Annotated in this window: 36 protein-coding genes and 3 pseudogenes; 20 read left to right on the top strand and 19 right to left on the bottom strand. The window is 37.1% G+C overall.

The window, feature by feature from the left end:
* Positions 1 to 848: 848 nt before the first annotated feature.
* Both F6K06_RS26435 and F6K06_RS26430 read right to left on the bottom strand, forming a co-directional pair.
* On the bottom strand, positions 849 to 1,064 hold the full coding sequence (locus F6K06_RS26435) for a hypothetical protein (protein ID WP_240038805.1): 216 nt from the start codon (positions 1,062 to 1,064) through the stop codon (positions 849 to 851).
* Between the two features lie 100 nt (positions 1,065 to 1,164).
* A pseudogene (locus F6K06_RS26430) lies at positions 1,165 to 1,293 on the bottom strand (transposase family protein); the annotation flags it as partial.
* A gap of 731 nt (positions 1,294 to 2,024) precedes the next feature.
* Here F6K06_RS26430 and F6K06_RS26415 point away from each other — a divergent pair.
* Together F6K06_RS26415 and F6K06_RS26410 are read left to right on the top strand one after the other, a co-directional pair.
* Entirely contained in the window at positions 2,025 to 2,282 is a 258-nt protein-coding gene (locus tag F6K06_RS26415; RefSeq protein ID WP_287243647.1) for a transposase family protein, read from the top strand.
* A 77-nt stretch (positions 2,283 to 2,359) separates the two neighbouring features.
* Positions 2,360 to 2,509: a transposase family protein gene (locus tag F6K06_RS26410; RefSeq protein WP_161564508.1), complete on the top strand. Its 150-nt coding sequence runs from the start codon at positions 2,360 to 2,362 to the stop codon at positions 2,507 to 2,509.
* 433 nt (positions 2,510 to 2,942) lie between these two features.
* Here F6K06_RS26410 and F6K06_RS26405 read toward each other — a convergent pair whose 3' ends face one another.
* From F6K06_RS26405 to F6K06_RS26395, 3 genes are all read right to left on the bottom strand, one after another.
* Positions 2,943 to 5,444: an endonuclease MutS2 gene (locus tag F6K06_RS26405; protein ID WP_287243649.1), complete on the bottom strand. Its 2,502-nt coding sequence runs from the start codon at positions 5,442 to 5,444 to the stop codon at positions 2,943 to 2,945.
* Positions 5,445 to 6,236: 792 nt separating this feature from the next.
* Positions 6,237 to 7,496: a rod shape-determining protein RodA gene (rodA, locus tag F6K06_RS26400; RefSeq protein WP_124147372.1), complete on the bottom strand. Its 1,260-nt coding sequence runs from the start codon at positions 7,494 to 7,496 to the stop codon at positions 6,237 to 6,239.
* A 498-nt stretch (positions 7,497 to 7,994) separates the two neighbouring features.
* On the bottom strand, positions 7,995 to 8,399 hold the full coding sequence (locus F6K06_RS26395) for a VOC family protein (protein ID WP_124147373.1): 405 nt from the start codon (positions 8,397 to 8,399) through the stop codon (positions 7,995 to 7,997).
* A 418-nt stretch (positions 8,400 to 8,817) separates the two neighbouring features.
* Here F6K06_RS26395 and F6K06_RS26390 point away from each other — a divergent pair, with 418 nt between their 5' ends.
* Entirely contained in the window at positions 8,818 to 10,215 is a 1,398-nt protein-coding gene (locus F6K06_RS26390) for a DUF2157 domain-containing protein (protein ID WP_124147374.1), read from the top strand.
* Between the two features lie 519 nt (positions 10,216 to 10,734).
* Positions 10,735 to 11,442 (top strand): GDYXXLXY domain-containing protein, encoded by a 708-nt coding sequence (locus F6K06_RS26385; protein WP_124147375.1) that lies wholly within the window; start codon positions 10,735 to 10,737, stop codon positions 11,440 to 11,442.
* Here F6K06_RS26385 and F6K06_RS26380 read toward each other — a convergent pair.
* Positions 11,439 to 11,585 (bottom strand): hypothetical protein, encoded by a 147-nt coding sequence (locus tag F6K06_RS26380; RefSeq protein WP_161564725.1) that lies wholly within the window; start codon positions 11,583 to 11,585, stop codon positions 11,439 to 11,441. The genes F6K06_RS26385 and F6K06_RS26380 overlap by 4 nt on opposite strands.
* Before the next feature lie 70 nt (positions 11,586 to 11,655).
* Here F6K06_RS26380 and F6K06_RS26375 point away from each other — a divergent pair, with 70 nt between their 5' ends.
* Entirely contained in the window at positions 11,656 to 12,681 is a 1,026-nt protein-coding gene (locus F6K06_RS26375) for an alkaline phosphatase D family protein (protein ID WP_353734948.1), read from the top strand.
* 1 nt (position 12,682) lies between these two features.
* Positions 12,683 to 13,081, top strand: a pseudogene (locus F6K06_RS26370) (alkaline phosphatase D family protein); the annotation flags it as partial.
* 742 nt (positions 13,082 to 13,823) lie between these two features.
* Here the strand turns inward: F6K06_RS26370 and F6K06_RS26365 are convergent.
* Genes F6K06_RS26365 through F6K06_RS26355 form a run of 3 tightly spaced genes read right to left on the bottom strand, consistent with a single transcriptional unit; the run spans position 13,824 to position 16,311 of the window.
* On the bottom strand, positions 13,824 to 14,891 hold the full coding sequence (locus F6K06_RS26365) for an MAE_28990/MAE_18760 family HEPN-like nuclease (protein WP_124147377.1): 1,068 nt from the start codon (positions 14,889 to 14,891) through the stop codon (positions 13,824 to 13,826).
* A 6-nt stretch (positions 14,892 to 14,897) separates the two neighbouring features.
* Positions 14,898 to 16,061: a DUF262 domain-containing protein gene (locus tag F6K06_RS26360; RefSeq protein WP_124147378.1), complete on the bottom strand. Its 1,164-nt coding sequence runs from the start codon at positions 16,059 to 16,061 to the stop codon at positions 14,898 to 14,900.
* 58 nt (positions 16,062 to 16,119) lie between these two features.
* A complete protein-coding gene (locus tag F6K06_RS26355; RefSeq protein WP_124147379.1) occupies positions 16,120 to 16,311 on the bottom strand; it encodes a hypothetical protein in 192 nt (63 codons plus the stop codon).
* A gap of 47 nt (positions 16,312 to 16,358) precedes the next feature.
* Here F6K06_RS26355 and F6K06_RS26350 point away from each other — a divergent pair, with 47 nt between their 5' ends.
* A complete protein-coding gene (locus tag F6K06_RS26350) occupies positions 16,359 to 16,640 on the top strand; it encodes a helix-turn-helix domain-containing protein (protein WP_124147380.1) in 282 nt (93 codons plus the stop codon).
* A gap of 280 nt (positions 16,641 to 16,920) precedes the next feature.
* Positions 16,921 to 17,487 carry a Uma2 family endonuclease gene (locus F6K06_RS26345; RefSeq protein ID WP_124147381.1) on the top strand — a complete coding sequence of 189 codons (567 nt, stop codon included), beginning with the start codon at positions 16,921 to 16,923 and terminating at the stop codon, positions 17,485 to 17,487.
* A gap of 120 nt (positions 17,488 to 17,607) precedes the next feature.
* Here F6K06_RS26345 and F6K06_RS26340 read toward each other — a convergent pair whose 3' ends face one another.
* Positions 17,608 to 23,331, bottom strand: coding sequence for an alpha-2-macroglobulin (locus tag F6K06_RS26340; protein ID WP_287243667.1), 5,724 nt, complete (start codon positions 23,329 to 23,331; stop codon positions 17,608 to 17,610).
* A 556-nt stretch (positions 23,332 to 23,887) separates the two neighbouring features.
* On the opposite strand from F6K06_RS26340, the pseudogene F6K06_RS26335 reads away from it, so the two are divergent.
* The 8 genes and pseudogenes from F6K06_RS26335 to F6K06_RS26300 all read left to right on the top strand — a co-directional run.
* Positions 23,888 to 24,535, top strand: a pseudogene (locus F6K06_RS26335) (DUF262 domain-containing protein); the annotation flags it as partial.
* 15 nt (positions 24,536 to 24,550) lie between these two features.
* Entirely contained in the window at positions 24,551 to 25,954 is a 1,404-nt protein-coding gene (locus F6K06_RS26330; protein ID WP_353734949.1) for an HNH endonuclease family protein, read from the top strand.
* Between the two features lie 87 nt (positions 25,955 to 26,041).
* Positions 26,042 to 26,296: a UPF0175 family protein gene (locus tag F6K06_RS26325; RefSeq protein ID WP_287243672.1), complete on the top strand. Its 255-nt coding sequence runs from the start codon at positions 26,042 to 26,044 to the stop codon at positions 26,294 to 26,296.
* Entirely contained in the window at positions 26,289 to 26,498 is a 210-nt protein-coding gene (locus F6K06_RS26320) for a hypothetical protein (RefSeq protein WP_287308933.1), read from the top strand. Before F6K06_RS26325 ends, F6K06_RS26320 begins: the two co-directional genes overlap by 8 nt.
* Entirely contained in the window at positions 26,492 to 26,791 is a 300-nt protein-coding gene (locus F6K06_RS26315) for a DUF3368 domain-containing protein (RefSeq protein ID WP_287308934.1), read from the top strand. Before F6K06_RS26320 ends, F6K06_RS26315 begins: the two co-directional genes overlap by 7 nt.
* Before the next feature lie 200 nt (positions 26,792 to 26,991).
* Complete coding sequence (locus F6K06_RS26310) at positions 26,992 to 27,447, top strand: hypothetical protein (protein WP_287243676.1); 456 nt, start codon at positions 26,992 to 26,994, stop codon at positions 27,445 to 27,447.
* Between the two features lie 180 nt (positions 27,448 to 27,627).
* The gene (locus F6K06_RS26305) at positions 27,628 to 27,903 is read left to right on the top strand and encodes a hypothetical protein (protein WP_124155156.1); all 276 of its coding nucleotides are present in this window, start codon (positions 27,628 to 27,630) and stop codon (positions 27,901 to 27,903) included.
* 470 nt (positions 27,904 to 28,373) lie between these two features.
* The gene (locus tag F6K06_RS26300; protein ID WP_124147383.1) at positions 28,374 to 28,589 is read left to right on the top strand and encodes a hypothetical protein; all 216 of its coding nucleotides are present in this window, start codon (positions 28,374 to 28,376) and stop codon (positions 28,587 to 28,589) included.
* A 357-nt stretch (positions 28,590 to 28,946) separates the two neighbouring features.
* Here F6K06_RS26300 and F6K06_RS26295 read toward each other — a convergent pair whose 3' ends face one another.
* The 3 genes from F6K06_RS26295 to F6K06_RS26285 form a co-directional block, all read right to left on the bottom strand.
* A complete protein-coding gene (locus tag F6K06_RS26295; protein WP_287243677.1) occupies positions 28,947 to 32,468 on the bottom strand; it encodes an esterase-like activity of phytase family protein in 3,522 nt (1,173 codons plus the stop codon).
* A 252-nt stretch (positions 32,469 to 32,720) separates the two neighbouring features.
* Positions 32,721 to 33,056, bottom strand: a complete 336-nt coding sequence (locus tag F6K06_RS26290) for a XisI protein (protein ID WP_124147385.1) — start codon at positions 33,054 to 33,056, stop codon at positions 32,721 to 32,723.
* Positions 33,044 to 33,457: an element excision factor XisH family protein gene (locus F6K06_RS26285; protein ID WP_124147386.1), complete on the bottom strand. Its 414-nt coding sequence runs from the start codon at positions 33,455 to 33,457 to the stop codon at positions 33,044 to 33,046. Before F6K06_RS26285 ends, F6K06_RS26290 begins: the two co-directional genes overlap by 13 nt.
* A 141-nt stretch (positions 33,458 to 33,598) precedes the next feature.
* On the opposite strand from F6K06_RS26285, the gene F6K06_RS26280 reads away from it, so the two are divergent.
* From F6K06_RS26280 to F6K06_RS26270, 3 genes are all read left to right on the top strand, one after another.
* Positions 33,599 to 34,933, top strand: a complete 1,335-nt coding sequence (locus F6K06_RS26280) for a DUF58 domain-containing protein (protein WP_124147387.1) — start codon at positions 33,599 to 33,601, stop codon at positions 34,931 to 34,933.
* Between the two features lie 339 nt (positions 34,934 to 35,272).
* Positions 35,273 to 35,812: a DJ-1/PfpI family protein gene (locus F6K06_RS26275; protein ID WP_205127544.1), complete on the top strand. Its 540-nt coding sequence runs from the start codon at positions 35,273 to 35,275 to the stop codon at positions 35,810 to 35,812.
* A 3-nt stretch (positions 35,813 to 35,815) separates the two neighbouring features.
* Entirely contained in the window at positions 35,816 to 35,968 is a 153-nt protein-coding gene (locus tag F6K06_RS26270) for a hypothetical protein (RefSeq protein ID WP_205127545.1), read from the top strand.
* A gap of 2 nt (positions 35,969 to 35,970) precedes the next feature.
* On the opposite strand, the gene F6K06_RS26265 is transcribed toward F6K06_RS26270, so the two are convergent.
* From F6K06_RS26265 to F6K06_RS26250, 4 genes are all read right to left on the bottom strand, one after another.
* Positions 35,971 to 36,672, bottom strand: coding sequence for an SDR family oxidoreductase (locus F6K06_RS26265; protein WP_124147388.1), 702 nt, complete (start codon positions 36,670 to 36,672; stop codon positions 35,971 to 35,973).
* 186 nt (positions 36,673 to 36,858) lie between these two features.
* A complete protein-coding gene (locus F6K06_RS26260; protein WP_124147389.1) occupies positions 36,859 to 37,368 on the bottom strand; it encodes a GNAT family N-acetyltransferase in 510 nt (169 codons plus the stop codon).
* 465 nt (positions 37,369 to 37,833) lie between these two features.
* Positions 37,834 to 38,631 (bottom strand): SDR family oxidoreductase, encoded by a 798-nt coding sequence (locus tag F6K06_RS26255; protein WP_124147390.1) that lies wholly within the window; start codon positions 38,629 to 38,631, stop codon positions 37,834 to 37,836.
* Positions 38,632 to 39,830: 1,199 nt separating this feature from the next.
* On the bottom strand, positions 39,831 to 40,859 hold the full coding sequence (locus F6K06_RS26250; protein ID WP_124147391.1) for a hemolysin family protein: 1,029 nt from the start codon (positions 40,857 to 40,859) through the stop codon (positions 39,831 to 39,833).
* Between the two features lie 49 nt (positions 40,860 to 40,908).
* Between F6K06_RS26250 and F6K06_RS26245 the strand changes: the two genes are divergently transcribed.
* Positions 40,909 to 41,811, top strand: a complete 903-nt coding sequence (locus F6K06_RS26245) for a DMT family transporter (protein ID WP_287243680.1) — start codon at positions 40,909 to 40,911, stop codon at positions 41,809 to 41,811.
* 229 nt (positions 41,812 to 42,040) lie between these two features.
* On the opposite strand, the gene F6K06_RS26240 is transcribed toward F6K06_RS26245, so the two are convergent.
* Together F6K06_RS26240 and F6K06_RS34295 are read right to left on the bottom strand one after the other, a co-directional pair.
* Positions 42,041 to 42,694 carry a PLP-dependent cysteine synthase family protein gene (locus tag F6K06_RS26240; protein WP_124147392.1) on the bottom strand — a complete coding sequence of 218 codons (654 nt, stop codon included), beginning with the start codon at positions 42,692 to 42,694 and terminating at the stop codon, positions 42,041 to 42,043.
* A gap of 116 nt (positions 42,695 to 42,810) precedes the next feature.
* The coding region (locus F6K06_RS34295; RefSeq protein ID WP_353734890.1) for a zinc ribbon domain-containing protein at positions 42,811 to 42,896 on the bottom strand (86 nt) is incomplete at its 5' end.

Here is a 42,896-nt window from a genome sequence, read left to right as displayed (position 1 = left end):
CCTTACGGTTTAGTCCAGTCAATGCCCGCACTGAGGCGGTCTTCTTTTAGCACCCGATTCAGATCTAACATTGTCCCATCTCAAACACCCTATTAACTTTACTTTACCTTATAAAGCGACAAGTCTATTCTTGATAATAACACTTTTCGATAGTTAATTTAACTGTACAGTGAGCTGTCTAATAGTTAATGTACAGTTCACTAGACACCTATTTTGGGTCTATTAACTAAGTAAATCTTAATGTAATATCATGTCCGGTTGAACAGTTATAAATAAATGACGGAGGAGTCAGAAGTCAGGAGTCAGCAGTCAGGAGGGAAGAAAGGAGAAGAGAAGGAGAAAGTTTTTTGACCACTAATTATCCGGATATGATATAACACACGCAGAAATGTCCGATTTATTGGAGGTTTATAGATTTTAGGATGGCAAGATATCAATATTTTTTCGATCAGAATTTCTGACGATCAAGGATTAATTGAAATGTTGTTGAATAATATTGATTACTTCAAATCTAAACCAGTGAATATTCCCAAAATTATTATTCTACTTGACAATAGACATCTCCAAAAATACTCAAACGCTGATCCTAACTATCTTTAGTCGAGCGATAGCGTACGCTTAACCGGAGGTTATCGCCACTCATCAAGATAGTTAAGTTGTACGGTTTTATGGGTCTTAGAGATACTTCGTGTTACGAATATAAATATTTCTTGTACTGTCTTTCTTATTTCTTATCTCATTTTTTCAAAATTTATACTAATATAAATGAGCCAATCCTTAGTCTAACTAAACCACATATTGTTAAGATTACTTTTTGATAATTATTATCTTTTAATCTGAATCTTTCTCTAGCAACTCCAAAGATTTTGATTAATCTTCAGATCGTGTTCTACAAATATTATCTTTTTGGCTTTTTCTTGATTTTCTTCTTTGATTTCTGGTAGCATTTCTTTTTTTATTGGTTTCTTTTTTGGTGTAGTTGTTCTCTCTACTCTTTCATCAGCTTTATCTCCTTGAAATTTTTGTTTTTTATCAAACTCCCATTCGTTGTTTTCTGAATACATTTACATCACTTACTGGACTTTTTTATCCTACTATTACATCTACTATTTCTTTTCCTGTCTTGAGTGCTTCTTACATTCGCCGTGCGACGGCGAATTAAGCACTCGCTTTTGGTGTCGTTATTATTTGATTTTTAAAAGTATGATTTTTCTTTTTTCCTGAGTAATATTTTTCTGTTTTTTTATATTCACCTGGTCTTTCTCTACTTTGTTCTTTACTATCTACAATTACAGCAGTTTTCTAGTTGATGAGGTACAAAGTTTTATTGCTCTAGGCAACAGGCAACAGGGAATATAGAAATAAATAGTCTTATAGCTGTACCTCACTATCCTCAAAAGTGCTGTAATTCTAATTCTGTTAATATTTCCTTGACCCATTATAATTCATTTTCTTTTTTTTTACTTGTTCTAATCAACTTACTGGTAGTAATTCTCTGAGAATATCTATCCAGTAATGAAAAATATTATTAGCACTTTATTCACTTATACCAAAGTTTATTCCTCATGTTTAAAAATTGGTATATGATGCCAATAAAATATTAGACTTGTCGCTTTATAAGGTAAAGTATAGAGTTAGTAGGGTGTTTGAAATGGGACAATGTTAGATATCAATCGGGTGCTAAAAGAAGACCGCCTCAGTGCGGGCATTGACTGGACTAAACCGTAAGGCATTCGATGAATTATTACAAGCTTTTTGTGTCCAACTTGAATTGGAAGCGATACGGCGCTCCGCCACGCTCCGCGAACGCTCTTTTGCCAAAAATCAAGACTCCGACCTCTGGGAGGAGGAAGAAAAGCGCCATTGCTACAAGCTTCATACAAGTGATTTTTGATCTGGTTCTACTTTAAGTGCTACCCTACCTTTGATGTGGCAGGAGTATTGTTTGACTTGCACCGCAGCAGAGCACACCGGATGGATGTTAAGACTACAGCCATTGCGCTTAGAGTGCTTTAGGGCAGAAAATGGCCTTGCCAAAACGTAAGTTACAGAGCATTGAAGAATTGATTACCAGGTTTCCATCTGCCACAGAGGTGATGATCGATGGTACAGAAAGGCCAATCCAGGGTCTAAAAGACCACCAAAAGCAGAAAAATCATTACTCAGGTAAAAAAAAGTGCCATAGGAGTCAACATCTGGTCATGACTGACCTTGATCAAAGAGTCCTCGTCCGCTCGAAAGCAAGAGAGGGAAAAGTTGATGGGCATTCGGCAGTTAGATGAAGAAAAATTGGTAGATTTTGTACCTGATGAAGTGAAAATTCATGTAGATTTGGGTTTCCAGGGATGACAGAAGGAATTTGTCAACATCAAGCCGACCCACCAAAAAACCTCGATCTCAGGAATTAACTGACCAACAAAAACATCTCAATCAAGAAAAAAGTAGCGACCGCGTCAAAAGTGAACAGACAATATCTGGGGTAAACAGATATAATGCAGCTAGAGGATGATATCGAAATCACATCAAAGATGCGCGACGATCGCTTCATGTTCACTGCGGCTGGACTCTGGAATTTTTACCTGATGGCAGCATAGTTTAATCAGTGAAAAGCCAGGATTTTCCATTTCACTTTAAGGTTTTATTTCGCGACAAGTCTAATATTTAAGTGATTTATTATTCCTTGGTTAAAGCCTTTTTTCTTCCTTCACCTGCTTGAATTAATCTTTTTTGAGCATGCTAACACCAAAATTAATCTTTGTTTTGTAAGGCTAATGCTTAAAAGACTAGCCATGAGTTAAAAAGAACCCAAATGGTTTCTATATGGCTCCCCTAAACAATTTAAGAACTATTCCCTGCTCCTCCTATCTACTTTTCATGCTTGTTATCAACTTCTGAGGGTCTTTGGACTCAGGTAGACCAAAATTTTACACTAATGAGTCGCACTACACTAAATGAGCAATAGTTACCCCACTACCGCCGTCATTTCTCGGCGCTAATTCATAACGCTCTACCAACGGATGATCCTGCAAAAACTCATGGATACCCTGTCTCAATTTACCAGTACCTTTACCATGAATAATCCACAACAAACCATACTCGATCGCCCGAGAAAGTGCCCTATCTACCTCAATTTGAGCATCTGCCACCCGACTTCCACGAATATCAATACTATTTTGAGAAGTACGAACAGCTAAACCACTAGAAGTAATCTCTGCTGGAGTTTCCTTAGACTTACTTTCTGACTTCTTACTCTTTTGTGCCTCTACATTTTTACTCTTTTTAGAAAGCTCTGCTTTTTCACCATCAAGAGATTCCACTTCTGCCAAACTAACTGTCATTTTCATAATTCCAAATTTAACAGTTAACTCATCATTCTCATTAGGAGCGCTCAAAACTTCTGCTGTCTGCCCAATTTTGGGAATCCGAATACGATCGCCCTCTTTAGGCATAAAATTCGGTTTCTTGACAGGGAGAGTACGAGAAGGCAAATATTTCTCAGAAATTTCATTAATAGCTTTAGTCGCTTTCTGAGCATTTCGAGCAGTTAACGGGCCTTGCTGTAAATTCCGAATTACCGTAGCAATTTCTGCTTTTGCCTCAGCAATTTTTTCCTGTACCGCCAACTGTTGCGACAACTGTAAATCTCTTTCTCGATCTTTCAGCGCAGCAGCTTTTCTAGAAACTTCCCGATGTAAAGATTCAGTTTCTTGTAGTAACTCAGAAGCTTCTTTTGCCTTTGTTTCCTGTTGCTGTCTTTGTGCTTCCAAACCTGCAATCACCTGATTCACATCTTCAGAATTTCCTCCCACATAATCTTGCGCTCTATAAATAATCTCCTGTTTTAAACCCAACTTGCCAGCAATAGTCATAGCATTAGAACGACCTGGAATTCCCCACAGCAAGCGGTATGTAGGTTGTAGAGAATTGATATCAAATTCTACAGAAGCATTTTCAAACCTTTCATCGTCATATTTGAGAGCTTTAAGTTCTCCAAAGTGGGTAGTTGCCACTGTTAATAGTACATGGTCTGCCAAATATTGCAAAATAGAAGTCGCTAAAGCACTACCTTCAGTGGGGTCTGTACCAGCACCAATTTCATCTAATAAAACCAGGGTAGAAGATAAACCAGAATTTTCTGGATTTTCATCCTCATCTATTGCTTCTAAAATCCTAATAATGCGTCGAACATGACCAGAAAAAGTAGATAAACTTTGTTCTAATGATTGCTCATCACCAATATCAGCCAAGATTTGTTCAAACCACGGCAACTCCACAGGTTCATTTGCAGGTATAAATAATCCTATTTTTGCCATCAGTGCAGCTAACCCCAAGGTCTTCAGAGTAACAGTTTTACCGCCAGTGTTCGGACCCGTAATTGCCACGACTTTGACTGGAGATTTCACCGTAACATCAATAGGTACCACATCATTTCCTTCTTCGTATTGCTGTTGCCAAACTAACAACGGATGTCGCAATTGACGGATATTCACGGGGCGATCAGAATCTGGTTCAGTAAATTGAGGTGGGTTTGCTCCTAACCATAAACTATAACGAGCGCGAGCTGTAGCGAGGTCAATTGTAGTAGCAATTATCAGTAACTGCTCTAAGTCTTCCTTGACTTCTGCCACTTGTTCTGTTAATGCTTGCCGAATCGCTTCCTCTTCTCTTTGGGCCTGACGCTGTAGTTGTCGTATTTGGTTATTGAGGTTGACAACTCCATTGGGTTCAATGTATAATGTAGAGCCTGTTGTAGATGTATCATGAACAATACCAGGTACGGCATCTTTTTGAGGTGCTTTGACAGGAATTACAAAGCGATCGCTCCTTTGAGTAATAATTGGTTGTTGAATAGCACTAGCTTTCCGTTGTAAAATGCCTCGAAGTATCCCATCAATGCGATCGCGTAAATGGTGCATTTTTTCTCGAATACCCGCTAGTTTGGGACTTGCCCTGTCTGTAACATCTCCCCGGTCATCTATACAGCGGTGAATTTCCTGTTCTAGTTCTGGATAAGTGCGTAACTCAGCTACTAATTCTGGTAAAACTGACAACTCATATTCCGACTCATAATTGTCAATTGTCCGACGTAACTTACGAGCGCCAGCTAAAGTTGTCGCAATAGCTAAAAGTTCACTTCCAGAAAGTATACCACCTAGTTCTGCTCTTTCCAGGGAATCTCCAAAGTCTTCAATACCATCAAATGACAAACCCTGTGGAAGACGAGTTTCTAATATATAAGCTTCCTTAGTTTCAGCTAATAGTTGTATAGTTTCCGCTTTTGTTGACGGAATTGGTAAATAATTAGTCGTGTTTTGGCGATCGCCGATATTAAAAGTCCTAGAATTGTGGAGCAATATCGCACCCAATTTCGTTGCTGTAAAAGTGGCCAAGTGTTGACATAAGCGAGGCCATTCCAGTAATTCTAAAGTCTCGGATTGAATCAAAGCTTAATAATATATAAAAGTATTATGTACTCTGAATTATATTATACTACAATTACTGCAAAATATTTGAAGTCAAAAGTCAAAAGTCATGCATTCAAAAGTTAGAAGTTAGAAGTTAGAAGTGATATTTTGAGTACTTAAAACCTCTACCTATCTGTGAAATTATTTAATTGAAATGGTATCAGCTCTCCTACTCCCCATTTAAAGTCATACATTCAAAAGTCATGCATTCAAAAGTTAGAAGTGATATTTTAAGTACTTAAAACCTCTACCTCTCTGTGAAATTAGTTAATTGAAATGGTATCAGCTCTCCTACTCCCCATTTAAAGTCAAAAGTCATGCATTCAAAAGTTAGAAGTGATATTTTAAGTACTTAAAACCTCTACCTATCTGTGAAATTATTTAATTGAAATAGTATCAGCTCCCCTATTCCCCATTTAAAGTCATACATTCAAAAGTCATGCATTCAAAAGTTAGAAGTGATATTTTAAGTACTTAAAACCTCTACCTATCTGTGAAATTATTTAATTGAAATAGTATCAGCTCCCCTATTCCCCATTTAAAGTCATACATTCAAAAGTCAAAAGTTAGAAGTGATATTTTAAGTACTTAAAATATCTACCTATTTGTGACATTATTTAATTGAAATGGTATAAGCTCCCCTACTCCCCTACCCAGGTGATTATCAAAAATGAAATAGCTCTGTCCCAGATGAGCTGTTGCCTGTTGCCTGTTGCCTGTTGTCTGTTGTCTGTTGTCTGTTGTCTGTTGCCTGTTGCCTGTTGCCTATTGTCAAAAACCTTGCCTAGATTTAGCACTGTAATTAGCCACTGACTCCACTAACCCCAGGGCAATAAAATTACTCAACAAAGCCGATCGCCCATAACTAAGTAACGGTAGTGGGATACCAGTCACAGGAGCCAAACCAATATTCATCCCAATATTCACAAAAACCTGGAATACTAACATTGATAATACTCCAATGGCAATCAGAGAACCAAAATCATCCTTAGCAGTCTGAGCAATAATAACCAACCGCAGACAAATAAACCAAAAAGCTAAAAGTACCAGAATACAACCAACAAAACCCAACTCTTCGCCAATAGCTGAGAAAATAAAATCTGTATGCTGTTCTGGGATAAAATGTAGTTGAGTTTGAGTACCTTGATATAGCCCCCTACCAAACATCTGTCCAGAACCAATAGCAATACGAGATTGAATTAGGTGATATCCCGTGCCCAGAGGGTCTTGTTCTGGATTCAGAAATCCTGTTAGTCGGTCTTTTTGATAATCTTTGAGCAAATTCCATAATATTTGCCCAATATTTCCAGAGACAACATTAATCCCGGTAACTATAGGTGTCCATAGCCATTTCCAAGGTAAAGTCCGCCATGCGATTAAGGCCATCAAAGCGATCCATGCAAGCCAAGCAGGGAAATAGATAGTATAAAGAATGGCTGAAAAAATAGGAGAGACAAGTAATATTAACCAACCAGGATTAACATTTCCCCAATACAACATCCCCATAGTAATTGCACCAAATATTAAAGATGTGCCGAGGTTGGGTTCTATAAATACTAAAAACCATGGTACGGCTGTAATCATCAAAACTTTAAAAAAGCCTAATAGCCTTACCCTGGTCTGAGACGAAAGTATTGCTGCTAAGGTAATAATTATTCCTACCTTGGCAAATTCTGAGGGTTGAACGTGGAAACCACCAACATTAATCCATCTTTGTGCCCCCAGAGCTGAAGTACCAATGAGTTGTACAGCTCCCAAAGAAAGATTGGTTAAAATATAAATTACCCATTTCCAGTTCATTAAAACTTCATAACGACAACGAGCAATAATTAAGGCCAAGATTAAGCCTACTCCTCCAGTGAGCCAGTGTTGCCACCAATCTGTTAATCCCTGGTTTCGTTCGACACTTTGGATCATTACTCCACCAAAAGTGGTCATTGCTATATAGACCAGCATTAGAGACCAGTCCATATTGCGCCATTGCAAGAGAGGCCATTTTCGGCGATTTCTTAATACTAATTTCTGGGTCATATTTTAATATGTAGATATTTTAGACTTTAGAATACTCCTGATAGTTAATACATATATTTAAGTAGGATCTCTGCATCAATTAAAATTTTTTTTGATGTAGCAGAAGGAAGAAGGAAGAAGGAAGGAGACTTTAGTTATCTGGGAGGACTAAAGTTGGGAAAAGCTAGCATTGTCTGAGTTTAAAGCTTTTGATATGTCAAATAGAGTAATGGCGACTGCTATAAAATTTATATGTTTTTCGGTAAACTTTAGAGGCAGGTTGAAAATGCCCAGTCCAGTGATGCTCCTGACGGTGAGCAGGGAGTAGAAAGAGTCTAATATTAATTATTTTGATTTTTTCTTATCCCTGTACGGACGTTGCATGAAACTTCCCTACTCCCCCACTTAAGATACTATTCACCAAGGCGGTGAAATCGGCCTCTAATTATCTTTTATTTTGTGGGTTTAATACCCCACCGTCAACGGGGATGTTTAAAATTTTTTAGGGTTTGTAATTCATCAGGAATTTTCCCTTCTGCCTTCTGCCTTCTGCCTTCTACCTTTTTCAATAACTATGGCTTCCGGTTCGTATAGGTATTCAAACCAGTTACCATCTAAATCTCTACCGTAAAAGGAAGCTGTGCCATCTCGATGTTCATGGACAGGGGAGACTTGGATATTTTGGACTTTGAGCTGTTCGTAGGCGGTTTCCATTTCTGAGCGATCGCTAAACACAAACCCAAAATGTGGCCCTGCTTGCTCATATCCAGGACTCAAAAGTGCTAGTCCATCATCACCAGCTTTTAGGTATGCCCAGTCAGCATCTTTCCAGGCTATTTCCATTCCCAAATTTTGATAGAACTCTACTGCTTTGTCAACGTCTTGCACGCAGATAGCTACATGGCCTAATCTTTTCAGCTTCATAGTCAACTACTATTAAAATTTTTCTATTTTGAATTATATTACGCGCTATTTGTTTGTTTTGCTTTTTCCTGTATCCAGATGAGGCGATCGCATGACTCCTAATTAGGGTTTGCTGAAAAAGTCTTTTTCAGGAGTAGGGGAGTGGGGGAGCAGAGAGTAGTTAGGAGAAACGAGGAATTAATTAGGAGATAGTCGGATATATTTGTTCCTTGATTTTTCTGCTATCCCTCCTGCCTTTTATGCTAAGTTTTTGAGGGTTTTCAACGTGATACCAGGCACTTTTTTTCGCTCCTTTAAAGGCTGAATCTTTTATATGTCAGTGCTTTTAGATTTAATCAGCAAACCTTAATTATACCAATGGTCTCTGACTTGATATTAATTATCCAGACATGATATTATTCTTTAATTTAGAAATAAAATGATTACAGAAAAGTTTCGTCGCCAGCTCCGCAAAGAAGCAAAACTATGGCAAACAGAGGAATTAATTAGCGATCGCTTTTATCAACAACTATCAGAAAGATACCAGTTTGATGCTTTGGAGGAAACCGCCAGCGCTCGTTTTATTACTATCTTAATTTCTCTAGGTGGTATTCTTTTAGGATTAGGTATTATCACTTTTGTTTCTGCTAACTGGCAACAGTGGTCGCGAGGAGTAAAAACACTTCTATTATTAACTCTATTTATCTTAGTTAATACCTGCGGTTTTTATCTCTGGCGACAGCCCAATAATCTACCAAATACTACCAGTAAAAAACAAAGATTAGGTCACGGACTGTTAATATTTGGAGCCTTAATTTTAGGGGCAAATATAGCCTTTATGGCTCAAATGTTTCATATCGGTGGTTCTCCCTACGGATTATACATTGTTTGGGGATTGGGAGTTTTGGTAATGGCTTATAGTTTACAACTGGAAAGTCTGGGAATTATGGCTATCCTGTTAATAGGATTAGGCTATTTAATGGGTTTATCAACTATATTTGATTCTGTGGAATTTTCCTGGTTAAAGGCAATTATCAAATATATGGCTTTGGTGGCAGTATTGTTGCTAATTCCACTAGCTTATTGGTGCAGTTCCAAGATTATTTTTTTTCTCGCTACATCAATATTATTACTAGCTCTAGAAATTAGTTTGTGGCAAATTTTTTACTTATCAAATAATAGTTTTTTGGGAGCGATCGCTTTGACTTTACCTCCAGCTTTATTATGGGGGTATGACGATACTATTTTGCCTAAAATAGATAGTCGATTTTTTCAACAATTAGCAAGAAGTTTAGCTATTTGGTATTTGAGTATTGGATTTTTATATTTATCTTTTCGGAGAATTTGGAATTATGTTTTAACTAAAGATTTGAGCGATGGAAATACATCATTACAGTTTAGTTGGTTGACTTTAATTGAAGTTCTAATCTTTATAGGTTTTTCTGTTTGGGAATGGTTTAATTTAGCACAAACTGATAGAACAAATTCTCATCGTTGGCAATTAGATTCAGTCAGTAGTGTGATTTTAGGTTTCATTGTTGTAACTACAATATTATGTTTCTGGCATTTGAGTATCAATGAAATTCCAGAAATAGCAACTTTTATCATAAATATAGAAATGTTTCTCTTAGCAGCAGGTTTAATTAGAATTGGATTGATGCGAGGAATTAGAGGAGGTTTTTGGGGTGGTTTGGTATTACTAACTTTACAAATTCTCTGTCGCACTTTTGAGTATAATACCGAATTATTACTTAAATCTTTTGTATTTATTTTATGTGGTGTAGGAGTTATAGCTGCTGGTTTATGGTTTGAACGTCATTTATTATCTAAGAATTAATACCAATTTTATTTGAGGTTATACAAAATTAGGTAGTAGGTGTTAGGTAGTAGGTGTTAGGTAGTAGGTGTTAGGTAGTAGGTGTTAGGTAGTAGGTGTTATCACAATTTGATAAATATTTGCTACAAATAACTAGGTTATACCAAATTCAAGAAAGATTGTTACAGTAAAATTATAGATGCTTAACGGAATTGAAAAATCTTCACTGTTTATTTCTTATACCTACCACCTACCACCTAAAACCTAATACTTTGAATAGCCAATGTAGCAATATTTTTTGAAAATGGTATTATTTCTTAGGAGTTAAAGGGCGAATGGCCATTCCCTCCTACTGCCCTTATTATTAGTAACATTCTTGTAAGCATTCCGCAGGAAATGCTTACACATTCTTTCTCCAAATTGATATTATAATAATAGCCAAAGCGGTTAGGACTTATGCTAATGATGAATCTTAGACTAGGCAATGTTTTTCCCACTGTTCCCTGTTCCCTGTTCCCTATTCCCTAAGAGAAAATTAACATGAAATTTATCAACCCTTTTAATCAAAGCAATTTATCAACTAAAGAATCTGATTATTCTGAAGAATTAAATCCACCTATTAATCAAACAAAATCTTCAAAAAATCAGATGCAAATTTGGCGATTTATTTTGCCATTAACTGTACAGTTAGCATTAATTTTGTCAATTCCTGCTCAAGCTATTTATACTACGATTACAGGTAGAACTGTAGTTTTGCAAACTGTACCTGTAGACCCCTACGATTTTTTGCGAGGCTATTATCAAGTTTTAGATTATGATATATCCCGCAAAGATAATTTGAATAAACTTCCTGGTTGGAATAAATTTGAATTAGAAATTTCAGGAAAACTTTCTTCGCAAAATCCAACTAATATTTATGTGATTTTAGCTGCACCGGAAACAACAGAAAATTTAGGCATTCCCAAAGTGTGGAAACCTGTAGATGTAAGTGCAAAACAACCTCAAAATTTGCCAGCTAATCAAATAGCTATTCAAGGTAAATTTAATGGTCGGACAATTAAATATGGCTTAGAAACTTATTATATGCCTGAAAATAAACGCAAAGATATTAATCAGGATATTCGAGCAGCACAAACTACTGTTAATTTAGAAGGTAAAATACCTTTTGTAGTAGAAGTAAAAGTTAGTTCTCAAGGCCAAGCAGTACCTGTTAGTTTATGGGTACGCGATCGCAACTACAAATTTTAATTGAATAAGGCAGAAAGAGGAGTAGGGGAGTAGGGGAGTAGGGGAGTATAGTTATAAACATATACTATATAACCGGATTCTATGTAAAAGCTAAAGTCTTCTTCCTTCTTCCTTCTTCCTTCTTCCTTGCCTAGTTTTTTCATAGAGCATTGACTTAATCAAAGAATAACGATATTATGCAATAGCTTAAAAAGCATACTATTTAGATAGACAATGAAAGTAAAACCTTTAACCGTTGGTCCGATCCTGGGTGCAGTCACGGGCGACACTGCACGCATATTTGGTCGTGGCGAATATAAACTCTCTAGTAACAAAAAAAGTGTTCTCCCTTGTGTAGGAGTCGCCCGAATTCGTGCCCTAGACTCCTCAGACTATGACCCCCCCATCTTCTTCAAGATGTCTCCTGCTTTTGATACCTCCGGAGTAGCAGTATTCGACGAACTATCCTCAGAAACAGAGTATGAATATCAAATTGGCTATTTTTTGCAAAAAAAAGAGGAAGTAGACCAAGCAAACATAAACCTTGATTGGTCGAAAGCACATACCAAGCAATTTCAGACTGCTTCCACAGATCCGAAAAAGAGTCGCTCATTTATTTTTGGTTCTTGTCGTTATCTGCTAAAATTATTTGGTTCTTGGTTTGACGATCGCGGCGACAAAACTTTTGAATCTATTCTCAAACAAATAAACTCTGGTACAACTACTAATTCCTTGCTCATGGTAGGAGACCAAATTTATGCCGACGACCTCAATGCTATCGGTGCAGATCGCACAATTGAGGAGTTTTTTAGTCGCTATCAAGAGACCTTTACCCAACCCCATATTCGCGAACTGATGGGGCAAATTCCTACCTACATGACTCTTGACGACCACGAAATAGAGGATAACTGGCCGTCCAAAGCGTCGCCGAAGGATTGGGTGACTCTATTCCCTGTAGCAATTCATGCTTACATTACCTATCAGATGAGTCACAGTCCGTTATTCGAGATTGTAGATGACAAAGCTGATGTTATTGGTTCGCCCTCAAAACTCTGGTACAAATTTACAGACGGATGCTGTGACTTTTTTGTAACCGATACCCGCACAGAGCGTGACGAGGCAGAATCCTGCGATCCAGCATTTGAAGAGCGAGAAATAATTAATGAAGATCAGTTTGAAGCTTTAAAAAAAATGGCTAGCAGATGGGTCAGAGCGAGTAAAGTTTGTTGCCTCAGCAGTTCCATTTTTCCCAGACTTTAAAAAGACTGAGCTAGATAAATGGAGTGGATATTTGCACCAACGCACCGAACTTTTGGAATTTATCCGCACCAATAAAATTAAACGGGTAGTTTTTCTATCTGGTGACGTACATTGTTCTATGTCAGCGGAGTTACTTTGCGAAGAAGACCCAGATTTTAAAATTATTTCTCTGATATCATCGGCTTTTTTCTGGCCTTACCCTCATAAAAGTGGTAGTTTCCAGTTATCAGGAAAGCTGAAAACTACCTCATTAACATCTCATAGCTATGCTGTAACAAATGCCGGACCTGCCCATTTCGATGACAATTTTTCGCGGGTGACTTGCGATTTGAATTCCTTGAAGTTTCAGGTTTTTCAAAGATTAGGGAATTTATTAGGAGAAAAAGAACATAGTTTTTGACAATAAGCAATCAGCACTCAGCAATCAGCAGTAAACGTTTAGAAGGGGTTCTGTTATATCATGTCCGGTTGAACAGTGATAAATAAATAACTACGGAGGAGTCAGGAGTCAGGAGTCAGGAGTCAGGAGGAAAGAGGGAAGAAATAAGAAGAACTGGAGTTGAAGGAGAAAGTTTTTTTATAACTAATTATCCGGACATGATATTACCCCTCCGTACACCTTCCGGTTTATCTCAACGTTGGTTGAAGACCCGCGCTCTCCCGTTGGCGGAGGATGGTGGCGGCAGCTATTAGGGGAGCGGAGAGATGGGAAAACCAATCAATCTTGCAGTTTTACAGATAATTTGTTAAAATAGAAGACTCAACCAAAAACCAAGGTTGAGATTACTATTGTTTTTTTCAAGTCCCGTCGCCGAGGGGCACTGGTCGATTATTTATCGGACACAGAGGAAGCGTTAGACTGGCATTGCCAGCATTTTCCAGTGAGGTGTCAACCCGCCCTGAGTCGTTCAGTCAGCTTAGTCTGTTTGATTGGTGGATGGGAATCGGTGCGCTGTCTCGCAGAGCAGCGTCGGGAGGATGTCAAAGAAACCAGTAATCTCGTAGGGTGTGTTAACGTTTGCGCAGCATTCCGCAGGAAAGTGTAACGCACCGCCAAATCTATAATGTTTCGGTGGGTTAGCGTCAGCGTAACCCTACTATTTTTTTTAACACTGCTATATCAAGAGCATTTTTCATAGGTTTTATTCTACTGAATCTTCAACTATTATATAAATTTTCAATCCTTTTTTAGCATCAATATCAAATTTTAAACCAACTTCAGCTTCAATGGTTATTTCTATACTTTCTTGGGAAATATCATTAATTTTAAGACTCTCAATTGTAGCCAAGCGACAATATGAAGATGTTTCACTGACTAAAAAAACATTTGTTCCTATAGACAAGCTACTATTATTAATTCTTGCTACTGCTGCCTTTGGCTTTTTAAACCATTCTGTAATTTCACCAATTTCTTTGGCTTTACCTGTAGAAGTTTGCTCTTGAATTATCTGATAAGTTACTAATTCTGCTAAAGCTTGACACAAAGCTTTAATAAAGTCACCTAAATCTAGTAATTCTTGAGTGCCTAGAATCTCATCAACAACTCCATGAGCTGCTTCATTTCTATAGGAAATTAATTGATTAAGTTCTCCTTCAGCAGTGTTCTGATTTCCTCGAATCTCTTCTACAAAGTGTTTGACTTTTCTGTAATTTATTACCCATTTCCAAGTACCAGCTATTCCTGCATCTGCAAAGAATTTTTCTAATATATCTTTCCGTAAATTCTGGTCATGCAAAAGAAAAGCTTCTGGCAATAACTGATAATTTTTATTCTGATTCGTTGTGCCATAGAATAGACCTCTAATTACCTGATTTTCAGAAAGATATTTAAACCTATCTTTTTTGAATTCTAGCAGTATGCGCCCCACACCTTCTCGATGAGTATTCCGAATTGTATCATCTAATTCTAAATAATTTTCGACTATGTTTTGAAGATACTTTAGCCAAGTTGATATTAAATATTCTACAAAATTTTCATAGATCGCATACAAACGAGTTACTACTGCACAATGTTCGTATAATTCCCACTCCTTATCATTTGGAACTCCTTTTACTAACTCTTCTAATTCAATAATTTCTGGATAATCTTTTAGTTTTTGTGTCTGTACAATTCCTTTTTTTGCTATTTTTCTCAATCTATCATTGGTCTGAATCATTGCACTAATACTGTCAATATTTACATTGACAATTTCTAGGAGATTATCAAACATTCTCAATTATTCTCCAATCACTCGTAAAAGCATATTGTTAAAGAGTTCCATTCTTTTTTGAATATCGGCTTTGGTTTTTCCACCACCTGTGAAAAGGCGCGATTTATCTTTTTCAAATAATTTCTTTGTTTCCTCTATAACCCTAGATTTTTTGGAAATTAATAGTTCGGCGTGTGATAAATGTTGACTCAAGCCAACCATTACAGCATCATAATAAGCTTTATAAGATACTTGCTTCTTTGCGCCAAAAGGTTTAAATAAAGTTTCTTCGTAGAGTTGATTAGCTAACTCGATAGTTTCTAAAAAAATCTCTCTTAGCAATTCAATATCTTTATCGGAGAATTGGGTACTTTTTATCATATAAAAGTCTAGAAAATCTTCCATTTGACCGCGGAAATAATCCTTATTTCTCAGAGCAAAAAAACGTAGCACTAATTCAGCATCTTCCATTTTTTTGTAGAGATTATTTGTTTCCAAGTCGGGGCTATCATTTTCTTTAGGTATTCCCCAAGCTTCAGCAAATATAGGATTACGCGATAATTCAAGTAATAGCTCATCAAATTTTCCATGATACAAACAATGTCTTACTTCCTGTTTACTTAAATCTACTCCCCCTGTATTGATACGTTCAAAAGCAAGCTGTTTTAACAACATTGCTTCTTCAGGATCGGCTGTTGATTCTGTAACAATTGTAATAGTTGATATGGAACGACGGTCTATTCCTCTCTGAATTATTGAATCAAGTTCTTGATAAGTAAGTCCGTTTAATTCTGACCAAAATTCTAGTCCAGTTAACTTTAATTGATTGTCATAAAAATCTCTAATAGCCGTAATTCTCTGTTGACCATCTATAACTTCATAGGAATTATAACTTTGTTCATAAAGAATAATTGGAGGTACAGGTATATTAATCAGAAATGACTCAATTAAACGGGATTGCTTTTGTTTATCCCAACGGCTTCTTCTTTGATAAAATGGTCGTAAATCCATATATCCAGGTTTCTTTAATGCTTCTGCAAAACTCGGAAGTTTTTCCCGATTAATTTCAGTAAGTATTCTTTTTTCTCTCGAATGATATTTAGCAACAATATCAGTTGCATATTTCCCATTTTTGGTTTTTGTTGTAGCTTTTTCTTGCCACATCTTTTGTTCAATTGGTAATAGTGACATTTTTTTTCCTTAAATTTGAACTCTAATTTATGATTGTATAAGAATTTTTTTATTATGGTCAAAAGTTTAAAGGTTTAGTTTTACCTTCTTTAAACTCAGCGATCGCTTCTGAGGCAAGTTGGGCGAGTTGGTCTTGAGAATTAGCAAAATTTTCTGCCCATCTTTTCTCATCTTGCTTATTGTTAATGCTCAGGTATCCTACTGGACTCTTAATCCGTACATCCGTGCCATAATCCGTGTGAGCAGTCATAGTTTTTTTTGGTGATTATTTCTTATTAATTTAGCGGAGAAACAAAAATGATACAAGAGCAAATTTTTGAAGAAAGTAGTGGTAATGTATTTGCCGATATTGGTTTGGACGATGCAGACGAACTTTTTACACGAGGAAAAATAGGTATTCAGGTAATACGTTTTTTCAACAAACGTCATCTTAAACAGAATGAAATTAGTGAAATTCTGGGTATTTCTCCACAAGAAGTATCTCATTTGATGAACGGAGAATTTCAAAAGTTTAGTGAAGGGAAACTACTTGATTTTCTCAAACAACTTGATATAGAAATTACTTTACACCGTGTTTGAGAAGAAACCCAAGGCTGGAAAATCTGCATAGCGTTATGCGCCGAGCTAGGAGCTGTGATATCATGTCCGGATAATAGCGTGATGAAAAAACTTATCCTCTTGCTTAAACAGTAAATCTCTCTATTTTCCCTGCTCCCCTACTCCCCTACTCCTCTGCTCCCCCGCTCCCCTACTATCTTAATTATAAGTATTCAACCGGACATGATATGACTTAACGGTGAGAGTGTCAAGAACATTATACTGTATTAACTCTACTTAATTAATTAGGAGAATTATAAGGATGTCCAAGACTGCTATCCAAGAAAAAAGGCTCACACTGGATGAATTTTTGTCATCCCCTTTAGCTAGTGAAAAGTATGAATATTTCGATGGAGAATTAATTCAAAAAATGTCACCCAAACGTTCTCATTCCCGTGTAACACTTGCTTTATCCTCAATTCTTGAAGATTGGAATCAAGATAAAGGGGAAGTTGGTATCGAATGGTGTGTTCGCTTAAAACGAGATGACAAAGATTGGTGTCCGATTCCAGACTTACTCTATATATCTTATGATAAGTTAGGGGATATTGAATTAGAAGATGATGCTTGCCCCATTCCCCCTGAATTAGTCATAGAAATTATATCACCTGCTCAATCTTTTAGTAACCTTAGTGAGAAAGCGGAAGCTTATCTAAAAGCAGGGGTATCCCTTGTTTGGTTAATTGATACAAAGGTTAAGAAAATCACCGTTTTTTATCCAGATTCTCCTCCACAAACGAAGCAAGGGGAAGATAGTTTAGGGAATGATTTATTACCTGAGTTAAGTTTAACTCCTCTGCAAATTTTCCAGAAAGCAAAGTTAATTTAGCTGTGAATGTAAGGGGAAATGACATCCGTCTCCGGTGTGTCTTCCCCCCACCAACCAATTTTTTTCAGCAGCTCCTAATTAGGGTAAGCATTGCGTACCCTAAAACCCTAAAGTCACATACTATTTCACAACCAACGTTGCTGTTGCCGATCGCCCAAATTCTTCGGGTGCATATTGTAACTTTGCTTCTGCTCCAGGCCATATAAATGTTCCGGGAGTAACAGACCTGACTAAATAATGTAAGCTATACACTCCTGGGTTTAAACGGTCTGCATAAGCTTCGACTCGATCGCGATATATCTGTTGATATCCTATTTGCCAACTATCTGCTTTTGCTTTGACAGCGGAAGTGGCGGTTTGGAAACTGGTGTCAACTGCTTCTAAACCTGCTGGCAGTGGGTCACGAATAATCACATGGTCTACGGGGCGGTCTGTTATAACCTCAATGCCAATATCAAAGACTTGCCCTGCACTGACATCTAATGGTGACGCCACCTCAGATAGATCCATGCGTTGCAAAATGGACGTTTCATGCAACGTCCCTACAGCATTTGCCAGACGAATTTCCCGTGCTACTCGCAAACCGTTATACTTTCCTGGCTGGTTTCCTGGGAGGCGATAACTGTATTCGACTAAATAGTGTAGTTTGCCTTCTCCAGATTTTTCCAATACTAAATCTGATTCTCCTTTTGGCAACCCATCCATTGCTACATTCAAAGAGAGATTCGGATTTTCATAACCCTGAAAACGGGCAGCATCTAATTGTTGACCGGATAATTTGGCGGTGGCGACGAAATTCGGTGGTGCTGGTTGGGTATTGCTATAAGTAACTAATGCTTTGAACGCTTCGGCATTGTCATAAGTTGTGCGCCAGGTGCCATCGCGTCGGAGGTTGAGCAGACTTTGTAATAGTCGGTCTAATATTTCTGGTTTGGCGTCGCGGGTAATAAATAGTCGCAATGCTTGAGCTTGAGCAGCGGTATTAGAATTCATCCATCCCCAGGTTTGCGGTATATTCAATGTGGCACTACGTCCGGTTTCATAGACGCTTTCCTGAATTTCGTTAAACATTTCTGCTGACTGTTTGCGCCATTTTGGGAAGGTAGATATATAGCGCGCTAGTTTTATTTGGTCTACCTGAGATAATTTCTCCCGTTGTTGATAAATATCTGACAGGAAGCTATTGCGGGTGTCGCCTAATTCTGACAATGCCATTAAAACATCTAAGCGCACTTGATTTTTACAAAGTTGTTCGCTGCAATATTCATCTTTGCCTGGGTCTGCCAAAATGTTGTTTAAGTAATTCCGTAGACTACTTACCATTTCCTCATTTACTAAATCTGGAAATGCTTTTTTTGCTTGGGCGATCGCTTCTGCTGCATAGGGTGTTAGATAAGGATTGGATTTTTCCCATCCTGGATAATAACCAAAACCTCCGTCTGGCAGTTGCAACTTTTCTAATTTTTCTAATGCTTGTTTTGCCTGTTGTTCTGGGTTGAAGTCTACAAATGCTTGCTCGTATTTCTCACCCAATATTTGGAGGTTCGAGGCGATCGCTAATTGACTGGCGGTAGGCTCTAAAAATGGTAATTGGTCTTTTTTCAACACTGCTTTTGCGGGGGCTGTAATTTCTGGTATTAATGTACTTGCCATGGAAATTTCTAGACCTCCCACATCTGGCATTACATTCTCTGTAATATTCAGTGGAATTTGTATTTGAGAGTCAGTTGTTCCAGACTCTACAACACTTTCACTTGCTGCCAAGGACTGCACGGGTAATGAAATTTCAAACCCATCTGTGTTTCGGTTATTCAGGTCAGTGGTAAATTGCACTTTTGCCTCACCCGCTTGTTTTGCCTCCATTGGGAAACGGTAAGCGTTGGTACCTGAGTCTGTGCTGGTTTGAAAAATTTGGGTAGTTTGGGAATTTTCGGCAAACAAAATATTCTGACTAACTTCCCCATCTATTTTCAGATTTCCTTTTTTGCCAGTATTATTCGTAACTGTTACGCCACCCTCAAATTTATCGCCGATACGAGCAAACTGAGGCAACACTGGGTTTAACATTAATGGTTGAGTCGTCACAAAAGTTGCTTCCCCGTTGCCAAAATGCAAATTCCCATCTGTGGCAACAGTCATTACGCGCCAAGTTGTCAGATCGTCTGGCATTTTAAAAGTTACTGTTGCCTTACCGTTATTATCTGTAATTACAGAACCGTTGTAATAAGCTAAAGATTGAAAGTCTGTACGAATGCGGGTGCTAGATGCAGCAGATGATATGCCGCCACCATAACCCCAACCTTTTCTCAGAGCGGATGACATGGCCTCCATTTGTACTTCGGGACGGTTATCGTTGAAAGTGGTTGATATTGGTTGTTCAGCGTAGACGGTTTCGACTAAGTCTGGGGGACGATGACCGCTTAGTTGCAAGACCGCTTCATTTACGACCATCACTATAAACTGACCTTTAGTGGGTTGCCCTTGATTATTTTTAACTGCCAATTCCACAGTCTGCATAGTTCCCGGTTGCGCTTCCGGACGTTGGGGTGTGACTTCTACATTTAAGTATTTGTCTGCCAAATTAATTTTGAATGGAGTAAAACCAACTTTCATCAAATTTTCCACAGTTCCCGGTTCCACTTCTGCGAGTGGTTGACCTTGCCGCACTAATACTGCTTCTACCGCAGCATTGGGTAACATATCTTCTGTCACTTGAAACTGAATTTCTGGCGCGCCACCTGTAACTTTGATGATTTTTTCATACAGTGGTTTGTCACGGACGACGGCAAAATATAATTCCCCTTCTGGATAGGGTGACTGAATTAAAGCGGTTGCTGTTTCTCCTGGTTTGTAGGTGTCTTTGTCGAGTTTAATTTCTAGACGGTCTTCGTTGCGACCTCCCCAATAAACGCGGTTTGCTCCGGTTGCCCAAATCTGAATATCGGTGCCAGTAATGTCATTTTCAGCATTGGCAAAATTAGCCCGGATGCGATAACTACCAGACTCTGGTGGAGTGAGGTTGACGGTTTTGGGTTTATTGCCACTTCTGACTTTCTGGCTCGCAACAGTTTTATATTCGACTTGATATTTGGGGTTGCGACTACCTGCCACTACCTGAGTAACACTACTATATTCCATTTGTTGTAATTCCAGTTGAATATTTTCTCCAGAAAGTGGTTTTCCTTGAGGGTCGGTGACAATAACTTCTACCGGAAACTTTTTATTAGCATCGGCAACAAATTTACTTTTTAGACCTATTAATTTGTTACTTGGTAGAGCGGTAAAAGTTTGAGTATCTGCCACAGAAAGATTAGATATATCTGTCACTTCCACATCTACTCGATAAGTCATTGGGTAAGGCAAGTCTTTTCCGACAGTAAATATTTGATTATCCTCACCTTGATTATCTAACACCACATTTTTTTCCAATACATTATTAGGAATAGTCGGCGTTTCTTCCGGCCAAAACCATTGACGACCAAAGTCAAATTCTTGCCAATTTTCAGGAGTAAATTCTGTCTTTTGACGAGTCACATAATATTTAGCCTTTGCTCCTTGTACTGGAGAACCAAACAAATAATTACTTTCAGCTTCCGCCACTATTTGTTCATTAATCAAAGCAATTTCTTGATTCAGTTTTAGGTCTACTTGAAAATTAGGTGGTTTAAATTCAGCAACGCGAAATTGTCCGTAAAATTCTATGCCATTTTCTCCCTTAGCTTCCACATTGTAATAACCCAATGACTGATTATTATCTAGAGGAATTTCTAGAGAGAAAGTACCAAATTCATTAGTAGTCTGAGTACCTAAATTTGTCTTATTTCCATCTGGATTATTTATAGTTACTTGATAATCCATATTTTCCGCTTGTTTCAAGTTACCATTTTCCAAATAATAAGCAGCTCCAGTCAACCAAACCTTTTCCCCTGGTTGATAAAGTTCTCTATCAGAAAAAATAGTACCCCGCGATTCAGCCTTGCCACTATCCCAACCAGAATAAATCCCATAACCATAAGTACCGCTATATTCTTTCGTTCTGGCAAAAGCCCAATCTTCCTTTTCTTTGGCAATTACTAATAATTCCGGTGCTTGGGAAAAACGCCGACCATTCATACATTTTTGTAAGTCGGTCTTAGTCAAACTTAGCAAACCATTTTCATCGGTTTTTCCCGTGGCACAAGCAGTAGGTTTAGGCTGAGATTTAGCATTTAATTGAGATTGATAAATTTCCACATCCGTCACAACTGGCGCACCATCATCCAAATGATTTACCCGAATAATTCCCGACTCTGGAAACCACTGAGCAAATACTCCCAAATTAGTCAGTTGTACCAATCCATAAAATCTCGGTTCCTGCCATTTTGTCTCGCCGTTTTGTACATAAGAACTCGTCCGTGCTTTTACTCCATAAGCCAACATTCCTGTCTGACCGCCGAGTTGTTCTCTGAGGGGAACTGCTACTTCTTGAATCTGATTTTTTTCTCCAGAAACAGGATAATTTTTCCACTTTTCATTTGCTGGTAATAAATTTTTTCTATCTCTTCTAGGATAAGCCGATTCTGCGTAAACCAAATCTGTTGGTTGAACAACTTGATAAGCCGCTTTGTATTCCGAATCTGGCAAATTTACTGTAGAAATATTCAGTTGTAAATCCTGACTAGCAGGAAAAATATTTAAACCAGCAGGTACAGAAAGATTTCCGACTAAATCCCCTGTTTGATAATTTAAAACAACAGGCTTTCCTAATACTTCCCCGAATTTATCTTTGATATTAGCGCCGATAGTAATTGTATAATTTGTATCGGGTTCTAACGCCCAAGGATTGAGACTAACAATATTATAGTCATCATAAGCTTGAATCAGATTTTTTGTCTCTTTTGGTTGTGGTTCAATAGTAATATTTTCTAATGCTGATTCAGGTACAACACCATGATTAAATTCCAACAAGGGATTACCTTTAACAAACCTGCCGCCACCCTGGGAAAATTTCAGTTCAGAAAATTCAAAAGCAGAATAAGTTTCTACTTCACTGACAAAAGGTGTTTGACTGGGTAAATTACCTTTTACAGGTTGAATTCCCGAGTCAAATTCCAGGCGATATTTAGTACCCTTTTCTAGAGTAGTTTGAGGAGCGATCGAATAATTCCACTGACGGAATGAAGAATCAAATTCTTCTGTAACAACTTCTTCTTCCTCCCCATTAGTTTCCAATGTTTCTAAACTAACTGTCAAAGGTAAACTTTCTGTTTCTCCCTCTGGTAAAAATTTTAAATTTTTCTCAATTGAATCTACATCCAACTCCACATTGGAAGTAAATTTTAACGTCGGATTTATATCAATTGGTTGTGGTGTTCTATTTTGCTGCTTAGTAGTTGGTAAATTTGTTAATTTAACTGGTTCAGTATTAAAAGTCCAAGCAAAATATTCATTTAATTGATGATTTTTAAGGTCGGATAAACCAGCCTTCAAAGTAACCTTTACTCTCGTAGACTTTGGCAAAGCTTCAGCAGGTTGAAAACCAACCATTTTCGGAGTCAAAAATCGGAATTGACCAGGTAATTCTGGGAAAATTTCAAACTTTTTAAGTTTCTCCTGTTGTTCTGGAGAATCCAAAGCTTCCAAAGGAATTAAAGGTTCTTTAAACCGAATCCGAATTTGACTTAAAAGTTCTGCTTCTCCCGTCGGACTAATTTGTTCTATCCACTCCGGTAGTGGAGGAGTAATTATGAGGTCTACCATAGGTAATTTTGCCTGTTTTGAACTTGTGTTAAAAAAACCACAAGCTGCAATGGCAAAAGCTAGGAATAATCCTAGTAAAAAATGTTTCCAATATTTGAACACCATATTTGTTTGATTTGAGGATAATTTTTAACTACAATTATTAGAGGTTTATTTCCTGAATAAAATAGATAAGTTCATCTATTTATGGTACATGATTATATCTCTAAAAATTGAAATTGACAATTTAAACTTTGTAATATTTTTGTATATTTTATTAAGAAAAAGCCTTGATGAGTTAGTTCAGGAATAAATCCTTAAAAGCCTTAACTTCAGCAATATTTGATTCAAATGATTTAATCAAGCAATACCAGCAAATTATACAGAACAAGAAAAAGAGCTTTGGGAAGTTAGAGACCTAAACCTGATCGACATTCTATTTTTCTAGTACTTATGAAAATCTTTAAGTAAACGATGGGATAAAATATAGGAGAAGATTTATAGTTGAAGAAGGAAGAAAAAAGAAGGAAGAAGGAAGAAGGAAAAAGGAAGAAAAAATGGATGGGGATTAAAGCAAAAATAAAAAGATAAAAACACATCAACTAGATTTTCTTGCTAATTTTTATGCTTCATAGTAAGATTTATAAATAAATTTATCTATCTCATCTGCTTGAAATTAGATATGAAAGCCAACGAAGTTAATCTCCATAGATTTCTCTCTCAAAATGATACACAATTTGTTATCCCAATTTATCAAAGAAATTATGATTGGGGTTCTGCTCAATGTAAACAACTGTTAGATGATATTTTTGAACTTGGCGAAAAAGAAAAACTAAATGCTCACTTTATTGGAAGTATTGTTTATATACATGATGATATTTACTCAGTTTCAGGAATCAGGGAACTAACTATTATTGATGGGCAACAACGTTTAACCACTGTCACTTTAATTTATTTAGTTCTTTACAGATTAGCAAAAGAATTGCAGAAGGAAGCTTTAGCTAATCGGATAAATAAAACATACCTAATTAATGAATTTGCTCAGGATGAAGAAAAATTAAAATTAAGACCAACAGAAAATAATGAGAAAATTTTAAAATATCTATTAGATACTGAAAATCAAGAATAATACTCAGACTTCTCACGCTTAGTTGATAATTTCAACTACTTTCGCTCTAGAATATCTGAAGAAAACTATGAAATTATACAGACAGGATTGAATAAATTAATGTTTGTGGAAATATCTCTAGAAAGGGGAAAAGACGACCCCCAGAGAATATTTGAAAGTCTGAATTCCACAGGTCTTGAATTATCTCAATCAGATTTAATCAGAAACTATATATTAATGGGTCTTAAAACTAAATCGCAAGAAAAGATTTACAGAAATTATTGGGAATATATTGAAAAAAATGCCAGAGATGAATCCAAAAATTCTAGTAAAGTTTCTGACTACATTCGAGATTATTTAACCCTTAAAAATAAGAAAATTCCCAACAAAAATAAAGTTTATCAAGAGTTTAAATTAAAATACCCAATATCAACAACCGTTGAAGATGTAGAAAATAATCTGAAGCCTATCAAAAAATTTGCCAAATACTATCACAAGTTAGTAAATCCTATTCATGAGCCAGATCGAGAAATTAGATTACAATTAGAATATATTAATCGCTTAGAAATTAATGTTACTTATCCATTTATGTTGAAAGTATATGATGACTATTCCAGCCGTTTAATATCTAAACAAACATTTGTTGATGTATTAGAATTAATTCAATCATTTACATGGAGAAGATTTATTGTTGGATTAGCACCTAATTCACTTAATAAAATTTTTATGCGCCTTTATGAAGATGTCAATCCAGGAGATTATTTAACTTCTATTCAATCAGCCTTGATTAATAAAAAAGGCAACCAAAGATTTCCTAGAAATCATGAAGTAATAAATGCTCTTCGAGAAAAAGATATGTATGGCATAAAGGCAAAAAACAGAATTTATTGCTTAGAGCGATTAGAAAATTATCAAAATAAGGAACCTGTCAAAATTGAAGAAAATAATGACATTACTATAGAACATATATTTCCTCAAAATCCTGACCCACAGTGGGAAGCCGAATTAGGAACGGAAGAATTTAATTCGATTAAAGATAATTATTTGAATATTATTGCTAATTTAACTCTTTCTGGCAATAATGGTAAGTTAGGAAATAAAACATTTACTTCTAAAAGAGATATGAATATAGATGGCAAAGAGCAAGGTTATAAATATAGTAGACTTTGGTTGAATCGCTATTTAAGCGAAATAGATAAATGGGGAAAAGAAGAAATTGAAGAGAGATTAAAAATAATCGCTGAAAGATTTTTGCAAGTATGGTCATTTCCAGAAATTAAAACTAAAACTGAAATAGATTTTAATGAGGTTAGTATTTTTGATGCCGAAGAACCTACTGGTAAAAAGTTAGAGTACGCTATCTTTTTTGATAATAAAATAGAAATATCAGAAGTCAGTAAACTATACTTAGAAGTGATGAAACAATTGTTTGAAATACAACCTCAAACATTCTTTACTTCCGATTTAAAGGAAAAGCTAAATATTACAAAAGACTCCAGCCAGTGCAGACAAGCTGCTCCTATTAATGAGACCTATTTCATAGAAGCGCATCTAGACAGTAAGAAAAAATTTGAGAGGATAAAAAAAGCTTTAACTGTTTTTGATTGTGAGGAGGAACTAATCATTAAATATAAAATTTAAACTCATTAGGAAAGAATTCATCTCTAAAATTCACAATAAAATGTCGGTCAAGATTTAGAAGTTTTATTTTTTGATGAAGGTGATTAAATGTCTTTACAACTAATTATCAACTACCCCGAAACATTTCCCGATGCTTTAGGTAAAACCAAAGAACAATTTGAACAAGAGGCTAAATGGGCAATGGCACTCAAATTATACGAGCTTAAACAACTTTCATCAGGGATGGCAGCAGCATTAATAGGGGTAGATAGAGTCACATTTTTACTAAAATTAAACGATTATGAAGTACCAATAATTGACCTTAGTGAAGCTGAATTATTATCTGACTTAAACAATGCCTAATCCCCAAAAAATTGTTATTAATACTTCTCCTTTAATTGCTCTTATTGCTGCTGTGAATGACTTAACAATTTTACAGTCACTTTATAGCGAAGTTCATGTACCTCTTGAAGTTTGCCAAGAAATATTAGCTGGGGGAAAAATAATTTTGCTGTTGCAGAATTTCAAGCTGATACTTGGCTACAAAAATCATCATCTATGCTAAATATTTCTCCCCTACTTCTTAACTCTCTCGACCGAGGAGAAGCGTCAGTAATTCAACTTGCTTTAAATGAAAATATTGAGACAGTTTGTATTGATGAAATAGTAGGCAGAAGAATTGCCAGACTAAGCGGTCTTTCTGTTACAGGTTCCATTGGTATTTTGCTCCGATCTAAACAGAAAGGCTACCCTTTATCAATAAAAACTGCTATTCAAAAAATGCTTAACCGGAATATTCGTTTAAGTGAAACAGTCATTAATTTTGCTCTCAAACAACCAGGAGAAAATCCAGAGTAGAAAACCCAAAAAATTATGTAAAAATAGAATTAGAGTAGGTTGGATTTCGGTTCTTTAACCCAAAATTCAAGATATATAGCCAACAAATAATTAGATAAGAATATAATCAGTTATTGTTGGGTTGCGCGTTTGCGGAGCCTAGCGGCAGCTATATCGCTTAACTCAACCTACAAAAAATAATCTCTACAATTCACAATAAAATGACAGAAATAACAGCTAATTATGATGAACCGTGGAAAGCGGCAATTTATGAATATTTTGAATCTTTCCTCAGCTTCTTTTATCCAGAAATTCATGTATCTATTAACTGGCAAAAAAAACCAGTTTATCTAGATAAAGAATTAGAACAAATTACAGCCTCGGCAACAACAGAAAAACGTTATGCCGATAAATTATTTCAAGCTTGGTTATTGGACGATCGAGAAATCTGGATTTTGATTCATATTGAAGTGCAAAGTCAGTATGACCGAGAATTTAGCCAGCGAATGTTTATCTATAACTATCGAGCTTTTGACCTTTACCATAAACCAGTAATTAGTTTAGCTATACTTGGAGATGAAAACCCATCTTGGCGACCAAATTTCTATGAATATGGTTTAGGAAACAGTCAAATGAGATTGGATTTTGCCATAGTCAAACTATTAGATTATCAATGAGAGGAATTAGAATCGAATAATAATCCATTTGCTATGATAGTAATGGCACATTTGAAAACTAAGAGTACCACAAGTAACCTTACAGAAAGAGAGCAATGGAAATAAGAATTAGTTAGAAGTTTATACGAAAAGGGTTTAACCAAGCTCGATATTATCAATTTGTTTAAATTCATTGATAAAATGATGACATTACCCCCAGAATTAGAATCAAGCTTTCAAAGCAAAATTAATCAATATGAGGAGGAACAAAGAGTGGAATTTTTAAGCACTATCGAAGAATTGGCTATAGAAAGAGGTCAAGAAATAGGTCAAGAAATAGGAGCAAAAGCAACTTGCAGACAAAATATTCTTGATTTGCTGGAAAAACGCTTTAATAGTTTGCCAGAAACTCTGGTAAAAGCTGTTAATGAAATTAATGACTTATATCATGTTCCCCCTCCGGGGGAGCTACGCTAACGGTTGAATACTTATAAATGACTGTTGTGAGTCCTCAGGAGTCAGTCCTCAGGAGTCAGGAGGAAATATTGGAGAAAAAGAACAAATATTCGTATTGGGGGTATTGATAATTTAAGTATTTGTTTGGTACTGTCGATACCCGGAGTCCTTAAATTTTATTATAACTGACCCGTCCGAACATGATATTAGCTTTGCTAAAACGGTTACTTGTAGAAACAATTACTGTTAGTTCAGTTGCAGAGTTTGAGGAATTAATTACAGATGACTCATTTCGGGAAAATTAGCATAATTCCTGTTTCTCATTATCGAAATAGATAACAATTAAAAGTAGAGTAGGTTGGGTTGAGGAACGTTAGCGCCAGCTTATCCGTAGGATCGACCCAACATCAAGATATCAGGACTTACGCAAATTGACTTTTAAACCACCATCTGTAGGGGGAAATAGTATTATTTATCGCTATATGTAGAATATGTGCGTCAGTCCTGATATATCGCAAACCCTAATTATTGTTTGCGCTCAAAAGTCTTTTAGTAGGGGTAAGAGACAACCCACCCCTAACCTCTCCCAGGAGGGGAAGACAGGAGAAATAGGAATGAGCGAGGATGTAGGAGTAACAATTGTCAGAATGATTTTTTTGCCCAACTATGCGCCTAAAATACGCTCCTTTTTGAGCATCAAGAGCTGAAAACCAGGCACTTTTTTTGAAAGAAAAAAAAGAGTAAAGTCTTTAGATGTAAATGCTTTGAGATTTAATCAGCAAACAATAATTAGACCATAATATCATCAGTTATTGTTGGGTTGCGCGATAGAACATCCGTTCCGCTCCGCGATCGCTTAACCCAATCTACAAAAACTAAATCGAAACAGATAACAATTAAAAGTAGAGTAGGTTGGGTTGAGGAACTTTAGCACTAGCTTATCCGTAGGATCAACCCAACATCCAGATATATCCCAAACAAATAATTAGATAATAGTATCATCAGTTATTTTTGGATTGGACCATCGCTTAACCCAACCTACAAAGACTAACTAGATAGAAATATTATCTGATTACGAAATCCTCTGCTGATATAGTTGGAGTACCAGTCAAAGTTGCAAACTGACCGCCATCTCCAAAACCACCATCGCTGCCATTAGCATTATAGAATAAAGCACCATTAGTAGAATTGTAGACAACGATCGCTTCACTATTGCCAGCATCACCATTACTTTCTACTATTTCAAATTCATCCCCAATATCCTCACCCGAAGTAGTAGTAATTTCTGTGAAAGTTGTTAAGTCAAGTAGAATTAAATCTAAGTCTGGGTTAAAGTCTGTAATTTCATCCACCCCTAAACTCACCTGACTAAACTCATCATTGGCAGCAAAAATAAAGCGGTCGATACTTGCACCACCAGTGAGAATATCATTACCTTCACCACCATTGAGACGATCGCGACCTTGACCACCACTGAGAGTATCTTCTCCACTACCTCCTAACATCCGGTCATTACCAAGACGACCGATTAAGTTATCATCTCCATTACCGCCAAAGATGGTATCGTTTTCCAAACCACCATTAACGCGGTCATCACCATCACCACCACTAACGCGGTCATCACCACGGTTGCCATTAATATCATCGTTGCCAGCAGAACCACTAATAGTATCGCTGCCACCCAGGCCACTGAGAGTATCATTACCAGCAAGACCATTAATGTTGTCATCACCCGTACCACCTTCGAGGTTATCATCACCTGGAGTTCCCTGAATATCCTGGTTTGGGCTAAACTCATAAACAGTAGTAGTACCACTAATTTCATTAGCAACTACTAATAACGCCTCCCTATTCGGACTATCTTCTGGGGAAATAAACTTAAATCCTTCTGGTCCTAAGTCCCCTGCTGCTGATAATTGCTCTGGGGTAGGGTCTGGGTCTCCATCAGCATCCGTATCAAATTCAACGGTGAAGTCGCGGTTAGGAATGTATTGCACAAAATCTGGACTGGTGGGGTTGCTGACATCATAAACCATAATGCCCCCTGTACGTTCCAAACCAAGAAAAGTATAGGTTTTATCGCCTAAAACTCCTGTAGTTATAGCTTCGGGTTCAGGACCACTATTGTCGCTACGATCGTCAAAAGTATTTTCATCTCGGTTTGAGTTGAAGTTCTCTGGAATTTGCTCTGCAGTTTCTCGTTCAATACTATCCCCACTGTTGAATATTTGGTTGCCCGCAGCATCCCAAATACTGAAAGACCGACCCCCATTAGCAAAAATTTGGTCGTAGTCGCCATCACCATCAATATCTCCATCTTCCGTTGTCACTGTTAGACGACCAATAGCAGCATCATCCTCTAGTGCAGCAACATCAAAAACATCAGGGTCGAGTACATATTCATCATCTCCTACCCGTGCTTCTTCATCCAGAGCATCATAACCTCTGGCATCTCCTTCATCTGCTGTGACATAATAGGTCTCACCTTCTATCACAAAGGAAGCAATACTATCTGGCTGCAATAACCCAAAAACAGGCCAGTTACCTAAATTAATGCCATCATCGCGATCGCTAGGGTCAATTTGATTACTTTCTGAGAAATCAATTACACCTAGAACTACTGGCACTGGATCGGAATTAAGGGGTAGAGTGCCATCACCAGGAATTTGTTCATCTAAGAGACCAAAGTCATTGTCGTTGAGTACCGCTAATCGGAATTCTCCATCATCTGATTCTGGTAATAATGCCAGACCTTCTACTTTGTCTCCGGCGATATAACCAATTGAAGGTAAGTTTGTTACTTTAGTTTTATTAACTGCTTGAATTTCTAATGCTGCTAAATCATCTGCGGTTAATTGTTCTAGAGTTGTGTCTTCTGGTAATTCTGGCGCATCGTCAGCAAGTAAGTTAGTTGCACCTTTTAGGTCAATTTCAAAGATAAACTTTTTGCCTGTAGCAGTAACCGAGGAATCTCTTTCTACAACTAAGAATTTACCATCTTCAGTATAGACAGCATCTCCCATTTTATCAACTAATAGTGTACCGTTGTCTGGGTCTACAGTTGGTTTTTCTAGGAGGTAGACATATTCTGCTACAGGTTCCCCAGTTTCTGGGTCGATACCTAACATCCGAATAACACTGGAGTTGTCAGATGCAGTGCGATTGGGATTTGCTAGAGGTGTTTGAATAAAGCTGTAGAGAATATCTTCATCTGTATCCAGCGCAATAGCTTCAAAACCACGGTTGCGACGACGGTTAGAATATTCTGCGGGTAGGGTTTCTGTGCCAAAGGTTCCCTCTGCTGCTTCTGCTAGTGCTGCTGTTCCTTCAGGTACAAAGCGGTCGATGAGTGACCCATCAACATCAAAGTGATAGATGGCGGGGCGATATTCATCTACAGTCCAGTATGTACCATCATCATTAATAACAATACCTTCGAGGTCTGCACCAAAGGGGTCATAGTCTAGAAGGTTGCCAAATAGGTCTACTGGTTCTTCGTCTACTTCAGGAATGTTAGGTAAACCTGTGATGGGAGTTGTACCGTCTTGCCTATTTAGGAGAATTTCTTCAGTAATTTCAATATTGCCACTGCCTTCATCTAATGTAAAGCGAACAATTCTAGCTTGATAGTCTGGCAGGGCAAATGGTCTTTCGTTATCGCCGTCATTATCTACGTCTGTGGGTGCGCCATTTGGTCCGCGGTCGGGTACGGTGACAAATTGTAGGTTGCCGTCATCGTCTGTACCTTCATACCATAGTCCAGATAAACCACCCAGGAGAATATCATCACCTCCTTCGGTTGTACCTAAAACTGGCAGGTCAGAAAATTCAAATTGTGTCAGGGAGGGAAGACCGCGACTGTAGTCTTTTGCTCCCAATGGCAGAACATCTACAATGTTGGCATTTTCAATATCTACCACTGCTACAGCATTATTTTCTTGCAGAGTGACAAATGCTCTGGTGTCGTTACCATCTACAGCAATAAATTCTGGTTCGAGGTCTTGAGCTGCATTTGACCCAGGACCGTAGATCCGAACGCCTTTGTTACGCAATTCTTCTTCCCGACCAATGAAAGCAGAAAAATCAGCAGTAGAGACATCTGCCTGAGTTAAATTTTCTACTCCACCTGAAATGTCGATAATACTAACAGAACCTTCTGGGTCGTTGGTGTAGTCGTCGTTGGGTTCTCCTTCATTTGCTACTAATACCTTTGTGCCATCGGAGGTAAAGGTGAGCATATCTGGTAATGCACCCACAGTTACTTGGTTGAGAGTTTCCCCATCTGCATTGAAGAAGGCAACGGTGCCTGGGTCTTGTTTGACATCAGCTTCGATCGCTACTGCTACGATGCCATTTTGATTAACTGCAACACTGTTGGCAATTGCGCCAAAGGAGGAAACATCAATTTGATCTATTAGATTGGGGTTGGTGGGATCGCTAATATCTAGTACATCAATAGCTGCTTCATTTGCCTTGACAACAAACACTCTTTGTGTATTGGGGTCGTAAGCTGGAATTTCGGCAGCACTCTCATCAAATATGCCTGTTTCATAAGTACCTAATGGTCTGAGTTGTGGGTCAGTCATTAATCTTCCTAGTTGTATATATGTTTAATGGATCGATTGTATATTAACAGTTTCACTTTAAGATAAGTTTAAATAGTCTTAAAGGAGGCAGAAGGCAGAAGGCAGAAGGGAAAGAAAAGTTTAAAGGGATAAGGTTTTTTATCACTAATCATCCGGACATGATATTATATCAAATCCGTTTAATTCTGTATAAAAAAATGTTCCATCTTCAACCATTACCAAATATTTCTTGATCTCCCCATCTTTCAACTACTAGGCGATCGCGTAACCTGTATGGTGTCGTACATCAGACGGATGAAACCCTAAAACAATATCTGATTTCGGAATTCCTGCCTCAACAAGTTCTGGAGTAATTCCATCTTCAATTCCATCTCGTTGAACCCATATTTTACCATTAATAATTTGAATATGAGTAATGCAACCATGAACGCGACGTTTTTGTTGCCAACCAACATCTAATAGTAAGAAATGGTTACGTTCCTTATCAATAATTAAGTACTCTTCAATTTCACCATAAGCATAAGGAATATTCGCGTGTTCTTGAAGAATCTTTTCAATGATATCTCGATATAAATTTAAGTTATCCATTGCACAACCTCCTCTGTTTCTGGTTGGAAAATTAGTAGTTTAACTTGATTAAATTTAACAACAAACTTTGGTAGTTCTTCTGAAAAGAAGTCTGAAAATACGCTTTGAGGAATAGCCATATATAACAAACGTTCTGGAGCTTGCTGGGACAAAATTTGTGCATAGATAATGTATTGACCCAACGCTTGTTCTAAATCCTTAATAGGGGATACACCTAAGAAGCTTTTAATTTCTACTGCAATTCGTTGTCCCTCCTTTTGAGCGGCCAAAAGCTTTTTTGCCCCCAAATCTGCATAAAGCGTCCGACTACCGAATTGAAGTCGTAAAGGGTCGTCAGTAATTGTCCATCCATCCTTCACCAATGCTGTTTTAACTATCTGATGGTAAATATCTTTTGCCATTTCAACCTAACTTAATACAAGCTTATCTTGCAAAAGCCAAAACCTATTATACAGTTATTAATTATAATAAATTTGATATGATTAATCTACTTAACAAGTCCTAATTTTTAGGATTATTTTTTGAATTTGGTATGACTCGAAATGATTCCTTCAAAACGTTTATATTTACTATTATTGTTAGGAATGGTTGTTGCGCCAGTCATCACTATTTTGCTCGACCGACAAATAAGTTTGATGGCACTAGCACTGTTTGATGTGATTATCTGTAGTTTGGCTGTTTGGGATGGAGTTACAGTGAAACCTCATCGAGTCAAACTAGCGCGCTACCCTTTAGAGAAGCTTTCCATTGGGCGAGATAATGATATTACTATATCGGTTAAGTCTGGCAAACACAGGGCAAATATTATCTTGCATGATGATTATCCCCCAGAATTTGCAACTTCCTCTACTACTCTCTCAGCAATAGTTGAACCTAACAGCAGTCAAGAATTAACTTATCATGTCAACCCCGATAAACGAGGTGAGTTTCAGTGGGGAAATATTCGGGCGCGACAATTGGGACAGTGGGGTTTAGCGTGGCAGCAATGGCAAGTTCCGGCAAGTCAACAGGTGGCAGTTTACCCAGATTTGCTGGGGTTACGATCGCTCTCGATCCGTCTCTCTCTACAAAATACTGGCACGATGCGTCAAAAGCGACCTCTGGGAATGGGAACAGAATTTTCCGAACTCCGGGAATATGGTATTGGTGGTGATATACGCTTCATTGACTGGAAAGCTACTGCTCGTCGTAGTCGCCCCTTAGTGCGGGTATTGGAACCAGAAACGGAGCAAACTTTGATTATTTTACTTGATGGGGGGAGGTTGATGACTGCCCAGGTGCAGAGTTTAAAACGGTTTGACTGGGGTTTGAATGCTACTTTGTCATTAGCAATGGCAGGGTTGAGTAGGGGCGATCGTGTGGGTGTGGGAGTATTTGAGCGTCAACTCAGCACTTGGATACCACCGGAGAGGGGAAAAAATCAATTATCAAAATTAATTGAAAGTCTGACACCTATTCAACCAGTTTTGCGGGAACCAGATTATGTCGAAGCAGTTACTAGAGTGGTTAAGCAACAAACCCGTCGTGCTTTGGTAGTCGTAATTACTGATATTGTGGATACTACTGCTTCTGCGGAACTGTTGGCAGCATTGGCAAGGTTAACGCCTCGTTATTTACCGTTTTGTGTGGCTTTGTGCGACCCATTGGTGGAAAAATTAGCTCATACTCCCACTGTTTCTGGAGAACATCAGCAGGTACATGAAAAAAGTCATGCTGCTTATACTCGTGCTGTAGCAATAGATTTATTATCTCAAAGACAAGTTGCTTTTACTCAGTTGAAACAGAAAGGAGTTTTGGTTTTAGATGCGCCAGCAAATCAAATTAGCACAGAATTGGTAGATAGATATTTGCAGCTCAAATCTAGGAATTTACTTTAAGGGAGTAGGGAGTAGGGAGTAGGGAGTAGGGAGTAGGGGAGAAATAATTGATAATTTCTGTACGATAATTGATTTGATGTTTTATTATTGGAGATATCTTTTAGTAAGTGACTGGACTTTGTAAATTTAAATTAGAGAAATAAGGAAGAAGGTCATCTAGGGGATAAGTTATCTGCTAGAAAAGGAAAATTTGGCTTGATCTAAGTTTTAAGCTTTTGATATGTCCGCGTTTTTTTATTAGGCTGTTCATATCTGAAAAATATACCCACTTGGATACTATTCAAATAAACATTTTTCCTTGACAATTATTTCAGACAAAACATTTTATTGCAATATTTGATGATGACAAAAGAATTTAATATTGGCTTTTTAGTTTATCCAGATGTGGTTCAATTAGATGTAATGGGAGCTTATCAAGTTCTAGCTTTTCCACCTGATACAAAAATACATTTACTGTGGAAAACTTTAACTCCTGTTGTGAGTAATGAAGGATTATTAATTACGCCAACAACGACACTAGATAATTGTCCAACATTAGATATGATTTGTATTCCTGGTGGTGGGATGGGGCAAATTGAAGTGATGAAAGATGCGGAAATCATCAGTTTTTTACAACAGAAAAGCAACACCACCAAATATATAACTAGCGTCTGTACTGGTTCATTAATTCTAGCAGCAGCTAATCTTTTACAAGGTTATAAAGCAACTTGTCATTGGGCATTTCGAGAACATTTAGCCATGTTAGGAGTTGAAGTTATTCCTGAAAGAGTTGTTGTCGATCGGAATCGAATTACTGGAGCAGGGGTTACTTCAGGCATTGATTTTGGTCTAACTTTAGTAAGTCTAATTTGGGGAGAAGAAATGGCTAAAATGACATAATTAATGATGGAATATAATCCGATACCTACTTTTAATTCTGGTACTCCAGAGACAGCAGGCAATGAAATTGTAGAACCATTTTTGCAGTTTGGAAAACCGTTAATTGAGGCATTTTTACATCAAACGAAAGAAACAATGTTAAAGATTAAAAAATAATATCATGCACCTTTAGCATTCATCGCCGGGAGTTGAATTTCTTTGATACAAGTCGAGCGCGACAGAGAAAGTACGCAGTCAATTACGCTTAATAAATCTGATAACGGAATGGCATCGGTTTCTGATTTTCCAGCTTGTTTGAGGTCGTCTAATACTTCAGGAGTAACAATATCCCCAGGGTTAATAATTGTTACTGCAATACGATCTTTACGGAGTTCTTCCCGCAGTGCATGAACTACACCTCGAAGACCAAATTTTGACGCGGAGTTGGCGACTTCCCGTGCTGGAAAATTATCTAAACCCGATAACGCACCCATAAAAATTATTTTAGGATTTGTTGCTTGACGCAGTGTGGGTAATAGAGATTTTACTAAACGAATAGGTGCTACAAGATTTACTGCTATTACGTTTTCTATATCTCGATCGGAACATTTTTCAAAGGAATATTCGCTGGTAAAAGCTTGAGTTTCCCAAGTACCACCCATATATAAAAGTGCATCTAACGGAGAATTACCTACAGCATTAGTAACAATTTCAATTCCGGTTTTGTTGCTAATATCAGCTTCGATCCAATTACCAAAGTTAGAAGGAGAACGAGAAACTGTGATGAGTTCGGTAGTGGAAGGTACAATGTGTTCCGCAACAGCAGCACCTACACCACGACTAGCACCAATTACTACGACTTTATTAAAATGATTTTTCAAGTTTATATTACCTTTTGTATTGGGTACTTCACTTTATATTTTTCAACGGGAGAAATGAGCTTGATTGGAATAGCTACAGTTCAACAATTAATAATTAACAATTAATAATGAATAATGACTTCTCCTTAGAACAGATAGTATTTGCAAAAAGATTTTTTTTTGATTTTTTGCTGCTTTAATACAATCTTAGGGCGAGGCATTTAACCGATAGATATCCATTTTAATGCCATGAAATATAGTTTGATTTTCGTATCTCATACCCAACTTTTCCAGCACTTTTACTGATGCTATATTTTCTCGTTCAACAATTCCCAGGATGTATGGAAATTTGAGTTGTTTAAATGCGTATTGAATTGTTGCTAATGCTGCTTCAGTTGCCAACCCATTACCCCAAAACTCAGGAGCAAATCGATATCCAATCTCTTGCTCATGCACTTTGTCAATTTCTTCTATTGCAATTCCACAATAGCCGATTAATTTGTTAGTTTCTTTGAGGATAACAGCCCACTTTTCAAATCTATTTTTTTTGTATGAATTAATAAAACTATGGATTTTTTCTTTGGTTTGTAAGGGTGATAAAATTCCAGTATGAGAAAATTTCATAACTTTTGAATTAGCAAGAATTGGTGCAAGCTGATACAGGTATTGTTGGTGAAAGTCTCTCAATATAAGACGTTGTGTTTCTAAGTAAGCCATAATTTAAAACTATCTATAGTTTAGAGTTATATCAATTTTATCAATCGGGAGAAATGGGAAGAACTAAGATTGACTTTTGCTGCCATATCTTCTAGTAAAATATTATTGCCATAATTAAGGGCAATGTAATCTAATACTTGTTTATAGTATTTGGTAGTGAGCTTTTAGTCAAATTTATTATCAAACGCTAAAGAAAATACTGCTATAATATCAAATCCAGTAGCATTGGTATAATTCAGCATTTAGTAATATAGCAGTCAAAGGAAAGGTTCGGACAAATAAAAAGTTTAAAACTTAGACAAAGTAAGATTTTTTAAACTTCGGTTCTTTCTTCTTCCTTCTGCTATAAGAGTAAATATTGTAGGATAAACTGCCGTTTGCTCTACTGCCAGCAAAAACTATATTATTCAATTTCGACCTAACAATTTATTAGCGAACGCTAAACTACTTCATCATAAATTATCCTCAACTTTTTCCAATCATAAACTGAACTAAACCAGGGAATAATCGATAAGTTTCTGTTGCTAAAACAGCCGGACCTACTACTACTTCAGACTGGTTATTTTTTACAGCATTCCAGATAGCTTCAGCAATATCTTTTGGCTGACTAACAAAATTAGATGTTAAAACAGAATTCATTTGTTGACGACTACTTTCTACTTCAGAATTATCCCCACCACGAAACTGCGCTCTTTCCATAAAATCGCTATTAATAACCCCTGGTTGTACAGAAGTAACATTAATTCCTTTTGACTGTAATTCCAGACGTAAAGTATCAGTTAATCCAGTAACTGCATATTTACTAGCACAATAGGCAGTCATATTTGGCAAAGGCATTTTCCCACCAAAAGAACCAACATTAACAATTGTGCCAGATTGATTTTCCAAAAAATGGGGTAATAAAGCTTTTATTGTATTCACATAACCGAAAAAATTAACATTCATTAATTGTTGAAAATCTTCTAATGTTGTATGCTCCATTGCACCAGTCAAACAAACACCAGCATTATTAACTAATATATCGATTTTGTCATAAAAATCTATAGCTTTATGCACCAAATATTCCACTTGTTTAACATCAGTAACATCAGTAGGAATAGCCAAAGCAGAACGACCGTTTGCTCTAACTTCATTAGCTGTTTCTGCTAATTTGTCTAGTGTTCTAGCAGCTAAGACAATATTATATCCTTTTCTAGCAAATAAAAGTGCTGTTGCTTTGCCACAACCTTGAGAAGCACCAGTAATTAAAACTGTTGGTAGCATTGTTTTTTTGTGAATAATTAAAATTTGATATGTACAGCAGAAGGAAGAAAGAAGAAGGAAAAAACTTCCATTGTCTGAGTTTTGAGTTTTTGATATGTCCTAACCTTTCCTTCGACTGCTATATAGAAAATAGTGTAACGCAACTATAAGAAAAAAGGAAAATTTACTAAAAAAAAGAGTTTATACCATTTCTCGCGCATTCTTGCTACATCTTATTGAGGGTAGGTAGGGAGGTTACATACAACCTCCGTAGGTCCTAGGGTTTCTAGGAATAATATATCTTCACTTAGTGCCTAGAATTGTTAAAAACATTATTGAAGCTTACTTATTATATCATGTCCGTTGGTATCGTTTGTGTAAACCCAAGGGTGAATATCTACAGGAAATTTAGGTTTTTTTCTTGCTCAATAGCCTTCTTCCCTCTTCCTTCTTCCTTAGCTTCGCGCTTACAATACCGATGCTACCGGACATGATATTACTTAATAATTGAAGTCTTAAGGAAATATAGCATTAATGCGGGGTTGGTGATTTGAGGTATGATATCATGTCCGGATAAGAGCGCTATAGAACTCCGTTCCGCTTACGCGATGATGCTGACGCAACGCTTCGCGTTAACGTGCGTTGTGCACCAACAAACAAAAAACTTTCTCCTTCTACTGTTCTTTCTTCTTCTTCCTTCCCTCCTAAGTTCTAACTCCCCCTCCCAGGAGGGGGAGGGGCGAGGGGTGGGTTGACTCCTAAGTAATAAAGATTAATATTATACACGCGCTTCAGCAACGCCAGCATTAATGCTTATGAATTGGTATTACAGCAATTATAGCAACCACAAGGTTGGTGTTTAACAATTAGTGCGAGCATCTTGCTCGCGTCATGAATAATCATAATTACCCGATGTCCTAATATTAAATAGACATCTCCTCCACGCATAGGCAGTAGGCAGTAGGGAACCCAACCCCTAACCCCTCCCAGGAGGGGAATAATTGATAATTTATGTGTGAGAATTGATTTGATTTTGGATTTTTACCAGATGTCTAATAGACATCTCCTCCAAAAGAGGGAGCAGGGAACAGGAATAAACAATTGACAATTTATAGATAAGAATTGCTTTTATTTTCGATTTTTGCATATGTCTATTCTTTCCGCTTAATTAAGCTACCACCTAAAACCTACCACTTACCACCTACCACCTTCTTCAAAATCTACTCATCTTTTAACTTTCTTTTTCCTCTCATCCTTGCCAAAATTTGTAGGTCAACACTTTGATCGGTTTCATCCACAATTTCACCAGTTAATTCTTCCAAAACATCTTCCAGAGTAACCACCCCCGACATTCCTCCATATTCATCTAAAACTACCATCAAATGTTGACGATATTTCTGAAATTCTTTTAGCAATATATCGACTCTCAATGTATCAGGAACAAATCTAACATCTCGCATAAAATCATAAATTTTATTACTATCTTTTCCTTCTATAATTCCTTTAAGTAATTCATTTTTTAACGCTACACCAAGTACATCATCTATAGAATCTCCAATTACAATAATGCGACTATGTTGAGAAGAAATAATATCTGACTTTACCTCATTCAGAGTTGCATTAGCATAGAGATAAGTCGTCGCTATTCGAGGTGTCATAATATCAAAAGAATTTTTGTCATTGAGCCGAAATACTCTTCTAATCATTTCAGCTTCATCACCCTCAATAACTCCTTCCTTATATCCTACTCTGGTCAAAAACATAATTTCTGCTTCATTAGTGGTGGGTAATTTCTGCCCCTTAGTAAAAGGAGAAGTAATTTTTTCCATCAACCAAACTATAGGAGTAAATATAAAAGTTAACCCTTGGACAGGTATAGCCACAGTTAAGGCAAATTGCATGGCATAACGTTCACCTAAAGTTTTAGGAATAATTTCCCCAAAAACTATTACCAAAAAAGTTAATATTGCAGAAAAAACTCCTAACCAAGCATTTCCCAAAACCGAAGCTGCAATATTACCAATTAAAATACTACCAACTATATTAAAAATGTTATTAATAATCACAACAGTAGCAATTGGGCGATTAATTTTTTTCCTAATTCCCCACAGTGCTAATGCTGCTGGTTTTTTAGACTGTGCTAACTGTTGCACTTTAATGGGAGAAACTGAAAGTAAGGCTGTTTCAGTAGCAGAGCAAAGAGCAGAACCTATGAGAATAATTAAAACTATAATAGTTAGCTTTAGCATACTTAACTAATAATTGGTTAAACTCAATCATACCATTTTTAATTTTCTGATGAAACCTTCTAACTGGCAAATTATATTAGTTTTAGCTATCGGTATTTTGGCAATATCTACAGGTGCAATATTAATCAGGTTGGCAAGTCTCTCTGCTGGCATGAGTGGGGTAGAGTTTAGTCTCGTAATAGCTGCCTCGCGGGTGACGATCGCTGCTTTATTATTAGTACCCGCATGGTCGAAAATTCAGTGGCAGAGTCTCCAGTCGGGAGCAATACCCTATGCAGTAGGAGCAGGAGTTTGCCTCGCAGTCCATTTTGCTTTTTGGATTACTTCTTTATCCTACACTTCGATCGCGGCCTCTACCAGTCTAGTAAATACTAATCCCATCTGGGTAGCTTTGTTGTCGCGGTGGTGGTTGAAGGAAAGACTTTCTCGTCAGACAGTTATTGGCATAGTAATAGCTATGGTTGGAGGGTTAACCATTGGTTTAGCAGATATTGGTGGGGGGTATACAGGTATTAACCCTCTGCTGGGAAACTTTTTGGCTATGATTGGAGCTTGGGCAGTGAGTTTATATATACTTCTAGGACGGGAAGCTCAAACTAAAGGGTTTAGTGTTGGTGGCTATCTTGTGGTAGTTTTTACTGTAGCTGGAATTGTATTATTGCCTCTTCCCTTAATTTTAGGTGTTGGTTACTCTGGTTATCCTGGTTTAGTTTACTTTTACTTATTATTGATGGCATTATTTCCTCAATTAGTAGGGAATACAAGTTTGATGTGGGCAGTACGCTGGTTGTCTCCTACTTTAGTTACTTTGGCAATTTTATTTGAACCTGTTGGAGCTAGTTTTTTAGGTTATTTATTCTTTGGTGAAGTTCCTTCTATCATGGTTTTTTTTGGTGCAATTATATTGTTAATTGGACTGGCGATCGCTGCTATTACTTCAAAACAAAAATAAACCGAAAATGTCAGGATTTTAAATTATACTTCATCCATACACTCAATACTGAAAAAAAATTACCGAATAATTAAGGTTTAAAGCTTCTGCTTTAAAGGAGAAACAAGCGGTCAAGGGATGGCGAGGAGACCTCGCCATATTCAATCGAACAAGAGAGAAAAATTTTTCCTGTTCGTCAATCCTATCCGCTTTCAAGGAGAGGTAATAATTAATAATTAATTATTAATTATTAATTATTAATTGTTGAAACACTACTTTCAATTTTTAAACCATTTTTACTGAGAAACTCTTGATTGTAAATTTTGGATAGGTATTTAATTCCACTATCACAGAGAACTGTAACTACTACCTGTTTTCGATCTAAACGATTTGCAATAAGTTTGGCAGCAAAAACGTTAAGACCACTACTGCCACCAACCAGTAAACCCTCATCCTTAGCTAGTTGATGACAAGTAGAAATTGCTTCTTCATCTGAAACCTTCACAACTTCATCAATCACAGAAAAATCCAGGCATTTTGTCGGTGCAGATTTTCCAGCTCCCTCAATAATTGAGAATTGACCAAGACTTGAATTTAAGCTTAAATCATTTTTGGAATTACTATAGTTGCTATAGTAGTAGGCATAAATATTTGAGTTTACGGGATCTGCCAATATAACTTTAACTTTTGGATTACACTCCTTGAGAAAGCTTCCTGTACCTGATATACACCCAAAGGTAGAACCAGTCATCACAAAGTGAGTAATTTCTCCATTTGTTTGTTTCCAGATTTCTGGTCCTAAAGTTTGATAATATGCCTCTGGATTATAGATATTGTTGTATTGATTAACATCAAAGTATCCATTTTCTTTGGCGTAGTTTTCCGTTCTACTAAACTTACCCAAACTTACCCATACATGGTTGCATGAGCTTTGGAGCTAGCTTCCTGCTTCACAGAAGACCACCGACCGCAGTCTGCTACTTATCTTCTCCACAGGCTTAAAATCGCTTGAAACTCAAGCTACTGATTCACATAGTTTTTCAGGTTGATAGCAGCATTCAAATCTCTATCAGCTTCAAAACCGCATTCACTACATTCATAAGTTC

The sequence above is a fragment of the Okeania sp. SIO1H4 genome (assembly GCF_010672695.1).
Taxonomy (GTDB): domain Bacteria; phylum Cyanobacteriota; class Cyanobacteriia; order Cyanobacteriales; family Microcoleaceae; genus Okeania; species Okeania hirsuta.
This window is presented reverse-complemented; position numbering and strand designations above follow the sequence as displayed.

Bases quoted from the DNA above. Each gene is read 5' to 3' on its own strand.
- F6K06_RS26270 (WP_205127545.1), top strand. From the start codon at position 35,816: ATGATGGAATATAATCCGATACCTACTTTTAATTCTGGTACTCCAGAG.
- F6K06_RS26315 (WP_287308934.1), top strand. From the start codon at position 26,492: ATGCTAAATATTTCTCCCCTACTTCTTAACTCTCTCGACCGAGGAGAA.
- F6K06_RS26310 (WP_287243676.1), top strand. From the start codon at position 26,992: ATGACAGAAATAACAGCTAATTATGATGAACCGTGGAAAGCGGCAATT.
- F6K06_RS26255 (WP_124147390.1), bottom strand. From the start codon at position 38,631: ATGCTACCAACAGTTTTAATTACTGGTGCTTCTCAAGGTTGTGGCAAA.
- F6K06_RS26305 (WP_124155156.1), top strand. From the start codon at position 27,628: ATGATGACATTACCCCCAGAATTAGAATCAAGCTTTCAAAGCAAAATT.
- F6K06_RS26245 (WP_287243680.1), top strand. From the start codon at position 40,909: ATGAAACCTTCTAACTGGCAAATTATATTAGTTTTAGCTATCGGTATT.
- F6K06_RS26380 (WP_161564725.1), bottom strand. From the start codon at position 11,585: ATGAAAAAACTAGGCAAGGAAGAAGGAAGAAGGAAGAAGGAAGAAGAC.
- F6K06_RS26295 (WP_287243677.1), bottom strand. From the start codon at position 32,468: ATGACTGACCCACAACTCAGACCATTAGGTACTTATGAAACAGGCATA.
- F6K06_RS26250 (WP_124147391.1), bottom strand. From the start codon at position 40,859: ATGCTAAAGCTAACTATTATAGTTTTAATTATTCTCATAGGTTCTGCT.
- F6K06_RS26340 (WP_287243667.1), bottom strand. From the start codon at position 23,331: ATGGTGTTCAAATATTGGAAACATTTTTTACTAGGATTATTCCTAGCT.
- F6K06_RS26375 (WP_353734948.1), top strand. From the start codon at position 11,656: ATGAAAGTAAAACCTTTAACCGTTGGTCCGATCCTGGGTGCAGTCACG.
- F6K06_RS26320 (WP_287308933.1), top strand. From the start codon at position 26,289: ATGCCTAATCCCCAAAAAATTGTTATTAATACTTCTCCTTTAATTGCT.
- F6K06_RS26290 (WP_124147385.1), bottom strand. From the start codon at position 33,056: ATGGATAACTTAAATTTATATCGAGATATCATTGAAAAGATTCTTCAA.
- F6K06_RS26325 (WP_287243672.1), top strand. From the start codon at position 26,042: ATGTCTTTACAACTAATTATCAACTACCCCGAAACATTTCCCGATGCT.
- F6K06_RS26395 (WP_124147373.1), bottom strand. From the start codon at position 8,399: ATGAAGCTGAAAAGATTAGGCCATGTAGCTATCTGCGTGCAAGACGTT.
- rodA (WP_124147372.1), bottom strand. From the start codon at position 7,496: ATGACCCAGAAATTAGTATTAAGAAATCGCCGAAAATGGCCTCTCTTG.
- F6K06_RS26300 (WP_124147383.1), top strand. From the start codon at position 28,374: ATGTGCGTCAGTCCTGATATATCGCAAACCCTAATTATTGTTTGCGCT.
- F6K06_RS26365 (WP_124147377.1), bottom strand. From the start codon at position 14,891: ATGTTTGATAATCTCCTAGAAATTGTCAATGTAAATATTGACAGTATT.
- F6K06_RS26330 (WP_353734949.1), top strand. From the start codon at position 24,551: ATGGGTCTTAAAACTAAATCGCAAGAAAAGATTTACAGAAATTATTGG.
- F6K06_RS26260 (WP_124147389.1), bottom strand. From the start codon at position 37,368: ATGGCTTACTTAGAAACACAACGTCTTATATTGAGAGACTTTCACCAA.
- F6K06_RS26275 (WP_205127544.1), top strand. From the start codon at position 35,273: ATGATGACAAAAGAATTTAATATTGGCTTTTTAGTTTATCCAGATGTG.
- F6K06_RS26360 (WP_124147378.1), bottom strand. From the start codon at position 16,061: ATGTCACTATTACCAATTGAACAAAAGATGTGGCAAGAAAAAGCTACA.
- F6K06_RS26415 (WP_287243647.1), top strand. From the start codon at position 2,025: ATGGCCTTGCCAAAACGTAAGTTACAGAGCATTGAAGAATTGATTACC.
- F6K06_RS26350 (WP_124147380.1), top strand. From the start codon at position 16,359: ATGATACAAGAGCAAATTTTTGAAGAAAGTAGTGGTAATGTATTTGCC.
- F6K06_RS26435 (WP_240038805.1), bottom strand. From the start codon at position 1,064: ATGTATTCAGAAAACAACGAATGGGAGTTTGATAAAAAACAAAAATTT.
- F6K06_RS26280 (WP_124147387.1), top strand. From the start codon at position 33,599: ATGATTCCTTCAAAACGTTTATATTTACTATTATTGTTAGGAATGGTT.
- F6K06_RS26345 (WP_124147381.1), top strand. From the start codon at position 16,921: ATGTCCAAGACTGCTATCCAAGAAAAAAGGCTCACACTGGATGAATTT.
- F6K06_RS26285 (WP_124147386.1), bottom strand. From the start codon at position 33,457: ATGGCAAAAGATATTTACCATCAGATAGTTAAAACAGCATTGGTGAAG.
- F6K06_RS26385 (WP_124147375.1), top strand. From the start codon at position 10,735: ATGAAATTTATCAACCCTTTTAATCAAAGCAATTTATCAACTAAAGAA.
- F6K06_RS26355 (WP_124147379.1), bottom strand. From the start codon at position 16,311: ATGACTGCTCACACGGATTATGGCACGGATGTACGGATTAAGAGTCCA.
- F6K06_RS26390 (WP_124147374.1), top strand. From the start codon at position 8,818: ATGATTACAGAAAAGTTTCGTCGCCAGCTCCGCAAAGAAGCAAAACTA.